This window comes from Escherichia sp. E3659 (assembly GCF_005781135.1).
In the GTDB taxonomy this organism is placed as follows: Bacteria; Pseudomonadota; Gammaproteobacteria; order Enterobacterales; family Enterobacteriaceae; genus Escherichia.
Map to the genome: position 1 here is coordinate 309,985 of NZ_VATQ01000015.1, position 48,176 is coordinate 358,160.

Consider the following 48,176-nt stretch of genomic DNA (forward strand, 5'->3'; position numbering starts at 1 on the left):
TGATGGTTAAAGACGGCAAAGCGTGTGTGAAAGGAACGTTTGAAACTGCATAAGCAGTTGTCAGCCGCCCGAATGGACGTAGAATGCCCGCAAGGGCGGCTGACAGAGTAAAACGCAATGGATGACAATGGTTCGGTCTTGCATAATATTGAAACCAAATGGCTTTACGATTTTTTAACGCTGGAAAAATGCCGTAACTTTTCCCAGGCGGCAGTCAGTCGCAACGTCTCACAACCGGCATTCAGCCGCCGGATACGCGCGCTGGAACAGGCGATTGGCGTTGAGTTATTTAATCGCCAGGTGACGCCGCTGCAACTCTCGGAACAAGGGAAAATATTCCATTCGCAGATCCGCCATCTGTTGCAACAGTTAGAGAGCAACCTTGCAGAACTCCGTGGTGGCAGCGATTACGCGCAACGCAAAATTAAAATAGCCGCTGCACACTCTCTTTCCCTCGGGCTGTTACCGTCCATTATCAGCCAGATGCCACCGCTCTTTACCTGGGCGATTGAAGCTATTGATGTCGATGAAGCGGTCGATAAACTGCGCGAAGGGCAAAGTGATTGTATTTTTTCTTTTCACGACGAGGACTTACTGGAAGCGCCGTTCGACCACATTCGGTTGTTTGAATCTCGTCTGTTCCCCGTCTGCGCCGTTAACGAACAGGGGGAAGCGCTTTTTAGCCTCGCGCAGCCGCACTTTCCTCTACTCAACTACAGTCGTAATTCCTACATGGGGCGATTGATTAACCGCACCCTGACGCGCCACGGCGAGTTAAGTTTCAGCACCTTTTTCGTGTCTTCAATGAGCGAGTTATTAAAGCAGGTTGCCCTCGACGGCTGTGGGATTGCCTGGCTACCGGAGTACGCCATACAACAAGAAATTCGCAGCGGGCAGCTCATTGTCCTGAATCGAGACGAATTAGTTATCCCGATTCAGGCCTACGCATACCGGATGAACACACGGATGAATCCCGTTGCAGAGCGTTTCTGGCGTGAACTGCGCGAGCTGGAGATTGAACCTGGCTGAAAGTTTTCTGCAGAAAATCTTCCGGCGCTGGGAATTATGATTGAGGTTCCTGCCGCAGTCATGATTGCAGACAAATTAGCCAGTGAAGTCGATTTCTTTTCCATCGGCACCAACGATCTGACGCAATATATTATGGCGGCAGACAGAGGAAATAGTACCGTCGCGGAACTGGTCGATTATCGTAATGACGCGGTGATTAACGCTATTGCTATGGTGTGTCAGGCCGGACGTAATAATGAAATTCCGGTCAGTATGTGCGGCGAAATGGCTGGAGATACCCAGCAAACAGCACGACTGCTCACTATGGGGATTGATAAGCTCAGTGCCAGTCCATCCCGACTTCCGGCCTTGAAAGCAGCAATCAGAACCTCCCACTAATTGTGACCTAACGCGATACGTCTTGCGCGTATCGCGTTTCTCATCATTTACTGCGGCATCGTGCGATGCCAGCTCCCCTTCTGCCAGACCAGGTCAAACGTTAGCGGCTCATCATCGTGGTACAGCATCATCTCCAGACTAATGACCAACTCGTGGCAATAGACTGCTTTCAGATTGACCTGCAATGCCGCAATACGTGGCTCATGAAATAAAAGCGCTGAACGTAACTGGCGGCAATACCAACTCTGGAGAAGCTTGTCGCTCTGATTATGCCCTTGCCACTCAGGCATGCCTGAAACAAGTAATATTGGTAGCGGTGAATGGGGAGAACTAAAAAGTTGAAAGAGATCCCGGCATACGGAATCACGCAGCGATAACGTATTGTTCCCTGTACTTTCAGGTAATACCGTCTGAACTGATTGGCGCATCATTTTGCGCACTCCTGACGTTTAGTGGCATCTGTATCCTGCCCTGGCTGCTGGACACCACTGGGTTGATGCTCATATTCCATAATCATTCCTTTATGCTCATTGCGTCCCTGGCACTTTCATAAGGGATTTATAAGATCCGCCAAAGATAAAACACTGTACAGAAAAGAATATCCACTGACTTTTTATTTAAAAAGGTATCATTTGACAAAAGTCATTAAACATAACGGAAATACGTTAACATATTCTGATTATTCCGAATAATTTCTCAGCGTTAAACTGATATATAATTATTCCAAAACAATATATCGTACGTAATGATTAAATTACGCATAATATATTCTGCAGAACATAATTAATTATTCAGGGAACATACATAGTGCAAAGCGGTTCAACTTTGCACCAGAAATGAGGGATCAGGCGTCCACTTTATCCAACGGCCACGAATCAAACAGATAACCATCGAAATAGATGTCATCAACATTTGAGAACTCCAGCAAGCGCTGCTTCACATTCTCCAGATGCTGCCACATCGCCAGTTTTGCCGCGCGGGCATCTTTTTTGATTAACGCAGCCAGGATTTGTTTGTGATCGTCTAACCACTCTTTGCGATACAAGCTGTCATCGAGATGGCTGTGCAACTGGATCCACATTGGATTATTTTCCCGCCACTCCCAGGACTGACGGAACAGTTCCACCAGCATGCTGTTATGCGTCGCTTCGGCAATGGCGAGGTGGAACTGCATGTCGCCGCTTTCGCTGCTGCCCGGCGCGCTGGAGGCCAGTTCACGCTCTTCCAGTTGCAATGCCTGACGCATTTTAACGATGTCTTCGCGGGTAGCCTGCAAAGCGGCAAACTCGGCGATGTTACTTTCCAGCAACTGGCGCGCCTGTAACAGTTCAAAAGGACCGGCGTCATTGCAGACGTTGGCCTCTGCGCTCTCTGCATTATGGCTGGGTAAACTGTCGAGCACATAAATACCGGCACCACGTCGTACTTCTACCAGCCCTTTGATCTCCAGCATGATCAGCGCCTCACGCACCACCGTGCGGGTGACATCCAGCATTTCTGCGATTTCACGCTCCGGCGGTAGCCGTTCGCCAGGATTGTACGGCGTCTTAAGGATCAGATCGCGGATCATCGCCCCAACTTCCTGGTAAGGTCTTTGCGCAGAGGTGGCAGATTTCATGATGTTGTGTCCGTTAGATGCGATTAATCAAATTATTGCCGGATGCGGCGTGAACGCCTTATTCGGCCTACAAAGAGTGCATATTCAATAAATTGCGATTGATCCGTAGGCCCGACAGGCTTGCTTACCGGGCAATTTTACGTTGACCGTTAATTTCAAACTATACCATTAGCACTGGAAGTTGGCACGTACAGGTGGGCAAAAAACGAAAACTGGTCAACCAAATATGATTTTGATTGACCAGTAAGTCTGTAGGGTAATCAGTCAGTTACAGTGCAGCCACACACTCACGCGCGCCGCGCTCGCACAGCTGCTGATATGCCGCAGTCACCGCGCCAACAAAGTCTGCATTTTGCGGCAGATCATCGGCAAAGATACCGCTCAGGCCCAGCAACGCTTTCACGCGGTCTGCGCCCTGATACTGCACATTGATCTTCTGGAACTCGGCCAGCATCGGGTCTACCACGTCAATAGCATTACCCTGCTCATCCACGCCCTGGGTGTAACGCATCCAGCCAGCCACACCCAGCGCCAGGTGGCGCCAGCTACCGCCGTTTTGCAGGTGCAGACGCACCGGATCCAGCAAACGCTGCGGTAACTTCTGGCTACCGTCCATCGCAATCTGCCAGGTGCGGTGACGCAGAGACGGGTTGCTGAAACGCTCGATCAGCAGCGTCGCATAGGCGTTCAGATCAGTCCCTTCCGGCATCGACAGCGTTGGCGCTTGTTCCTGCATCATCAGGGCAAAGGCCGCTTTGCGATAATCCGGGTTAGTCATGGTGTCGGCAATGGTTTCATAGCCGCCGAGGTAACCGAGGTATGCCAGGAAAGAGTGGCTGCCGTTAAGCATACGCAGTTTCATCATTTCGAACGGTACAACATCGGCAACAAACTGCGCGCCGACTTTATCCCAGTCCGGACGGCCATTAACGAAGTTATCTTCAATTACCCACTGACGGAATGGTTCGCAGGCAATGGCGCACGGGTCGTAAACGCCCAGCTGGTCAGCAATTTCCTGCAAAGTTTCTGGCGTCGCCGCCGGAACGATGCGGTCAACCATGGTGCACGGGAAGGTGACGTTCTCTTCAATCCATGCCGCCAGCTGCGGATCGCGTGCCTGAGCCAGCCCCAGAACAGCAACCTTCGCCACATGACCGTTTTCACGTACGTTGTCGCAGGACATCACCGTAAACGCTTTCAACCCTTTTTCACGACGCAGGCGCAAGGCTTCGACGATGTAACCAATCGCGGACTTCGGCGCAGTCGGGTTTTCCAGATCGTGCTTGATCAGCGGGTTATTGAGATCCAGCTGACCGCTTGCCGCATCGGCACAATAGCCTTTTTCCGTGACCGTCAGGGAGACAATCGCCGTTTGCGGACGCGCCATCGCGTTGAGAATACCTTCGCAACCGTCGATTTCCGGGTGTAGAGCTTCTTTCATCGAACCGATAATTTTCAGCTCGGTGCTTTCTGCGCCTTTCTCCGCCACGGTGTACAGCAGTTGCTGTTTTTTCAGGTTTTCGATCAGCACGCGGTCATTGCCTGGCATCAGGTTAACTTCGCAGATACCCCAGTCGCTGTCGGTGCTTTCCAGCAGGTGATGGGTATACAGCGCCTGGTGCGCGCGGTGAAACGCCCCGCAACCGAGATGCACAATGCGTGATTCCAGACGAGAATGATCCCATGACGGGCGGGCAACCGGCAGATTGCTGTCAACAATAGTAGTCATCGTAAACTCCAGAATCCGTCTTCAGAGAGTGACGGCAAGGAAGAAGGAACCGGCACGGCGCGCAGCCATGCCGGTGGATATTAACGGCTAAAGAAAGCGCGCTGGATCGCCAGTTCGACACCGCGAACTTCGGCCAGGCCTTTCAGACGACCAATTGCGGAGTAACCTGGGTTGGTTTTCTTCTTCAGGTCGTCCAGCATCTGATGACCGTGGTCCGGACGCATCGGGATCAGGTCTTCTTTGCCTTCCGCTTTACGACGGTGCTCTTCTTCAACAATCGCTTTCACCACTTCGTACATATCAACGTCACCGTTCAGGTGCGCCGCTTCGTGGAAGGTTTTCGGGTTATCTTCACGCATGGTGGAGCGCAGATGGGTGAAGTAAATACGCGGACCGAACTGCTTGATCATATCAACCAGATCGTTGTCGGCACGCACGCCGTAGGAACCGGTGCACATGGTGAAACCGTTCGCCATGCTGTTTACGGTATCAACCATCCACTGCATATCTTCAATGGTGGAAACGATACGCGGCAGGCCGAGGATCGGGCGCGGCGGATCGTCCGGGTGAACAGCCATACGCACGCCAACTTCTTCGGCAACTGGAATGATCGCTTTCAGGAAGACCGCAAAGTTTTCGCGCAGCTTCGCTTTGTCGATATCTTTGTACAGCTCCAGGTGCTTACGGAACTGGTCGAGGGTATAACCTTCTTCCGCGCCCGGCAGACCTGCGATGATATTACGGGTCAGACGCGCTTTGTCTTCGTCGCTCATAGTGGCGAAGCGTTCTGCTGCCTGAGCAATTTCTTCTTCGGTGTAGTCCGCTTCTGCGCCTGGACGCTTCAGGATGTGCATTTCGAATGCAGCGAATTCGATCTGGTCGAAGCGCAGAGCTTTGGAGCCGTCTGGCAGCACGTATTCGAGGTCAGTACGGGTCCAGTCGAGCACCGGCATGAAGTTATAGCACACGGTGCGGATACCGCACTGCGCCAGGTTGCGCAGGGTCTGCTGATAGTTAGCGATCCACTGCTCATAGTTGCCAGTGTGGGTTTTGATATCTTCGTGAATTGGCACGCTTTCCACGACAGACCACACCAGACCTGCGTCTTCAACGATAGCCTTGCGTTTGAGGATCTCTTCAACGGACCATACTTCGCCGTTCGGGATATGGTGCAGCGCGGTAACCACGCCAGTTGCGCCCGCCTGACGGACATCAGCTAAAGAAACCGGATCGTTAGGGCCGTACCAGCGCCAGGTCTGTTCCATGTTTATTCCTCTTTCACGTAGTGGGTTCAACAGCGAAGAGACGCGGAACCCCGGAGTTGTTTAGGTATCCGAATGAACGACCAGACCGCAGCCGTGGAGTTGCATCGGATGAGATGGCGTATAAGTTCTACCTTTTGGTAATACATGTCAACCTGAAATCTAAAATTGGTTAACCACATCACAAGAAATCTACTCTCCTGCCGGTTGACGTAAATGACAACAAAGGAGAATCGGCGGTTAGTGATCGGGGGATGTGACATTCATCGCAATAATGGTTGACCAATTTACATAACGTGTCGTCCAACATAACAATGGATTAACCTGCTCCCCCATTGCATAAGTTGTGACCGACACAACAAAACTGATGCTGTTGCAAAGATTGCTACTTAGTTTTGGTATAAAAGGTATACAGGCACATGGTGCAACATTTGAATTCCAGCGAGCAGGAGTAATTCACAATGAAGAGAACAATAACGGCGCTTGCTATCATGATGGCATCATTTGCCGCGAACGCGTCTGTATTACCGGAAATTCCAGTACCATTTAAAAGTGGTACTGGTGCAATTGATAACAACACTGTCTACATTGGTTTAGGTAGTGCAGGAACGGCATGGTACAAGCTGGACACACAGGCCAAAGATAAAAAATGGACAGCTCTGGCTGAATTCCCCGGTGGTGCGAGAGATCAAGCAACGTCCGCATTTATTGATGGTGATTTGTATGTATTTGGCGGTATTGGCAAAAACCAACTAGGTTTAACCAGGGTGTTCAACGATGTGTACAAATATAGCCCAGCAACTAATACCTGGATTAAATTGATGTCACACGCACCGATGGGCATGGCGGGTCATGTGACTTTTGTTCACAACGGCAAGGCTTATGTTACTGGCGGTGTTAACCAAAATATCTTCAATGGCTATTTTGAAGATCTCAACGAGGCTGGAAAAGATTCAGCAACTATAGATAAAATCAACGCCCACTATTTTGACAAAAAAGCAGAAGATTATTTCTTCAATAAGTTTTTGTTGTCTTTTGATCCCTCTACACAGCAATGGAGTTACGCTGGTGAATCGCCCTGGTACGGGACGGCTGGTGCGGCGGTTGTGAATAAAGGTAATAAAACCTGGCTTATTAATGGTGAAGCAAAGCCTGGACTGCGGACAGATGCCGTATTTGAACTTGATCTTACCGGCAATAACGTAAAATGGAATAAGCTTCCTCCCGTCTCATCACCAGATGGCGTCGCTGGCGGTTTTGCGGGGATAAGCAATGATTTTCTTATATTTGCCGGAGGGGCCGGATTTAAAGGCTCGCGGGCAAATTACCAGAACGGTAAGAACTATGCGCATGAAGGCCTGAAAAAATCATATAGCGCTGATATTTATCTGTGGCATAACGGGAAATGGGAGAAATCTGGCGAACTGACGCAAGGTCGGGCCTACGGAGTATCATTGCCCTGGAATAATAGTCTATTGATTATTGGCGGTGAAACTGCGGGTGGTAAAGCAGTGGCGGATTCAGTGTTGCTCTCAGTGAAAGATAATAAAGTTACTGTGCAAAACTAACTTTTCAGGGTATCCATTGCCTGAAAATAAAGATGTTGTTCATCCCGGAATAAATAACTGGCGCGGTTTGCGCAGATACATCCTGCGCCCGCCATATCACTTTAAAAGAGAACTGACAAACGCGCCTGATGAAAATCCAAATAACTTGAGCAAGGGATATAACGGTTCAGCGTACCGAACGCTGGAGAACTGGACGACGGCGCTACGAAGCCGTCATTTCAGTCGGGGGATGATTGTAGACAAATTTGTTGACGCTATTTTGCAGTTTTGGCGCGAAAGATGAGCGTTCATTAATTTGATTTATTTGCATTCATCAACGCTTTTAACTCCTCCGGCGTAAACGGTGGTTTGCGTCGGTGCAGCATCGCATGGCAATTAGGGCAAACAGGCAGCAAATCATTAACCGGATCCAGCTGGTAATCCTCTTTAATGGCTGAAAGCGGCACAAGGTGATGCATATGGATAAAGCCCTCAGCGATATCGCCATAGATCTTCACCAGATCCACTCCGCATACGTTGCACTGGCATCCGTGATGTTCGACTGCTTTATCGCGGGCCTTTTTATCGCGTTCATAGCGGTTTACCGTCACCTTTATTGCCGCACCTTCAACGAATTTCTCCTGCGACGGCAACTCATTCGGGAACAGAACGTCGGCTATGGGAGCCGCAGTGGCTTTATCCTGATGAATGTGAAATCCCTGATCTATGAGTAGCTTGACGCATTTAGATTTTATTCCGCCGGTGAAATCCGCAGGGGTAAATTGCGTCCCCGTCATCAATGTCGCTGCGATGCCAGCAATCGCCTTCGAGGGGTAACGTCGGCCATGATATTCAATCTCATACAACCGTGCAGGCTGGAACTGATGAGTTTCTCCCGCATCCCATAAATGGATAGCTTCGATGATATACCGCCGCGGAAGATGGTCGGGAAGTTTATTCATGGGGAATATCCTTATACGTTCTCAGAACAGGCAGCAAAAAAACAAATGAGATCAAGGTAATATATCTTCACTTGCAGGCTTGAACAGCAGAAAATTTGCGAGCATGATCGCAATTATTTCACTGCCAGGGATATCAATGGCTTCCAGTAAATCGCTACAGCAGGCAATTGCCAACATAAAAATCTGGCACAAGGGTGAACAGCGCGCACCTCATAAGCCATTGTTACTGCTATACGTATTAGCGGGATACCTGAATGGACATCCGCGCCTTTTCGATTATGGCTCGGAAATCTACGAACCTCTGCACAGTTTACTGGAACGTTTTGGGCCACAGCGTTCGCAGTACCGACCTGATATGCCGTTCTGGCGATTACAAGGCGACGGATTCTGGCAATTACACAATGCCGGGCTTTGCTCAACAGCAGGGAGCTGCCGACAACCGCCAGTGAAGGAACTGACCGAACACCACGTTGCAGGCGGTTTCGATGAACAGCACTACGCTCTGGTAACTGGCAATAAAAAACTCATTAATACTCTGGCACAACAGATACTCGAAGCGCACTTCACCGAGAGTATTCAGGAAGAAATTGCTGACGAGCTGGGTTTTGATCTCCAGCAAATCCGTAAACAGCGCGACCCGTTATTTCGCAAACTTGTATTGCGCGCATATAACTACCAGTGCGCGATATGTGGCTTTAATATGCGCCACGATGACACCACCGTCGCACTGGAAGCAGCGCATATAAAATGGAAACAGCACGGCGGCCCTTGTGAAATCCCTAATGGTCTGGCGCTTTGCGCAATTCACCATAAAGCCTTTGATAAAGGATCGATTGGCCTGGATGAAAATATGCGGGTGCTGGTATCAGATGCGGTAAACGGCGGAGGTATCGTTGAGAGATTATTCTGGGATTTTGACGGGAAAACTATTGCGTTGCCACAGGTGCGTAAAAATTACCCTTTTGAGGGGTTTGTAGAGTGGCATCGGAAAGAGGTTTTTAGGGGGTGAGGTAGGCTATCTTGTGCATACAAATAGACAAATAAATTGTATAAAGAGATAGCCTACAAATACTAAATAAATTCAGCCCCACTAGGAAAACGCAACTCTGATGTCTGTAAACTCTCGCCAATAAAAAAAGGTACAACCCATAAACGTAACCTATTTTCCTTCTGATGGCTAAATTCATAAGGATGAGGAGATGGCTGATTAAATCCGTTATGATAGGGGTATATCAAAATCATATCACCTTCCCCCTCCTGGTAATTCAATCCATAGGCAAGCATTTGGTAGAGATCGGCTTGAGATTGTTCAAGACTGTCCTTTCTGCCATTTACTATCTTCCATTTAACATCACAGGTAATAACTGAACCAGTAGTACTTTTACGAGGCCGTAAACAAATATCAGGCCGCAGCTTAAATAAAGCTTTACCGTTATAACTAATCAGATTTTTTGAATTTACCTGTGCGTCCACTCGCCATTTATCATAATAACGATAACGCATCCATGTCGTCACAAAAGATTCAAAAACAGCCTCCATCGGGAAAAGCAGTGAAAAAGCATTAACATCCCCATACATACAGTGTGGAGAATCGCCCAATAAAATCATCTTCGCCCACGCTAATGCTTGCTCATAGTGATGCATGTGTCTATCAAAGTGTAACTGCTCGAAAGCTATATAAGCATCATGAACTGACGTGATATTTTCAAAGTGAAACTGCAGCTGTGTTATCTGCTGTAATAATTGTGGATTACTGGTCTGGCGACTAATCTTATTGATTGCAGTTTTGAGTATCCGGTTTTCCAGACGATTGACGCTGTACTCGTCATACTCCACCTGAAAACGATCCCGCCTAATACAGTTTTTGCTTAATTGTGCAGAGATCCGTAATCTTCCTTTCATCCATGGAAGATTATCTTCCTGACGTAAATAGTCACGTTTTAACCCTCTCTGCACAATCTTACGCACGCTCTCTATAAATTGTTGAATAAAGATATCCATCAGAGGCATTTTAGATATTTTGACGCCAGATTCAGAGGAGGCAATATGACGAAATGATTTTAACGTACGTAACATCATCAGTAATTGTTGACGAACAGTATCCTCATTATCCTGACCTGTTTTAGGCAGGATTTCGAGAAATCGCCCCCCTGGCAGTGAGATTACTCCTGCATAGTTTTTTACCTGCAGCGTTTTTACTCCATTCCGGCTGCTAAGGGTGAGCAAACGATGAGTATTATCAGCATCGTCTTTCAGACAGCGCAGCTCAAGCCATTTAAATAGGTCTGCAGGTAGCACTACCGCATTATTTATACGGGCATCACCTTCCTCACTCACTAAATGCCCGTATTCGAACACAGTGAAATGACTGGAAGATTTCATTCCGCACTCCTGCGTTTTTCTTTTTGAGGTGCATAAATTTGCTGCCAGGCGATTGGATTGTCCCAAACGTTGTCATCCTCTGCTGCCAGGTGAAAACTGGTTCCCAAGTCATCTGTTCCGTTATCACCAAAGAGATCGGCATACTTTTTCTGGTATTTCACCTCACGTACAAATTGAAGATCTGGTGCTTCCTCTTTTTGGTTATCAGCCAGTACCATGCGAATTTTTTGCCAGTCATTGTAAAAATATTCTTCCAGCAATGGTAGTATCTTATTTCGCATAATCCGTTTGAATCTTTCAAATGCCAGAGCTTCGTCTTCTTTTGCCTGCACAACAGGGATAAAAAAAGCATGCCCCAGCATATGTTCTCTATCGTATAAAACCTGGATGCGATCGTTAAGCGTCTGCAATAGACGAGGCAGATCAATACCTTTAATGACAGTATCTTTCAGAACAGTAATATCTGGCAGCATCGCTTCAAAATCAAATCTGCGACGTAGTGCAGTATCAAGTGCAGTAAGCGAATGATCAGCGGTGTTCATGGTACCAATTAAATAAAGGTTATTCGGTACACTAAATGGAGTGGAAGAGTATGGCAGCAATACGCTAAGCGATTCTGGCTCACCAGCCCGTTTAGATGGCTCAATAAGGGTAATTAGTTCACCAAAAATTTTTGAAATATTACCCCGATTTATTTCATCAATAATGAGAACATAGTTTTCCTTTTTTTCTGAAGCTACGCTCTGAGTATTCAGAGGCAGATAACGTTGATTAATTAAATAGTTAAGGATACTGCGTACATAAGATGGATTATGTACTTTTGCTCGTGGATCCTGATAAACTTGCCGAATATCCTTCAAATAGGCATTGTAACCCTGTCCTAAATCCTCTTTTTTCGATTGTGACGGAAAAATTCCAAAGTTGGTTTGACTTTTATACGTCAGCTGGAAGGCCTTACCCTGTTGTGTTTCCAGCGTGATATTTTCACCTTCAGATAAACGTTCTTGTAGGCGAGTAAGTGCGCTATCCAACATTTCCTGCGCACCAGCATGACCAAAGGCGGCATCCTCGCATATCTGCTTAAAAATACCTGCCTTTATTTCGTATTTTACATTACCGTCATCAGTAGTCTCAGCTCTTAAACCTTCAATAAACTCTTCATAACCAAAGCTCTGATGAAAGGTGATAAAACGCACTCGATTTTCTTTGATAAGCTGATCATAAATCTTTTTCAACTCGCGACGTTTTTCACTCTCATCCTTACCCTCCTGCAGGGAGTAAGCGATCGGATCACAAATTTGTACAGCAAGCTCAATAGTACGATATGTTTTACCTGTACCTGGCGGGCCATAGAGAATTGTGTTTTTAGGCAATGGCGAACTTATAACATCATCTTCTTGCTCATTTTCTTGTAAAGCACTTTCGCTTCCAACTAAACCGATAGCATTTTTATCCTGAATTTCATACGCATAGAGATGCCAAAGTGACATATTCAGCTCAATAGGGTCGATATCATCACCCAGCGCACGATTTAGCGTTTCTTTAAGATCAACATTGCGAGCCAGCCACTCCCGTTCTCTGGAAAGACCTAGCTGGAAATGGTTGTTGCAATAATTGTAGCAACTAAAAAAATTATTAACATTCACGACACTGCTAATTTTTGATGGGTATATTGCTGCAAAAGCACGATTACAAAGAGCCCTATATACCTTATTTAATACTCCGTCCGCTTTAAGTTTGATAAGGCGTTCAATGACCCGATTATAATTTTCTTGTGTACACTCTTCTGCTATCTGACGGGTGAGTGTTAGAAGGTCTTTTTGTGCATTTTCAAATTCAACCAATGACATCCCACCTTGCATCAGGCTGGAGACACCATTGTCACGTTCATACCATACCTGCCGAATCGTGGCTTCAGAAAAGTTTGGTTTTTCGGCCTGAATCTGTTCTACAAGCTCGCGGTAGTGTTTGCCCCAAACTGAATTGTATTGATTATTTTTTTCAATTTGAGCGCGAAAGAAGGGGGCTAATGCTGATGAATCCTGAACCATCTCTTAATCCAATATTTAGGGGGGAGGGAAATTGGGATAGCCTTATCTTATCGGATTAATCTCAAAAATGTTAAATTTTATGATAAAAAAATAACTTTCATCCTGAAATTACCTTCTGCCCTGGAGCCGCCACATTTATCTGATGACTTTGAACTGCAAAACGCATGGTGTTGGTGGTTCTCAGAGAAGGCCATAGCATTCTTTCAGACGTAAAATCGCTACTCGTTTTTCAACCTGTGTGCATTTTCTAGTTGCATAGGGAATCAACGGTTTTCAGGTAGGTATTATTTCCAGTAAATGGATATGCCGAAATTCAGAGGGTTCCAGTAACGACATTTTGACAGCAAACATACGACATTCATTTTGCTGATAACGCTGACGGATAGTGCTTCGCCACAATGTCATTCATCTTATCCACCAGATCCAGTCGCTTGAAAGTGATATGCCCACTGCCTTTCTGGTAATAGCGGATGACAAATAAATCGTCATCAAATACCTGTTCATGCGGGTGAGCACTAACGAAGTCCATAAACCGAATCGCAACATCATGCCGGTTATCGGGAATTGCCTTCCCATCCAGCAGATAGAACATCCGTTCCAGATCGGCAAGCTGATCTCGCCGCCAGCCCCAGTTCAGGCTGTAGCCCCATCTGTCATGCTTCACCAGATTGTTAACGATAATCTTCTTACCGAAGTAACAGGGATTATTGGTTTTGTAATCCCAGCTCAATCCCTTAAATACATTGATAATCCCACGTTCGAAAACGTCCTGCTTATTGTGGTGAAGTTGTTCAAAGGTACTCAGGATGTTGGCTTCGCTAATCGCCGGGAGATCGCCCTCCTCCAGATTCTTTGCCCACTGACTGCGGGCTTCGGCATCCATCAGAGTCAACATCCCGGACTTCAGCATGAGATCGCGCCAGATGCTGCGATCGATATTGCGGGTGATCGCCGACATCGCTTTGTCGGTTGGTTGCATCAGCCAGCAGTCAAAGGCATATCCATTACGCATTGCCCAGGTTCCAGCCACATCACCGCCAATACTGGATGTCAGGCTGGAGATATCATCCAGTTTTTGGATTAACGCCGCTATCTGGTTCAGTGCACTATCACGTCCTGTGACGATACGCTCAATACTGGTCGAGCAAATTAGTTCGTTATGATCGGTTAAGACTTCAGCTTCTGTCTGCATAATCTTTCATCCGTAAAAAATACACTCGCCGTTAGTAGCAGACGAATTATCCACTGGTGAAAGATTGGGTAAATAATGAGATTGAAAATCGGGAAGGTGACTCGCAATAAATTATCTGATCACCTACGGATGGGCGATGGGCATATAAAGTAGCCTCCTGACTCAAGCGGTGAATGCTGAGTAAGTTGCACTAACAATCTGATGCTGAATCCCCTCCTCGCCGTCATACAAATCTGAAAAACCAAACAACTTCCGGTAAAATCCCGGCAAAAGCCGACGTTAAAAACACATTCAAAGGATAAAAAATGACCAGTCTTCAGCAGCGCGCGGAGCTTCATCGCCAAATCTGGCAAATTGCTAACGATGTCAGAGGTTCGGTCGATGGATGGGATTTTAAGCAATACGTTCTGGGCGCGCTTTTCTACCGTTTTATCAGCGAAAATTTTTCCAGCTATATTGAAGCCGGTGATGACAGCATCTGTTATGCGAAATTGGATGACAGCGTAATTACTGATGACATTAAAGACGATGCCATCAAAACCAAAGGCTACTTCATCTACCCAAGTCAGCTTTTCTGCAACGTAGCTGCGAAAGCAAATACCAATGACAGACTGAATGCAGATTTAAACAGCATCTTCGTTGCTATCGAAAGTTCTGCTTACGGTTACCCTTCAGAAGCTGACATCAAAGGTTTGTTTGCTGATTTCGATACCACCAGTAACCGCCTGGGTAACACCGTTAAGGATAAAAATACCCGCCTGGCCGCGGTTCTAAAAGGGGTTGAAGGATTAAAACTTGGTGACTTCAACGAACATCAGATTGACCTGTTCGGCGATGCCTATGAGTTCCTGATTTCTAACTATGCGGCGAATGCTGGTAAGTCAGGCGGCGAGTTCTTTACACCGCAGCACGTCTCTAAGCTGATTGCACAACTGGCAATGCACGGCCAGACCCACGTTAACAAAATCTACGACCCGGCAGCAGGTTCCGGTTCGCTGTTGTTGCAGGCTAAAAAACAGTTTGATGACCATATCATCGAAGAAGGTTTTTTTGGTCAGGAAATCAACCATACGACCTATAACCTGGCGCGTATGAACATGTTTTTGCACAACATCAACTACGACAAGTTTGATATCAAGTTGGGCAATACGCTGACTGAGCCGCACTTCAGAGATGAAAAACCGTTTGATGCCATCGTTTCTAACCCGCCGTATTCGGTGAAATGGATTGGCAGCGATGACCCGACGCTGATTAACGATGAACGTTTTGCCCCGGCTGGCGTCCTGGCCCCCAAATCCAAAGCTGACTTTGCGTTTGTATTACATGCACTGAACTATCTTTCGGCCAAAGGTCGTGCTGCGATTGTTTGCTTCCCGGGTATTTTTTACCGTGGCGGCGCGGAGCAGAAAATCCGTCAGTATCTGGTTGACAATAACTATGTCGAAACCGTAATTTCACTGGCTCCGAACCTGTTCTTTGGCACCACCATTGCCGTCAATATTCTGGTGTTGTCTAAACATAAAACCGATACCAAAGTTCAGTTTATTGACGCCAGCGAACTGTTCAAAAAAGAGACTAATAACAACATCCTGACCGATGCCCATATCGAACAGATTATGCAGGTATTTGCCAGCAAGGAAGATGTTGCCCATCTGGCAAAATCTGTCACGTTTGAGACCGTTGTCGCTAATGACTATAACCTGTCGGTGAGCAGCTATGTTGAAGCGAAAGATATTCGCGAAATTATCGATATCGGTGAGCTGAATGCTGAGCTGAAAACCACGGTCAGCAAAATCGACCAGTTGCGCAAAGATATTGATGCGATTGTGGCTGAAATTGAAGGCTGCGAGGTGCAGAAATGAACGAGTTGAGTTATCTGGAAAAATTACTGGATGGGGTTGAAGTTGGGTGGAAAACCCTTGAGGATATAACTTTACGAACTAGTAATATTAAATGGCGAGAGGCTATTCGTTCCTATAGATATATAGATTTAACTTCAGTTGATATAGCGACAAAAAAAATAATTGAGACAACAGAAATCACAAAAAATAATGCACCGAGCAGAGCTCAAAAACTTGTAGATGAAAATGACGTAATTTTTGCAACAACTCGCCCTACACAACAGCGATTCTGTTTAATTGATAGCGAATACGCTGGTGAGGTAGCAAGTACCGGGTACTGTATTTTACGAGCAAAAAAAGATCAGGTTTTACCTAAATGGATTTTACATTGGATTTCAACTTCTGATTTCAAAAAACATGTCGAAGAAAATCAAAGTGGCTCTGCATATCCTGCGATTTCTGACTCAAAAGTGAAGGAGTGTCTAATCCCAATTCCCTGCCCGGATAATCCGGGAAAATCCCTTGCCATCCAGTCTGAAATCGTTCGGATTCTGGACAAATTTACTGCACTTACCGCTGAGCTTACCGCTGAGCTTAACATGCGTAAAAAACAGTACAATTACTATCGCGACCAGTTGTTGAGTTTTAAAGAGGGTGAGGTTGAGTGGAAGACTTTGGGAACATTTGCAGATAATTTTGATTCTCTTAGAAAACCAATAACTAGTGGATTAAGGGAGACTGGAAATATTCCCTATTATGGTGCGTCAGGCATTGTTGATTACGTAAAAGATTATATTTTTGATGATGACCTGTTATTAATTTCTGAAGATGGTGCGAATCTTATTGCAAGAAATACCCCTATAGCTTTTAGCATTAGCGGTAAAACGTGGGTGAATAATCATGCTCATGTTCTTAAATTCAAAAACTACACTGAACAAAAATTTGTTGAATATTACTTAAACAATATCAATCTTACGCCGTACATATCAGGAGCAGCCCAGCCAAAGCTAAATAAGAAAAACTTAGAAAGTATCCGTATTCCTAATCCATCACTAAAAGAAAAAGAGCAGATTGTTACTATTCTCGATAAATTCGACGCCCTGACCAACTCCATCACCGAAGGTCTTCCGCGTGAAATCGAGTTGCGCCAGAAACAATACGAATACTATCGTGATTTACTGTTCAGTTTCCCAAAACCTGAAACTGTCAGTAATTAATTGACCATTACTACCGACCGGACCACCTTAACATCCGGTCTGTATATAGACTATTTTTTACACGCTGGAAGTCACTCTTAACGCCCTTCCGGCCCTTGCCAGACGGCACAAAGGATGCGCTATGACTCATCAGATACACACCATTGCTGAATCCAATAACTTTATCGTTCTTGATAAGTACATCAAAGCTGAGCAAACAAGCGACAGCTACCAGAGCGAATCGGACCTGGAACGTGAACTGATTCAGGACCTGCGAAATCAGGGCTATGAATTTATATCCGTAAAATCACAGTCGGCAATGCTGGCCAATGTTCGGGAACAGCTTCAGAACCTCAATGGTGTGGTATTTAATGACAGCGAATGGAGGCGTTTCACGGAGCAGTATCTGGACAACCCGAGCGATGGCATTCTGGATAAGACCCGTAAAATCCATATCGACTATATTTGCGACTTTATTTTTGATGACGAGCGTCTTGAGAATATCTATCTGATAGATAAAAAGAATCTCATGCGTAATAAGGTGCAGATTATCCAGCAGTTTGAACAGGCGGGTTCTCATGCTAACCGTTATGACGTCACGATCCTGGTTAATGGCTTACCACTGGTACAAATCGAACTGAAAAAGCGCGGCGTGGCGATTCGTGAGGCTTTCAACCAGATACATCGTTACAGTAAAGAGAGTTTTAACAGCGAAAATTCCCTGTTTAAGTATCTGCAACTGTTTGTCATTTCTAACGGCACCGATACCCGTTACTTTGCCAACACGACAAAGCGCGATAAAAACAGTTTTGACTTCACCATGAACTGGGCGAAATCAGACAACACGTTGATTAAAGACCTCAAAGATTTTACCGCTACCTTTTTCCAGAAACATACTCTGCTTAATGTTCTGGTGAACTACAGCGTGTTCGATGTTAGCCAAACGCTACTAGTGATGCGACCGTACCAGATTGCCGCCACTGAGCGTATCTTATGGAAAATCAACAGCTCCTATAAAGCGAAAAACTGGTCTACCCCCGAAAGTGGTGGCTTTATCTGGCACACTACCGGTTCTGGTAAAACCCTGACCAGCTTTAAAGCCGCGCGTCTGGCAACAGAACTGGACTTTATTGATAAAGTCTTCTTCGTGGTCGACAGGAAAGACCTCGATTACCAGACCATGAAGGAATATCAGCGTTTTTCGCCAGATAGTGTTAACGGCTCGGAAAATACCGCAGGTCTTAAACGAAATCTGGATAAGGACGATAACAAAATTATCGTCACCACTATTCAGAAACTTAATAACCTGATGAAAGCAGAAAGCGACCTGCCTGTATACAATCAGCAAGTGGTGTTTATATTTGATGAATGTCACCGCAGCCAGTTTGGAGAAGCGCAGAAAAACCTGAAGAAGAAATTCAAACGCTATTATCAGTTTGGTTTTACCGGCACACCTATTTTCCCGGAAAACGCTTTAGGCTCAGAAACGACCGCCAGCGTATTTGGTCGTGAATTGCATTCGTATGTGATTACCGATGCGATTCGTGACGAAAAAGTGCTCAAATTCAAGGTGGACTACAACGATGTGCGGCCACAGTTTAAGTCTTTAGAGACAGAAACCGACGAGAAAAAACTGAGTGCGGCTGAAAATCAACTGGCGTTCCTTCATCCCATGCGTATACAGGAAATTACGCAATATATTCTGAATAACTTCCGCCAGAAGACCCACCGTACTTTCCCAGGTTCCAAAGGCTTTAATGCCATGCTGGCAGTGAGTAGCGTGGATGCCGCGAAAGCCTATTACGCGACGTTTAAACGGTTACAAGAGGAAGCCGCTAATAAATCGGCTACCTATAAACCGCTGCGTGTTGCGACAATCTTCTCCTTTGCCGCCAATGAAGAACAAAATGCCATTGGTGAAATTTCCGATGAAACTTTTGATACCAGCGCAATGGACAGCAGTGCTAAAGAGTTTCTTGACGCTGCAATTCGTGAGTATAACAGCTATTTTAAAACTAACTTCAGCACCGACAGTAACGGTTTTCAGAACTACTATCGTGATTTAGCCCAACGGGTTAAAAATCAGGATATCGATCTGTTAATTGTCGTTGGGATGTTTTTAACCGGCTTCGATGCTCCAACATTGAACACGCTATTCGTCGATAAAAACTTGCGTTTTCACGGCCTGATGCAGGCATTTTCCCGCACCAACCGCATTTATAACGCCACTAAAACCTTCGGTAATATCGTCACTTTCCGCGATCTGGAACGCTCAACTATTGATGCCATAACGCTGTTTGGTGACAAAAACACCAAAAATGTGGTGTTAGAAAAAAGTTATGCAGAGTATATGGAAGGATTTACTGATGCTGCTACTGGTGAAGCTAAACGCGGCTTTATGGCAGTAGTTTCAGAACTGGAACAACGATTCCCTGACCCTGCCAGTATTGAAAGTGAAAAAGAGAAGAAAGACTTCGTAAAACTGTTTGGTGAATACCTGCGTGCCGAGAACATCCTGCAAAACTATGATGAATTTGCCACGCTGAAAGCCCTGCAACAAATCGATATTAGCGATCCTGTTGCGGTAGAAAAATTCAAAGAAGAACATTATGTGGATGATGAAAAGTTCGCTGAATTGCAAATGATTCGTCTCCCTGCTGAACGCAAGATTCAGGATTATCGTTCTGCCTATAACGATATTCGTGACTGGCAGCGCCGTGAGAAAGAAGCTGACAAAAAAGAAAAATCAACTACTGACTGGGATGACGTAGTTTTTGAGGTCGATTTGCTGAAGTCTCAGGAAATAAACCTGGATTATATCCTTGGACTGATTTTCGAACACAACAGACAAAACAAAGGTAAGGGCGAAATGACCGAAGAGGTCAAACGCTTAATTCGTTCAAGCCTTGGGAACCGTGCCAAAGAAGGTCTGGTGGTCGATTTTATTCAACAAACGAACCTGGATGATTTGCCGGATAAAGCCAGCATCATTGATGCGTTTTTTACCTTTGCTCAACGCGAACAGCAACGTGAAGCAGAAGCGTTGATCAAAGAAGAAAATCTCAATGAAGAGGCGGCGAAACGCTATATTCGCACGTCTTTAAAACGCGAATACGCCACCGAAAATGGCACGGAATTAAACGAGACATTGCCAAAACTCAGTCCGTTAAACCCGCAATATAAGACGAAAAAACAGACGGTTTTCCAGAAGATCGTCGCGTTTATTGAGAAGTTTAAAGGTGTAGGCGGGCAGATATAATGTATTAATCCGAACCTGATCTGGCAGATAGCTGTCAGATCAGGACTGAGCTAATACAAATTAATATCGAACCGAAAATACCAACGCCTGTATTAACATTTTTCGTTTGCGATGGGTTGAAATTGGTTGGCTCTGAGAGAGTTAAAATCGCGAGAAAGGTAGGTAACTAACGGATCCCAGACACAAAAAAAGTCGCCCTTGAGCGACTCGATTTGCATACGATATGGTGCCGAAGGCCGGACTCGAACCGGCACGTATTTCTACGGTTGATTTTGAATCAACTGCGTCTACCGATTTCGCCACTTCGGCACTGAAGAGGTATGCGGAAAACGTTGTGGATTATACCTGTCGCACGCCACCATGCAAGCGCCAGCTTGCTCGCACCTCGCTAAGTGCTGAAATTTTCAGCATTGCATACAGCGATGTGTAACCTTTGTCACACTCCAGGCCCCGCCCTACCATGCTCTACACTTCCCGGGCAACACCAGAGAACGACAAAAACATGCAGATGATCGATAAGGAATAAGGGTTTTCGCAATATCCGCTGGTTGCCTTGGGTAGCGCCGCGCAGGATAAAGGTTTGCAGTAAGGTCAACAGACGCCGCGCAGCCGTGGTCACTGCGGCGCCTGTATTCGCGATAATCAGATCAACTTCTGGCAAGGTGCGGTGCCTACAATTATGAATTGCGGAGGCTTTGTTGGGTCGCTTCTACCAGGCCTTTAAGATATCTCGCAATCGGCTGAATTTAGTGGTGAAAACTATTTAACCGTGCCTATACTCCAGACAGGGAACTGGAGGAAATCTCATGAGCGAACCACGTTTAATTGCCCGCACGCCGGACACAGAACTGTTTTTACTACCCGCTATGGCTAACCGTCACGGACTGATTACTGGCGCAACGGGGACAGGTAAAACTGTCACGCTGCAAAAACTGGCGGAATCTCTGTCAGAAATCGGCGTTCCGGTGTTTATGGCCGATGTAAAAGGTGATTTAACCGGGGTTGCGGCAGAAGGTACGACCTCGGAAAAACTGCTCGCTCGGTTGAAAAATATCGGCGTCAACGACTGGCAACCACATGCGAATCCAGTGGTGGTATGGGATATTTTTGGTGAGAAAGGTCATCCAGTGCGGGCAACGGTATCGGATCTCGGGCCGTTGTTGCTGGCGCGTTTGTTGAATCTCAACGATGTGCAATCTGGCGTCCTGAATATCATTTTCCGTATTGCTGACGATCAGGGATTGTTGCTTCTCGACTTTAAAGATTTGCGGGCGATTACCCAATACATCGGTGATAACGCCAAATCATTCCAGAATCAGTACGGTAATATCAGTAGCGCATCGGTTGGTGCCATCCAGCGCGGATTACTGACGCTGGAACAGCAAGGGGCAACGCATTTCTTTGGCGAGCCGATGCTGGATATCAAAGACTGGATGCGTACCGATGCCAACGGTAAGGGTGTTATCAATATCCTTAGCGCCGAAAAACTCTACCAGATGCCTAAACTGTACGCCGCCAGCCTGTTGTGGATGCTTTCAGAGTTGTATGAGCAACTGCCCGAAGCAGGCGATCTCGATAAACCGAAACTGGTGTTTTTCTTCGACGAAGCGCATCTGTTGTTTAACGATGCGCCGCAGGTACTGTTGGATAAGATTGAACAGGTAATAAGGCTTATCCGTTCAAAAGGCGTGGGCGTCTGGTTTGTTTCGCAAAACCCTTCTGATATTCCGGACAACGTGCTTGGGCAGTTGGGTAATCGCGTTCAGCACGCTCTGCGCGCCTTTACACCGAAAGACCAGAAAGCGGTGAAGACGGCAGCGCAAACCATGCGACCTAATCCTGCATTTGATACGGAAAAGGCGATTCAGGAACTGGGAACCGGCGAAGCGTTGATCTCTTTTCTGGATGCGAAAGGAAGTCCTTCTGTGGTGGAGCGTGCGATGGTGATCGCGCCTTGTTCACGGATGGGGCCAGTGACAGAAGATGAGCGTAATGGCTTGATTAATCACTCCCCGGTGTACGGCAAGTATGAAGATGACGTGGACCGGGAATCCGCCTATGAGATGTTGCAAAAAGGCGTACAGGCAAGTACCGAGCAGCAAAATACCCCTCCGGCCAAAGGGAAAGAGATAAGTGAAGATGACAGTATTCTGGGTGGGTTGAAGGATATTTTGTTTGGCACTACCGGACCACGCGGCGGGAAGAAAGATGGTGTGGTGCAAACAATGGCGAAAAGCGCCGCCCGCCAGGTGACGAATCAGATTGTACGCGGAGTGCTGGGGAGTTTGCTTGGGGGGAGAAAAAGGTAAGTCAGGCGCTGTTTGTGTTCTCTCACACCAACTTGCTTTTGCCTGATGCACTACGCTTATCAGGCCTACGCCACTTTGCTAACAATAATAAAGGGAGCTTTAGCTCCCTTTATTCATTCATCAAGTTACGATTTTCTCATTAACAGCCACAGGCTGATTAAGAAGAAGCTGGCGCTTGGCAACAGTGCGCCGATAATCGGCGGGATGCCGTAAACCAGCGTCAGCGGGCCGAAGATCTGGTCCAGTACGTAGAACACAAAACCGAAGCTAATACCGGTGACCACACGCACGCCCATCGGCACGCTACGCAGCGGGCCGAAGATAAATGACAGCGCCATCAGCATCATTACCGCCACGGATAGCGGCTGGAAGATTTTGCTCCACATATTAAGCTGGTAGCGCCCGGCGTCCTGACCGCTCGACTTCAGATACTTCACGTAGTTGTGCAAACCACTGATGGAGAGCGCATCCGGATCCAGCGCCACCACGCCCAGTTTGTCTGGCGTGAGGTTGGTTTTCCAGGTGCCGCTCACCGTCTGCGAACCGGTTATCTGTTTGGGATTGGTCAGGTCAGATTCATCAACCTGCGACAGACGCCAGACTTTATGTTCAGGGTCAAACTTCGCGGAAGCGGCATAGCGAACGGATTGCAGACGACGATTCTCGTTAAAGGCATAAATACTGATACCACCTAACTCTTCGTCACCTTTTACTCGCTCAATATAGACAAAGTTGTCACCATCTTTGGCCCATAAACCTTGTTGAGTAGAGAGCAACGAACCACCGTACATCGCCTGCGCGCGGTAGTTACGCGCCATCTGTTCGCCCTGCGGCGCGACCCATTCGCCAATCGCCATCGTCAGCAAAACCAGTGGAATGGCGGTTTTCATTACTGACAACGCGACTTGCATGCGGGTAAAACCAGAAGCCTGCATCACCACCAGTTCGCTGCGCTGTGCCAGCATCCCCAGTCCGAGCAACGCGCCCAGCAGGGCCGCCATCGGGAAGAAGATTTGCACATCTTTCGGCACGCTCAGCAGGGTATACATCCCCGCGCCTACCGCGTCGTAACTCCCCTGCCCGGCTTTTTTCAGCTGATCGACAAACTTGATAATGCCGGAAAGCGACACCAGCATGAACAGCGTCATCATGATGGTGGTGAAAATGGTTTTACCGATATAGCGGTCAAGAACACCAAAAGGTTGCATCACACCGCTCCTTTACGCGAAAAACTGGCGCGCAGGCGGCGGACCGGCACTGTGTCCCAAAGGTTGAGAACAATCGCCAAAGCCAGATAAATCAGGTTAACGGTCCACATCCACAGCGTCGGGTCCAGCTTACCTTTACCGCCGTTCGATTTAAGGGAGGTCTGGATCAGGAAGAAAAGCAGATATAGCAGCATGGCTGGCAGCATCGACAGGACACGTCCCTGACGCGGGTTAACCACGCTCAGAGGCACAACCATGAGCGCCATCATAAACACGGTGAATACCAGCGTGATACGCCAGTTCAGTTCTGCGCGGGCACGATCGGTGTCGGTGTTCCACAATGTGCGCATGTCCATCTGGTCGGTATCGTTCGGGTCGAGCGCCACCGCCTGGTGACCAATGATCGCCTGATAATCCTGGAAGTCCGTAATGCGGAAATCACGTAACAGTGCAGTGCCTTCGAAGCGCGTTCCCTGGTTGAGGCTGACGACCTGGGATCCGTCGCGCAGTTGCGTTAAATGTCCGGAATCGGCCACCACCACAGAAGGACGCGCGTTACCTTTTGGTCGAATTTGCGCGAGGAACACATCTTTGAAATCGCTGCCATCAACACTTTCAATGAACAGCACCGAGCTGCCATTGGTCGCTTGCTGGAATTGCCCTTGCGCCAGCGCCGCCATGCCTGGGTTAGCTTTCGCTTCTGCCAGCACTTCATCCTGATGGCGCGATGACCACGGCCCCGCCCACATCACGTTAACCGCCGCGACAATCGCCGTGAACACCGCGAGAACCATCGCCGCTTTCACCAGAACCGCTTTGCTCAGGCCGCAGGCATGCATTACCGTAATTTCACTTTCGGTATACAATTTGCCCAACGTCATCAGCAGCCCGAGGAACAGGCTTAATGGCAGGATAAGCTGCGCCATTTCCGGCACGCCCAGCCCCAACAGGGAGAGCACCAGATTCGCCGGAATATCGCCGTCAACCGCTGCGCCGAGGATCCTCACTAACTTTTGACAGAAGAAGATCAAAAGCAAGATGAAGAGTATCGCCAGCTGGCTTTTGAGCGTCTCCCGCACCAGATATCTTATGATTATCACTTTAAATACGCCCGTAAAAACTCGTCTTTTGCAGGATTTTAGCTTGTTTCATGGCTTAAACGTCATTTATTCTCTTGAGTCGTCGAAATCGTCGCTAAGATAATTATACTCAACGGATTCACCTCTCAGATTTTGTTCTGACGTGCCAATGCCGTAATAACGTTAAGATTAACACGAAGTCATCGCAACAGCGGACATGAGTTACGAAAGCTTGCAATTCTATCTGTAGCCACCGCCGTTGTCTTTAAGATTCAGGAGCGTAGTGCATGGAGTTTAGTGTAAAAAGCGGTAGCCCGGAGAAACAGCGGAGTGCCTGCATCGTCGTGGGCGTCTTCGAACCACGTCGCCTTTCTCCGATTGCAGAACAGCTCGATAAAATCAGCGATGGGTACATCAGCGCCCTGCTGCGCCGGGGCGAACTGGAAGGAAAACCGGGGCAGACGCTGTTGCTCCACCATGTGCCGAACGTGCTTTCTGAGCGCATCCTTCTTATTGGTTGCGGTAAAGAACGTGAGCTGGATGAGCGCCAGTACAAACAGGTTATTCAGAAAACCATTAATACGCTGAATGATACTGGCTCGATGGAAGCGGTCTGCTTCCTGACTGAACTGCACGTTAAAGGCCGTAACAACTACTGGAAAGTGCGCCAGGCTGTCGAGACGGCAAAAGAGACGCTCTACAGTTTCGATCAGCTGAAAACGAACAAGAGCGAACCGCGTCGTCCGCTGCGTAAAATGGTGTTCAACGTGCCGACCCGCCGTGAACTGACCAGCGGTGAGCGCGCGATCCAGCACGGTCTGGCGATTGCCGCCGGGATTAAAGCCGCGAAAGATCTCGGCAATATGCCGCCGAATATCTGTAACGCCGCTTACCTCGCTTCACAAGCGCGCCAACTGGCTGACAGCTACAGCAAGAATGTTATCACCCGCGTTATCGGCGAACAGCAGATGAAAGAGCTGGGGATGCATTCCTATCTGGCGGTCGGTCAGGGTTCGCAAAACGAATCGCTGATGTCGGTGATTGAGTACAAAGGCAACGCGTCGGAAGATGCACGCCCAATCGTGCTGGTGGGTAAAGGTTTAACCTTCGACTCCGGCGGTATCTCCATCAAGCCTTCCGAAGGCATGGATGAGATGAAGTACGATATGTGCGGCGCGGCAGCGGTTTACGGCGTGATGCGGATGGTCGCAGAGCTACAACTGCCGATTAACGTTATCGGCGTGCTGGCAGGCTGCGAAAACATGCCTGGCGGACGTGCCTATCGTCCGGGCGATGTGTTAACCACCATGTCCGGTCAAACCGTAGAAGTGCTGAATACCGACGCCGAAGGCCGCCTGGTACTGTGCGATGTGTTAACTTACGTTGAACGTTTTGAGCCGGAAGCGGTGATTGACGTGGCGACGCTGACCGGTGCCTGCGTGATCGCGCTGGGCCATCACATTACCGGTCTGATGGCAAACCATAACCCGCTGGCCCATGAGCTGATTGCTGCATCTGAACAATCCGGTGACCGCGCATGGCGTTTACCGCTGGGTGACGAGTATCAGGAACAGCTGGAGTCCAATTTTGCCGATATGGCGAACATTGGCGGTCGTCCTGGTGGGGCAATTACCGCAGGTTGCTTCCTGTCACGCTTTACCCGTAAGTACAACTGGGCGCACCTGGATATCGCCGGTACCGCCTGGCGTTCTGGTAAAGCAAAAGGTGCCACCGGTCGTCCGGTAGCGTTGCTGGCACAGTTCCTGTTAAACCGCGCTGGGTTTAACGGCGAAGAGTAATTGCATCAGGCGAAGTTGTTATTGTCGGATGCGGCATGAACGCCTTATCCGACCTACACACAGCACTGAACTTGTAGGCCTGATAAGACGCGCAAGCGTCGCATCAGGCAATGCTGTTATTGTCGGATGCGGCGTGAACGCCTTATCCGACCTACACACAGCACTGAACTTGTAGGCCTGATAAGACGCGGCAGCGTCGCATCAGGTAATGCTGTTATTGTCGGATGCGGCGTGAACGCCTTATCCGACCTACACACAGCACCGAACTCGTAGGCCTGATAAGACGCGGCAGCGTCGCATCAGGCAATGCTGTTATTGTCGGATGCGGCATGAACGCCTTATCCGACCTACACACAGCACTGAACTTGTAGGCCTGATAAGACGCGGCAGCGTCGCATCAGGCAATGCTGTGTATTACCAAATGCATATTTAAATCCACCACAAGAAGCCCCATATATGAAAAACGCAACGTTCTACCTTCTGGACAATGACACCACCGTCGATGGCTTAAGCGCCGTTGAGCAGCTGGTGTGTGAAATTGCCGCAGAACGTTGGCGCAGTGGTAAGCGCGTGCTCATCGCCTGTGAAGATGAAAAGCAGGCTTACCGGCTGGATGAAGCCCTGTGGGCGCGTCCGGCAGAAAGCTTTGTTCCGCATAATTTAGCGGGAGAAGGACCGCGCGGCGGTGCGCCGGTGGAGATCGCCTGGCCGCAAAAGCGTAGCAGCAGCCCGCGCGATATATTGATTAGTCTGCGAACAAGCTTTGCAGATTTTGCCACCGCTTTCACAGAAGTGGTAGACTTCGTCCCTTATGAAGATTCTCTGAAACAACTGGCGCGCGAACGCTATAAAGCCTACCGCGTGGCTGGTTTCAACCTGAATACGGCAACCTGGAAATAATGGAAAAGACATATAACCCACAAGATATCGAACAGCCGCTTTACGAGCACTGGGAAAAGCAGGGCTACTTTAAGCCTAATGGCGATGAAAGCCAGGAAAGTTTCTGCATCATGATCCCGCCGCCGAACGTCACCGGCAGTTTGCATATGGGTCACGCCTTCCAGCAAACCATCATGGATACCATGATCCGCTATCAGCGCATGCAGGGCAAAAACACCCTGTGGCAGGTCGGTACTGACCACGCCGGGATCGCTACCCAGATGGTCGTTGAGCGCAAGATTGCCGCAGAAGAAGGTAAAACCCGTCACGACTACGGCCGCGAAGCTTTCATCGACAAAATCTGGGAATGGAAAGCGGAATCCGGCGGCACCATTACCCGCCAGATGCGCCGTCTCGGCAACTCCGTCGACTGGGAGCGTGAACGCTTCACCATGGACGAAGGTCTGTCCAATGCGGTGAAAGAAGTTTTCGTTCGTCTGTATAAAGAAGACCTGATTTACCGTGGCAAGCGCCTGGTAAACTGGGACCCGAAACTGCGTACCGCTATTTCTGACCTGGAAGTGGAAAACCGCGAATCGAAAGGTTCGATGTGGCATATCCGCTATCCGCTGGCTGACGGCGCGAAAACCGCAGACGGTAAAGATTATCTGGTGGTTGCGACTACCCGTCCGGAAACCCTGCTGGGCGATACCGGCGTGGCCGTTAACCCGGAAGATCCGCGTTACAAAGATCTGATTGGCAAATATGTCATTCTGCCGCTGGTTAACCGTCGTATTCCGATCGTTGGCGACGAACATGCCGACATGGAAAAAGGCACCGGCTGCGTGAAAATCACTCCGGCGCACGATTTTAACGACTATGAAGTGGGTAAACGTCACGCCCTGCCGATGATCAACATCCTGACCTTTGACGGCGATATCCGTGAAAGCGCCCAAGTGTTCGATACCAAAGGTAACGAATCTGACGTTTATTCCAGCGAGATCCCGGCGGAGTTCCAGAAACTGGAGCGTTTTGCTGCACGTAAAGCCATCGTTGCTGCGGTTGACGCGCTCGGCCTGCTGGAAGAAATTAAACCGCACGACCTGACCGTTCCTTACGGCGACCGTGGCGGCGTAGTTATCGAACCGATGCTGACCGACCAGTGGTACGTGCGTGCCGATGTACTGGCGAAACCGGCGGTTGAAGCGGTTGAGAACGGCGACATTCAGTTCGTACCGAAGCAGTACGAAAACATGTACTTCTCCTGGATGCGCGATATTCAGGACTGGTGTATCTCTCGTCAGCTGTGGTGGGGTCATCGTATCCCGGCATGGTACGACGAAGCGGGTAACGTTTATGTTGGCCGCAACGAAGATGAAGTGCGTAAAGAAAATAACCTCGGTGCTGATGTTGCTCTGCGTCAGGACGAAGACGTTCTCGACACCTGGTTCTCTTCTGCGCTGTGGACATTCTCTACCCTTGGCTGGCCGGAAAACACCGACGCCCTGCGTCAGTTCCACCCAACCAGCGTAATGGTGTCTGGTTTCGACATCATCTTCTTCTGGATTGCCCGCATGATCATGATGACCATGCACTTCATCAAAGATGAAAATGGCAAACCGCAGGTGCCGTTCCACACCGTTTACATGACCGGCCTGATTCGTGATGACGAAGGCCAGAAGATGTCCAAATCCAAGGGTAACGTTATTGACCCACTGGATATGGTTGACGGTATTTCGCTGCCAGAACTGCTGGAAAAACGTACCGGCAATATGATGCAGCCGCAGCTGGCAGACAAAATCCGTAAGCGCACCGAGAAGCAGTTCCCGAACGGCATTGAGCCGCACGGTACTGACGCGCTGCGCTTCACCCTGGCGGCGCTGGCTTCTACCGGTCGTGACATCAACTGGGATATGAAGCGTCTGGAAGGCTACCGTAACTTCTGTAACAAGCTGTGGAACGCCAGCCGCTTTGTGCTGATGAACACAGAAGGTCAGGATTGCGGCTTCAACGGCGGTGAAATGACGCTGTCACTGGCGGACCGCTGGATTCTGGCGGAGTTCAACCAGACCATCAAAGCGTACCGCGAAGCGCTGGACAGCTTCCGCTTCGATATCGCCGCAGGCATTCTGTATGAATTCACCTGGAACCAGTTCTGCGACTGGTATCTGGAGCTGACTAAGCCGGTAATGAACGGTGGCACCGAAGCCGAACTGCGCGGTACTCGCCATACGCTGGTGACCGTGCTGGAAGGTCTGCTGCGCCTGGCGCATCCGATCATTCCGTTCATCACCGAAACCATCTGGCAGCGTGTGAAAGTACTTTGCGGCATCACTGCCGACACCATCATGCTGCAGCCGTTCCCGCAGTACGATGCATCTCAGGTCGATGAAGCCGCACTGGCCGACACCGAGTGGCTGAAGCAGGCGATCGTGGCGGTACGTAACATCCGTGCAGAAATGAACATCGCCCCGGGCAAACCGCTGGAGCTGCTGCTGCGTGGTTGCAGCGCGGATGCAGAACGTCGCGTAAATGAAAACCGTGGCTTCCTGCAAACGCTGGCGCGTCTGGAAAGCATCACCGTGCTGCCAGCCGATGACAAAGGTCCGGTTTCCGTTACGAAGATCGTCGACGGTGCAGAGCTGCTGATCCCGATGGCTGGCCTCATTAACAAAGAAGATGAGCTGGCGCGTCTGGCGAAAGAAGTGGCGAAGATTGAAGGTGAAATCAGCCGCATCGAGAACAAGCTGGCGAACGAAGGCTTTGTAGCGCGCGCACCGGAAGCGGTCATCGCGAAAGAGCGTGAGAAGCTGGAAGGCTATGCGGAAGCGAAAGCGAAACTGATTGAACAGCAGGCTGTTATCGCCGCGCTGTAATCAACACAGTGAAGAAAACGAAGGCCGGAGCATGCTCCGGCCTTTTTATTTAGATAAACGGAACATACGGCATAATACCGCGAGATATCCACATTAACGGACCGCTATCCTGCGGTTTGTCATCATTGGTTAACTCCAGCGAATCAAGGTCGCCCTGGACATGGGTATTGTTAGCAATCCAGCTAACCATCCACATTTTCAGCCAGGGATAAGCCAGACCACAGGTAATTGAGGACCCCATTAATACCGCCAACATGCGCAGAAGCATACCGATCGCGGTAACAGATGAATGAAAACGAATAGTGCCATTTGCCAGCGTCAGGTTATTCAAAAACAGATTGCGTAACGTGACATAGAGATAACTGGCAAACACAAGGATCGCGACAAAATACAGGAAATAAGAAGCCGTAATCTGCGGGTAATATTGTAATACAAGCTCACTGCCCGCATCAGACCTACCCAACATGGTCATCATCATTAACTGCTGAAATACTGGCGCAATCATAATACCAATCACAATGATGAAAGGAACCATGGTTAATATTGCGAGCATACAACCTTTAATGCATTCTTTTACGTTGACCTTAATGGAAAATTGATGGACACCAAAAGTCGCGTTATTACCCAGTAATGGCATCCACTTGCTATAGGTAATACCGTTGATAACACCCAGTCCGATGACGGAAAGCAAACTTAAGACCACTAAGTTAAAGAATAACCCACCTATCGATGTCGTCACTTGCGCAATAAGGTACAGTACGAGCCAAAAAGCTAATGCCAACAGAACAGGCAGACCTAACATAACCCACCATGCACGGAGCATTGAGCAGTTAAAGCCAAAGCGAATACCATTCAGCGAGGTCATGTTCGCCTGATACTGCAGACTCTTCACTGCCATGCAAGGAATACCGCAGATCAAGAGAGCAAACAGGAGAAAAGCAAGAACAAAGTGTTGACCTGCAAAACAAGAAATACTGAAAAAATAAACGATCATAATAAGTAACATGCTAACAAAAATGGCACCACCTGTTCCCTTATAACTAAATGGTTGCCCCTTGAGTGTAACATGCTGATAAATATAACGACGGCATTTCACTAATGCCCACGGCCCATATATTCCCAGAGTAATAATTGTCAGTAAAAAATTCACAAGACAAATAAGAAAATACTCACCACCCTTGCCTGTAAAAACAAATGCGTGACGAGGATTATCTTTCCCGACGTTTACACCATTCATGAACTATATCCCTAAAATAAATTCCATTCATATAGATAATAATTCCAGTCAATTGATACTGGACCATCTAGAATACGCTTTATCTAAGCGATATATGCTTAATATTTTCTGATTTATCTTCTTCTTGCACCACCAAAGCGAGGGTGGTATTAAAGGGAGCTATAAATCATACATTTGAAATTGAGCTATGCTATGAATGTTGTCGTTTCCCCCGCGCTCCGTTTGCGCAAACTTACCGCCGCCGATAATCCCGCCATCGCCAGCGTCATCCGCCAGGTGTCCGCAGAGTACGGTCTTACCGCTGATAAAGGCTATACCGTCGCTGATCCCAATCTCGACGAATTGTATCAAGTGTATAGTCAGCCCGGTCATGCCTATTGGGTAGTTGAGCACAATGGCGAAGTGGTGGGCGGCGGCGGGATTGCGCCATTAGCAGGTAGTGAATCGGACATTTGCGAACTGCAGAAAATGTATTTTCTTCCTGCTATTCGCGGCAAAGGGCTGGCGAAAAAACTGGCCTTAATGGCGATGGAGCAGGCACGAGAAATGGGCTTCAAACGCTGCTATCTGGAAACGACTGCTTTTTTGAAAGAAGCGATTGGTTTGTATGAACATTTAGGTTTTCAACATATCGACTATGCACTTGGCTGCACGGGCCATGTTGATTGTGAAGTGCGGATGTTGCGCGAACTCTAAAAAAATGCCCGCTAGTGTGTGCTATCGGGCATTTTAATCAATTAATTAATGGCGAACACCGTCATCGTCTTCGTCGACATAATCTTCATCGTCGCCATCTTCGCCGTTAGGATCTTCAAAATAAGTCCCCCAACCGTCGTATTCAACGTCGAATTTCTCTGCCAGGTTCATCAATTGCTCAACCTGGGCATCGATCAGATCGGCATTCAACGCGCATTCGCTGAGGATGTCACAGCAAATTACGATATCGCCATCTTCCACTTCCAGCTCTTCCGGATCGGTCACTTCGTAACCGAGTTTAAACGCTTCAACCGCTGCTTTTTCCAGGGTTTCCAGATCGTCTGCGGAAAGGTGATGTTCGATGGTGTACAGCGCGTCCGGATCGCTGCCATCTTCCAGTAATTCTTCAATAATCAAACGTGTTTCTTCACGCTGTTCTTCGAGTTGTTCCGGGTTTGCCATGACTTATTCCTCTTAATGTCCTGCTGATACTCTTATTGTCACACACCACTGACATTGCCTCCACCTTTGTGACAAAGTTTTATGCTTTAGGCTTGCAAATGAATATTCATACATATAAATTGAATTTTAATTCATTATGGCGTAAGCCACAGGAGGGATCTATGTCCGGGTTTTATCATAAGCATTTCCTGAAATTACTTGATTTCACGCCAGCTGAACTTAACACCTTGCTCCAGCTAGCCGCTAAACTAAAAGCAGATAAAAAAAGCGGTAAAGAAGAAGCCAGACTCACTGGTAAAAACATCGCGCTCATCTTCGAAAAAGACTCGACTCGTACCCGATGCTCTTTCGAAGTTGCCGCATATGACCAGGGTGCTCGCGTTACTTATCTCGGCCCAAGCGGCAGCCAGATTGGTCATAAAGAGTCAATTAAAGATACCGCCCGCGTGCTTGGCCGCATGTATGACGGTATTCAGTATCGTGGCTATGGTCAGGAGATTGTCGAAACACTGGCGGAATACGCTGGCGTCCCGGTATGGAATGGGCTGACCAATGAGTTCCACCCCACGCAACTGCTGGCAGATCTGCTGACCATGCAAGAACATTTACCGGGTAAAGCGTTTAATGAGATGACGCTGGTCTACGCCGGAGATGCCCGCAATAACATGGGCAATTCGATGCTCGAAGCTGCGGCGCTTACTGGTCTGGATTTGCGTCTGGTGGCGCCACAGGCATGCTGGCCGGAATCTTCGCTGGTGACCGAATGCCGCGCCCTGGCACAACAAAATGGCGGGAATATTACCCTGACAGAAGATGTTGCGACTGGCGTTAAAGGTGCTGACTTTATCTATACCGATGTATGGGTGTCGATGGGTGAAGCAAAAGAGAAATGGGCTGAACGGATTGCATTGCTGCGTGATTATCAGGTGAATAGCAAGATGATGCAGTTAACTGGTAACCCGGAGGTCAAATTCCTCCACTGCCTGCCCGCGTTTCATGATGACCAAACAACGCTTGGCAAAAAGATGGCTGAAGAATTTGGCCTACATGGTGGGATGGAAGTAACGGACGAGGTTTTCGAATCTCCTGCCAGCATTGTTTTTGATCAGGCGGAAAACCGTATGCATACTATCAAAGCGGTAATGGTTGCGACGCTTGCCAAATAATTTCAGTACCGGAGGCGGCTTCACGTCGCCACCGGCAGGTACTCGCTTAAGCCATCAGCATCTTAACAACCGCTTTGCGAACCTGAGCAGGCTCACCCACTGCGCACAGCGGTTTGTGCACTTCACCCGGATAAAACACAACAAAATCGCCTTCATTAAGGATAACTGTTTTCTCTTCAATACCTTCAGGCAAAAAGGCGATGTCTTTATCAGCTAACCAGTCCGTATCCGGCGTACCCGCAGGCTGTGTGCTAAAAGTCATTCCTTCCTGCCCTTTTAACACAATCTGGATGTCGAGATAGCGGGCATGATACTCCGCGCGACGCGCTTCATACGGCTCAGTCATATCTTCAGAGATAAGATAAAACAGACGGTTGCCTTCGATATCATGCTTACCTTTTGGCGTTTCTGCCGTAACGTGCATTTTGATATGTTCAATGGCCTGGCGTAACTCTTCTGGCAACCACGGCTGGAGATTATGAATATTTCCGATGATCATCTTTTTCATTCCTCAATTAAAACAATGTTTCATTTCTCTCGTTATACGTAATTCCTTACTGCCATACCAGCATTTTTTGCTGTCCGATTGCGCCAAAGCATGTTTTCCTGCCCGCTTGCCACAAAAACAAGCATTGTTAAAAACTCAATTTTAAAGCATATAAATTCACTACAATCGTTTACCTGCGTAATTTTTTGCATCAATCGCTTGATCCCACTTTCTGGCTGAGTATAATGCCGGACAATTTGCCGGGAGGATGTATGGTTCAGTGTGTTCGACATTTTGTCTTACCGCGTCTGAAAAAAGACGCTGGCCTGCCGTTTTTCTTCCCGTTGTTCACCTATTCCCAGCCCCTCAATCGAGGGGCTTTTTTTTGCCCAGGCGTCAGGAGATAAAAGATGGCTAATCCGCTATATCAGAAACATATCATTTCCATAAACGACCTTAGTCGCGATGACCTTAATCTGGTGCTGGCGACAGCGGCGAAACTGAAAGCGAACCCGCAACCAGAACTGTTGAAACATAAAGTGATTGCCAGTTGCTTCTTCGAAGCATCAACCCGCACCCGCCTCTCTTTCGAAACCTCGATGCACCGCCTGGGCGCTAGTGTGGTGGGATTCTCTGACAGCGCAAACACCTCATTGGGAAAAAAAGGGGAAACGCTGGCTGATACCATCTCGGTTATCAGCACTTACGTCGATGCGATTGTGATGCGCCATCCACAGGAAGGTGCGGCACGCCTGGCCACCGAATTTTCCGGCAATGTACCAGTACTGAATGCCGGTGATGGCTCCAACCAACATCCGACGCAAACCTTGCTGGATCTGTTCACCATTCAGGAAACCCAGGAACGTCTCGACAATCTTCGCGTCGCAATGGTTGGCGACCTGAAATATGGTCGCACCGTTCACTCCCTGACCCAGGCGCTGGCGAAGTTCGACGGCAACCGTTTTTACTTCATCGCCCCGGATGCGCTGGCAATGCCGCAGTACATTCTGGATATGCTCGATGAAAAAGGTATCGCCTGGAGTCTGCATAGTTCCATTGAAGAAGTGATGGCGGAAGTGGACATTCTGTATATGACTCGCGTGCAAAAAGAGCGTCTGGACCCATCCGAATACGCCAACGTAAAAGCGCAGTTTGTCCTGCGCGCCAGCGATCTCCACAACGCCAAAGCCAATATGAAAGTGCTGCATCCGCTGCCGCGTATTGATGAAATTGCGACGGATGTCGATAAAACGCCGCACGCCTGGTACTTCCAGCAAGCAGGCAATGGGATTTTCGCTCGCCAGGCGTTACTGGCACTGGTTCTGAATCGCGATCTGGTACTGTAAGGGGAAATAGAGATGACACACGATAATAAATTGCAGGTTGAAGCTATTAAACGCGGCACGGTAATTGACCATATCCCCGCCCAGATCGGTTTTAAGCTGTTGAGCTTGTTCAAGTTAACAGAAACCGATCAGCGCATTACCATCGGTCTGAACCTACCTTCCGGCGAGATGGGCCGCAAGGATCTGATCAAAATCGAAAATACCTTTTTAAATGAAGATCAAGTAGACCAACTGGCACTGTATGCGCCGCAAGCCACGGTAAACCGTATCGACAACTATGAAGTGGTCGGCAAATCACGCCCCAGCCTGCCGGAACGTATTGATAATGTGCTGGTCTGCCCGAACAGCAACTGTATCAGCCATGCAGAACCGGTTTCTTCCAGCTTTGCCGTGAGAAAACGCGCCAATGATATTGCGCTCAAATGCAAATATTGTGAAAAAGAGTTTTCGCATAATGTGGTGCTGGCCAATTAATTGCGGTTGGTAATAAATGTCAGGCTCCCTATAATGAGCCAGACTTTTTACCGCTGTAATAAAGGAGAAATCATGAGCAAAACTATCGCGACGGAAAATGCACCCGCAGCTATCGGTCCGTATGTTCAGGGCGTTGATCTGGGCAGTATGATCATCACTTCCGGTCAGATCCCGGTAAACCCGAAAACTGGCGAAGTACCGGCAGACGTCGCTGCACAGGCGCGTCAGTCGCTGGATAACGTAAAAGCGATCGTGGAAGCGGCAGGTCTGAAAGTGGGCGATATCGTTAAAACCACCGTGTTTGTGAAAGATTTGAACGATTTCGCAACCGTAAACGCCACTTACGAAGCGTTCTTCACCGAGCACAATGCCACCTTCCCGGCACGTTCTTGCGTTGAAGTTGCACGTCTGCCGAAAGACGTGAAGATTGAGATCGAAGCGATCGCTGTTCGTCGCTAATCTCTTTCAAAAAGATAATCCAGGTTTCGCGCCTGGATTATCTGATTCAACCACGGAGGGTTGAAGATGGCTAAAGCCCGTTTCACTGATGAACAAATTGCTGAGATTTTACAGCAGTCAAAAAAGGGTGCACCTAATAAGGAATTATGTGAACACTATCAATTTAGTGTTAGTACGCTGCGGCGCTGGCAAGAACAGCACGCAGAAGGCGTAAGAAGTGAATTAAAAAAAATAGAATCCAAAGCGCAAATCGTCTTTCTGCTTTTCTTTGCTGTCTCCATTATACTCACGCTTATATTTGGCAAACCTACAGGTGGATGGGTAATACCGCCTTTATTACTTTATTGTGTTTATTATATCCGCCTGTATCGCAACATCTCCTCCAGACACATTAAAAAAGAAGACATCTATCTCTCTCGTTCGGTAAATAAAAGCTATAGCGCCCTTTATAATTTGAGCTGGACGTTTATTTGTTTTTTTATTTTTGCAGTAATCTATTTTTTTGTGCGGATTTTTTCGTAGGTGACTGACCTGAAAGAATATTTCAGGTCAGGCTTATCACTGGCTTACTGCCAGCCGTAACGACGACTATAAACCCCTTTAACCCACTGCGTTAACACCATATACCCTGCCAGAATCGCAATCAGCCACGGGAAGTAACTTAACGGCAGTGCCTGCAGTTGCAGATAACCAGCCAGCGGTGAAAATGGCAACGCGATCCCCACGACTATCACGATCGCGGTCATCGCCATTAATGGCCACGACGCACAACTCTGAATAAACGGCACACGGCGGGTGCGGATCATATGCACAACCAGCGTTTGCGACAGTAATCCCACCACAAACCAGCCCGACTGGAACAGCGTTTGCGTTTCCGGCGTATTGGCATGGAATACCCACCACATCAGGCAAAACGTCAGAATATCGAAGATCGAGCTGATCGGTCCGAAGAAGATCATAAAGCGGCCAAGATCCGCCGGATTCCAACGCTGCGGCTTTTGAATTTGCTCGTCATCAACGTTATCAAACGGGATCGCTACCTGGGATACATCGTACAGCAAGTTCTGGATCAGTAAGTGCAATGGCAACATTGGCAGGAAGGGCAAGAAAGCACTCGCCACCAGCACGCTGAACACATTACCGAAGTTAGAACTTGCTGTCATTTTGATGTATTTCAGCATGTTGGCAAAAGTTCGGCGTCCCTCAATAACCCCCTCTTCCAGTACCATCAGGCTTTTTTCCAGCAGAATGATATCAGCCGCTTCACGGGCAATATCTACCGCACCGTCTACAGAAATGCCGATATCCGCAGCGCGTAAGGCGGGCGCATCATTAATACCATCGCCCATAAAGCCAACCACATGCCCTTCGCGCTTCAGTAAGGTCACAATGCGTTCTTTATGCATCGGCGTCAGGCGGGCAAACAACGTGGTACGCTGCGCGAGATTTGCCAGTTCGTCGTCAGATAGCGTTTCAATATCACTACCAATTACCACCTCTCCCGCATCTAGTCCCACTTCATGGCACACTTTCCCCGCCACTAACTCACTGTCGCCAGTAAGGATTTTTACGGTAATTCCACTCGCTTTTAATGCCTTCAGTGCCGGAGCGGTTGTCTCTTTTGGCGGATCAAGGAAAGCGATATACCCTTCGAGGATCAGGTCGGATTCATCCGCCCGCTGGTAATCTCCTTCACGCGCTGGCAGGTATTTCGTCGCCACCGCAACCACGCGCAGCCCCTGACGATTCAGCGTATCGGTTACCCGCTTAATCTTACGCAGCATGGTGTCATCGAGCGGAACAATCGCGCCATTGTGACGCACCTGCGAACACACATTGAGGATTTCCTGCAATGCGCCTTTGCACACCAGTTGATGGTGTTCGGCATTTTCTGCCACTACCACCGACATCCGGCGACGCTCAAAATCAAACGGAATCTCATCCACTTTCTGCCAACGACTGGCCAGCGAGCGTGCTGACTTTTCATCTATACCTTCCAGCACCGCCGTATCAAGCAGGTTTTTAAGTCCGGTCTGGTAATGACTGTTCAACCACGCGCTATGCAGCACGCGCTCACTGGTTTTACCGGAGATATCGGTATGATTCTCCAGCACAATTTTATCTTGCGTCAGGGTGCCTGTTTTATCAGTGCACAGAATATCCATTGCGCCAAAGTTCTGAATCGCATCCAGATGTTTGACGATCACTTTCTGTTTCGACAGTTTTACCGCACCACGCGCCAGCGTCGAGGTGACAATCATCGGCAACATTTCCGGCGTTAAGCCCACCGCTACCGAAAGCGCGAATAGCGCAGCTTCCCACCAGTCGCCTTTGGTGTAACCGTTGATCAATAGCACTACGGGCGCCATCACCAGCATAAAGCGAATCAGCAGCATACTGACGCGGCTGATCCCTTGCTGAAAAGCATTCGGCTCGCTTTCCTGCTCGCTGACACGCCCCGCCAGTTGACCAAACCAGGTGTTGGCACCTGTGGCAATCACCATTGCTTGTGCCGTACCGCTCACCACGGTGGTGCCCATAAAACACAGGGTATCGCACTCCAGCGGATTGCTGTGCTCTGGCTGGCGAGTGGTTGCGGCTTTTTCCACGGGCAGAGACTCACCGGTTAATGACGCCTGAGCAACGAACAGATCCCGCGCCTGCAAAATACGTAAATCTGCCGGGATCATATCCCCCGCCGCCAATTTAATAATATCGCCAGGCACCAGCTGGTCGATCGGGATCTCCAGCCAGCCATTTTCGCCTTTGTCGTTAATTACGCGCAGCACCGTCGCGGTATTACTGACCATCGCTTTCAGAGCATCTGCTGCTTTGGTGGAGCGCGCTTCCTGAATAAAGTTCAGCAACGTAGAAATAGCGACCATTAACGCAATAACGCCCGCGGCAAATAAATCTTCCGTGGCGTAAGAAATGCCGCCGAGGATCGTGAGCAAAATATTAAAAGGGTTGCGATAACAGACCCACAAATGTACCCACCACGGCGACGGTTGTTGCGCGGGTAGTTTATTTTCACCGTGTTGTTCGCGGGCTAATTCCACTTCCGCCTGATTTAACCCTTCTGGATGCGTGCCGAAGGTTTTCCATAATTCCTTTTCTGGCATCACCGCCATTTTCAGGCAATGCGCGCTTAAGGAAGGCGGGATCGGAATATTCGCTGTCTGTTGCGCGCCAGGCAACGGATCGCGATGGACCAGACGAGAAGGTAAATGGCGAATGAGCCGGGTAAAAATTTCTTTAAACATAGGAAGTCCCTCCGCACCCTGTAAGCATGGTGCAGAAAATATCTTCAGGCGTCGCAAAGCCTTACCTGAAGGTAATAAACATGAGCTGGGACGTTAAAACGTCACGGCCTTACACATCCGGTAATGCCGTGAAAAGACAGGCTTACCGGAAAAGTTTTAATCTCCGTCGAGGGAGAGGCGTGGGATCAGGTTCCATATAACCTCCGGTAAGTGAAAAAAGCGCCGCAAATAATAAGGAGAATCCAATAATATTCGTAGCATTTATGCCGATATAATATCTGCAAGCAACTAAACCAACGATAAACCAGACTTTACCCATTGCTGAATGCGTGGGTAAAGTTAGGCTCAAATAATTAAACGCAAATTACGGGACAACAGGATGCAAAATCGGCTGACCATCAAAGACATTGCTCGCTTAAGCGGCGTGGGGAAATCCACGGTTTCCCGAGTGCTGAATAACGAAAGTGGCGTGAGTCAGCACACGCGCGAGCGCGTGGAAGCAGTGATGAATCAGCATAGATTTTCCCCTTCCCGATCCGCGCGTGCTATGCGTGGGCAAAGCGATAAAGTGGTTGCTATTATCGTCACCCGTCTGGATTCGTTATCAGAAAATCTCGCCGTTCAGACGATGCTGCCGGCATTCTATGAACAGGGTTACGATCCGATCATGATGGAAAGCCAGTTTTCGCCACAGCTGGTTACTGAACATTTAGGCGTTCTGAAACGTCGCAATATTGACGGAGTGGTGCTGTTCGGTTTTACCGGCATAACGGAAGAAATGTTAGCTCACTGGCAATCATCTCTGGTACTGCTGGCACATGACGCAAAAGGTTTTGCTTCGGTCTGTTATGACGACGAAGGGGCGATTAAGATTCTGATGCAATGCCTCTACGATCGGGGGCATCGCAATATTAGTTATCTTGGCGTACCGCACAGCGACATTACCACTGGTAAGCGGCGTCATGAGGCTTATCTGGCATTTTGCAAAGCACATAAACTACATCCCGTCGCCGCCCTGCCCGGCCTGGCCATGAAGCAAGGTTACGAGAACGTGGCAAAAGTGATTACGCCAGAAACCACTGCGTTGCTGTGCGCAACCGACACGCTGGCGCTCGGGGCATGTAAGTACCTGCAAGAGCAACACATCGACACCCTACAACTGGCGAGCGTCGGTAATACGCCGTTAATGAAGTTTCTCCATCCGGAGATCGTCACCGTTGATCCAGGCTACGCCGAAGCCGGACGTCAGGCTGCCAGCCAGTTGATCGAACAGGTAACCGGACGCAGCGAACCTCAACAAATCGTCATCACAGCAGCCCTTTCCTGAGAGTTACCTTCTACCAGATTTATCCAAAGAGTGTTCAGAACACTACTGGCAGCTTCTGATGTATAGCTTTGAAGAAACCTCACCACAACTCTGTGCCACAACATTACGGTCTTTTGAGGCTGTCTGGTGGTTTCAGAGATAATCCTTCTCCAGACCATGCTAAAGCGAGTATTTCCGGGGACTTACCGGGTAGTATATTGTTTTTGTTGATTTTATAACCAGAAAATCATCAAAAAATTTACACATCGCTCTAGCGCCCGCCATCCGTACTCTCTGCTTTTTACTTTGAGCTAAATCAAAAAAAACGCAAACATCCTTAATGCAAAGCACTATATATAGACTTTAAAATGCATCTCAACCCAATATGTTGTATCCATCGTCTAAACTTGCAACAAGATACACGTCAACGAAGCCGACACAATTGTGGATAAAGCGAATTGGGATTGCAGTAAATCCCCGTAACAAGAGCTGAATAAACCGGGGCGCACTTCCCAACTTTCTGTGGATAACCTGTTCTTAAAAATATGGAGCGATCATGACACCGCATGTGATGAAACGAGACGGCTGCAAAGTGCCGTTTAAATCAGAGCGCATCAAAGAAGCTATTCTGCGTGCAGCTAAAGCAGCGGAAGTCGATGATGCAGATTATTGTGCCACTGTTGCCGCTATCGTCAGCGAGCAAATGCAGGGGCGTAACCAGGTAGATATCAACGAAATCCAGACCGCTGTTGAAAACCAACTGATGTCTGGCCCATACAAACAACTGGCCCGTGCATATATTGAGTACCGTCACGATCGCGACATTGAACGTGAAAAACGCGGTCGTCTGAACCAGGAGATCCGTGGTCTGGTCGAGCAGACTAATTCCTCGCTGCTCAACGAAAACGCGAATAAAGACAGTAAAGTCATTCCGACCCAGCGTGACCTGCTGGCCGGGATTGTTGCGAAACACTATGCACGTCAGCACCTGCTGCCGCGTGACGTGGTGCAAGCACATGAACGTGGTGATATCCACTACCACGATCTCGATTACTCGCCGTTCTTCCCAATGTTCAACTGCATGTTGATCGACCTGAAAGGCATGCTGACGCAAGGCTTTAAGATGGGGAATGCCGAGATTGAACCGCCGAAGTCGATCTCTACAGCTACCGCAGTAACTGCGCAGATTATTGCTCAGGTCGCCAGCCATATTTATGGTGGCACCACCATTAACCGTATCGACGAAGTTCTGGCGCCGTTTGTCACCGCCAGCTACAACAAACACCGTAAAACTGCGGAAGAGTGGAGCATTCCTGACGTCGAAGGTTACGCTAACTCTCGTACCATCAAAGAGTGCTACGACGCATTCCAGTCGCTGGAATATGAAGTAAATACCCTGCACACCGCCAACGGTCAGACGCCGTTTGTGACCTTTGGCTTTGGTCTGGGTACCAGCTGGGAATCGCGCCTGATTCAGGAATCTATCCTGCGTAACCGTATCGCGGGCCTGGGTAAAAACCGTAAAACCGCCGTGTTCCCGAAACTGGTGTTCGCAATTCGCGATGGCCTGAACCATAAAGTGGGCGATCCGAACTACGACATCAAACAACTGGCGCTGGAGTGCGCGAGCAAGCGCATGTATCCGGATATCCTGAACTACGATCAGGTAGTGAAAGTCACCGGTTCGTTTAAAACCCCGATGGGCTGCCGCAGCTTCCTCGGCGTGTGGGAAGACGAAAACGGTGAGCAGATCCACGATGGTCGTAACAACCTCGGCGTGATCAGCCTGAACCTGCCGCGCATTGCTCTGGAAGCGAAAGGTGATGAAGCCACCTTCTGGAAGCTGCTGGATGAACGTCTGGTGCTGGCGCGTAAGGCGCTGATGACCCGTATCGCCCGCCTGGAAGGCGTGAAAGCGCGCGTAGCGCCGATCCTCTATATGGAAGGTGCCTGCGGCGTACGTCTGAATGCAGACGATGACGTGTCTGAAATCTTCAAAAATGGTCGAGCGTCTATCTCGCTGGGTTACATCGGTATCCACGAAACCATTAACGCGCTGTTCGGCGGCGAGCATGTTTACGACAACGAGCAGCTGCGTGCGAAAGGTATTGCGATTGTTGAACGTCTGCGTCAGGCGGTGGATCAGTGGAAAGAAGAAACCGGCTACGGTTTCAGTCTCTACAGTACGCCGAGTGAGAACCTGTGCGACCGCTTCTGCCGTCTCGATACCGCCGAGTTTGGCGTGGTGCCGGGCGTGACCGATAAAGGTTACTACACCAACAGTTTCCACCTTGATGTGGAGAAGAAGGTGAACCCGTACGACAAGATCGACTTTGAAGCGCCTTACCCGCCGCTGGCGAACGGCGGCTTCATTTGCTACGGCGAGTATCCAAACATTCAGCACAACCTGAAGGCGCTGGAAGATGTCTGGGATTACAGCTATCAGCATGTGCCGTATTACGGCACCAACACGCCGATCGATGAATGCTACGAATGTGGCTTTACCGGCGAGTTTGAGTGCACCAGCAAAGGCTTCACTTGTCCGAAATGTGGTAACCATGACACCTCCCGTGTGTCGGTAACTCGCCGCGTGTGCGGATATTTAGGTAGTCCGGATGCGCGTCCGTTTAACGCCGGCAAGCAGGAAGAAGTTAAGCGCCGCGTTAAACATTTAGGAAATGGGCAGATCGGTTGATCTCCACGCTGCGTTAAGCAAATGCCGGATGTGATGTGAAAGCGTCGCATCCGGCGTTGATTGCCGGATGCGGCGTAAACGCCTTATCCGGCCTACACGCGGACTGATAAGCCAGGCGAAATATGAACTTCCATCAATACTATCCTGTCGACATCGTCAACGGCCCCGGTACTCGTTGCACCCTGTTTGTCTCCGGGTGTGTTCATGAATGCCCCGGTTGCTATAACAAAAGCACCTGGCGGGTAAATTCCGGTCAACCATTTACCAAAGAAATGGAAGACCAGATCATCAACGATCTGAACGACACTCGCATCAAACGCCAGGGCATTTCCCTCTCCGGCGGCGATCCGCTGCATCCGCAAAACGTGCCGGATATTCTGAAACTGGTACAACGCATCCGTGCCGAATGTCCGGGTAAAGACATCTGGGTGTGGACAGGATATAAACTCGACGAACTCAACGCTGCACAAATGCAGGTTGTTGATTTGATTAACGTGCTGGTTGATGGCAAATTTATGCAGGATTTAAAAGACCCTTCCCTGATCTGGCGCGGCAGCAGCAACCAGGTGGTACACCATTTGCGTTAATCACTCTTCCAGCCGTTTATCCGCATCTTCATAAACGGCTGAGTTCTCTCTCTTACCAATAGCTATCACCAACACGAGCAACTCTTTATCGTTAACCTGATAAACCAGGCGATATCCCAGAGTGCGAAGCTTAATTTTGTAGCAGTCCGGTAAATCCCGCAGTTTAGCCGATGGATTGCGCGGCCTTTTCAGCACATCCTCAAGCTTTTTTTAAATTGTTCCCGGACTGTCACGCCCAGTTTTTGCCACTCTTTCAGCGCTCGCGGATCAAAGGCCAGCTCATAGTTCATCCAGTCGGACCTTAATGGCCTCTTGTGGGTTGGCCAGTCGTTCCCTGACAGTGCGTAACAAGGCTTCTTCACTATCACTGACAGTGAGCGTTTTTACCGGCATTCGCCCATTTTCCGCAACGTACTGAAACAGCAGCCGTACGGCTTCGGTAGGCGTGATATTTAATTTTTCCAGCACCGCATAAGCCTCATTTTTCAGTTTGTCATCCAGGCGGACGTTAAGTGTGGCCATTATGCCTCCGGTAATTATGAAAAGTGTAATGCATTATAGCATTACATATGCATTACATTCATTTCTGGAAAACGCCTCGCAAAAATGGCGGCGACACGCAGAAATATGCCGTAGTGAAGAGAGATTTGGCGGTGATTTTACGAAGGGAGAGGAGAGCATTGGGCGGCGACGTTTCACCGCCCAATGAGGAATTAACGATACTTCTTGTGATATGAATTGCGGGTCGTTTTCAGTTGCTCTGCGGCGGCCTGCGCTTCTTTTACTTTACCTTCATTAGCCAGCTTCAGCGCGTCGTCAATCTGGCCAACCAGAATGTCGAAACCGTGGCGGAAGTCTTTCATTTCCGGGCTGTCTGGCGATTTTCCTTCCAGCTTCGGCGGCGTTGCTTTTTGCGCATCCAGCGCCGCGGCACGCATTTTGGTTAACGCGTCTTTGACTTGCGCCGCGTTATCCGCTTTTTCGACCACTTTTAAATTGTCGTTGAGGGTTTCCATATTGTCTTCCAGCTCAGCGGCAAACGACACCGAACTGAATACCAACGAGGAGACTGCAAGAATAGCTAACAGGCTTTTACGCATTGCTCACTTCCTTTTTTATTTACACTTCATCCTTCACACTGCCTCATCGACGGCTACGCTCATTCGCCCGAGTCACGTACTACGAGTACGCTCCCCGGCCCTCATTCACTTTCCGTCTCGATGCAGTGCGAATGATTTTGTGTAATTTTTTAGTTTATAGCGCGGCAGGTCGCGCCAGTTTTTTTACTGTCCGGCGATTTTCATCTCCGGCAACAGCACAGAACCACACTGTATATTACTGCGTGTTTCAATATCGTTACCGACGGTGACAATATTGCGCCACATATCTTTTAAATTACCTGCGATGGTGATTTCGCTAACCGGATACTGAATTTCGCCGTTTTCTACCCAGAAGCCCGCCGCACCACGGGAATAATCACCGGTAATTGCACTCACGCCCTGGCCCATCAATTCCGTCACCACCAGCCCGGTGCCCATCTCTTTGAGCATCTGCTCGAAGCTTAGACCTTGTCCGGCAATGCGCCAGTTGTGAATACCGCCCGCATGTCCGGTGCTTTTCAGCCCAAGTTTGCGCGCCGAGTAGCTGGTCAGCAGCCACTGAGTCAGGATGCCATCTTTAATAATATCGCGACGCTCGGTGCGCACACCTTCGCTGTCGAATGGCGTCGACGCCAGCCCTTTCAGCAGATGCGGATGCTCTTCAATGGTCAGCCAGTCTGGCAGAATTTGTTTACCCAGCGAATCCAGCAGGAAGGTGGATTTACGGTAAACCGATCCACCCGCTATCGCCCCAACCAGATGCCCAAAAAGCCCGGTTGCCACTTCATTGGCAAAAATGACCGGCGCTTTCATGGTGGAGAGTTTACGCGGTGACAGGCGCGATAAAGTACGGCGAGCGCAGTCGGCCCCGACCCACTCTGGCGTTTGTAGATCGCTCATCGCGCGGCCAATGGTGTAGGCATAATCACGCTCCATATCGCCATTTTCTTCGGCAATCACGCAACTGGAGAGCGAATGACGCGTTGAGCAGTAGCCTTGCAACATACCGTGGCTATTACCGAAAACTTTGACACCGTAGTGGCTGTTAAAACTGCCGCCTTCGGTATTGGTAATGCGTTTATCCGCCTGTAATGCCGCCTGTTCAGCACGGGCCGCCAGTTCAATGGCTTCGTCCGGAGAAACTTCTGCGGGGTGGAACAAGTCAAGATCCGGCGCGTCGAAAGCCAGCAGTTCTTTGTCTGCCACGCCTGCATACGGATCTGGCGAAGTGTAACGCGCAATATCCAGCGCCGCCTGTACGGTGCGGGCAATGGCCTGCGGGCTTAAATCGGTGGATGATGCGCTACCTTTGCGGTTCTGGTGATAAACGGTTATCCCCAGCGCGCCATCGCTATTGAATTCGACATTCTCCACTTCACCATAGCGCGTGCTAACGCTAATGCCGGTGGTCTTGCTGACGGCAACTTCCGCACCGTCCGATTTGCCTGAGGCCAACTCCAGCGCAGTCGAAACTGCTTCTTCCAGAATCTTGCGCTGCGCTTCAACTTGAGAGATTACTTTCATTGCAAGTGCCATAATGTAGAGAGTTTCTCTGAAGTCTAACAGAGAACCGTTTTTCAGTGCGCATCTTAACTGGTAACATTAGCCTCTTTTTTTTAAGGAGCCTGACATGACTAAGCAGCCCGAAGACTGGCTCGACGACGTTCCCGGTGATGACATCGAAGACGAAGACGATGAAATTATCTGGGTCAGTAAAAGTGAAATTAAACGTGACGCCGAGGAGCTAAAACGCCTGGGCGCAGAAATTGTTGATCTGGGGAAAAACGCGCTGGATAAGATCCCGTTAGATGCGGATCTGCGTGCGGCTATTGAGTTAGCCCAGCGTATTAAGATGGAAGGTCGCCGCCGCCAGTTGCAGCTCATTGGTAAAATGCTGCGCCAACGCGATGTAGAGCCTATCCGTCAGGCGCTGGATAAGCTGAAAAACCGCCACAACCAGCAGGTGGTGTTGTTCCATAAACTGGAAAACCTGCGCGATCGTCTGATCGATCAAGGGGATGACGCCATCGCTGAAGTATTGAATCTGTGGCCAGATGCCGATCGTCAGCAGCTGCGAACTCTGATCCGCAACGCGAAGAAAGAGAAAGAAGGGAATAAGCCGCCGAAATCCGCACGCCAGATTTTCCAGTATCTGCGCGAGCTGGCAGAGAACGAAGGGTAATTTTCGTTGTTGATGTGAGTATGGTTTGCCGGATGCAGAGCACCGCCAGATCTGTAGGCCTGATAAGACGCGTCAAGCGTCGCATCAGGCGCTATGCTCAAATGCCGGATGCGGCGTGAA

Annotated in this window: 41 protein-coding genes, 1 tRNA gene and 6 pseudogenes (1 of these 48 running past the window's edge); 26 read left to right on the forward strand and 22 right to left on the reverse strand. The window is 48.8% G+C overall.

Annotated elements, in window-relative coordinates; genetic code table 11:
- The 3 genes and pseudogenes from iadA to FEK47_RS13520 form a co-directional block, all read left to right on the forward strand.
- Window positions 1-53, forward strand: partial view of a beta-aspartyl-peptidase gene (gene iadA / locus FEK47_RS13510; protein WP_130204694.1) — the end only. The gene continues 1,120 nt to the left of window position 1, outside the view; 53 of the gene's 1,173 nt are visible here — the last part of the coding sequence; its start codon lies off the left edge, out of view; the stop codon is at window positions 51-53.
- Window positions 54-117: 64 nt separating this feature from the next.
- Entirely contained in the window at window positions 118-1,029 is a 912-nt protein-coding gene (hypT, locus tag FEK47_RS13515; RefSeq protein ID WP_135486727.1) for a hypochlorite stress DNA-binding transcriptional regulator HypT, read from the forward strand.
- A 6-nt stretch (window positions 1,030-1,035) separates the two neighbouring features.
- Window positions 1,036-1,407 (forward strand): annotated as a pseudogene (locus tag FEK47_RS13520) (putative PEP-binding protein); the annotation flags it as partial.
- A 47-nt stretch (window positions 1,408-1,454) separates the two neighbouring features.
- Here FEK47_RS13520 and iraD read toward each other — a convergent pair.
- The 4 genes from iraD to uxuA all read right to left on the reverse strand — a co-directional run bounded on the left by iraD (window position 1,455) and on the right by uxuA (window position 6,019).
- Window positions 1,455-1,838 carry an anti-adapter protein IraD gene (iraD, locus tag FEK47_RS13525; protein ID WP_033555723.1) on the reverse strand — a complete coding sequence of 128 codons (384 nt, stop codon included), beginning with the start codon at window positions 1,836-1,838 and terminating at the stop codon, window positions 1,455-1,457.
- Between the two features lie 413 nt (window positions 1,839-2,251).
- The gene (gene uxuR, locus FEK47_RS13530; RefSeq protein WP_130216613.1) at window positions 2,252-3,025 is read right to left on the reverse strand and encodes a Uxu operon transcriptional regulator; all 774 of its coding nucleotides are present in this window, start codon (window positions 3,023-3,025) and stop codon (window positions 2,252-2,254) included.
- Between the two features lie 268 nt (window positions 3,026-3,293).
- Entirely contained in the window at window positions 3,294-4,754 is a 1,461-nt protein-coding gene (locus FEK47_RS13535; protein ID WP_135486728.1) for a fructuronate reductase, read from the reverse strand.
- Window positions 4,755-4,834: 80 nt separating this feature from the next.
- The gene (gene uxuA, locus FEK47_RS13540; protein WP_000438582.1) at window positions 4,835-6,019 is read right to left on the reverse strand and encodes a mannonate dehydratase; all 1,185 of its coding nucleotides are present in this window, start codon (window positions 6,017-6,019) and stop codon (window positions 4,835-4,837) included.
- Window positions 6,020-6,477: 458 nt separating this feature from the next.
- Between uxuA and FEK47_RS13545 the strand changes: the two genes are divergently transcribed.
- Both FEK47_RS13545 and FEK47_RS13550 read left to right on the forward strand, forming a co-directional pair.
- Complete coding sequence (locus FEK47_RS13545; protein WP_135486729.1) at window positions 6,478-7,584, forward strand: N-acetylneuraminate epimerase; 1,107 nt, start codon at window positions 6,478-6,480, stop codon at window positions 7,582-7,584.
- Between the two features lie 103 nt (window positions 7,585-7,687).
- Window positions 7,688-7,867, forward strand: a pseudogene (locus FEK47_RS13550) (sialate O-acetylesterase); the annotation flags it as partial.
- Between the two features lie 7 nt (window positions 7,868-7,874).
- Here FEK47_RS13550 and FEK47_RS13555 read toward each other — a convergent pair.
- A complete protein-coding gene (locus FEK47_RS13555) occupies window positions 7,875-8,525 on the reverse strand; it encodes an HNH endonuclease (RefSeq protein ID WP_135486730.1) in 651 nt (216 codons plus the stop codon).
- 136 nt (window positions 8,526-8,661) lie between these two features.
- Here FEK47_RS13555 and FEK47_RS13560 point away from each other — a divergent pair, with 136 nt between their 5' ends.
- Complete coding sequence (locus FEK47_RS13560; RefSeq protein ID WP_135486731.1) at window positions 8,662-9,534, forward strand: phosphorothioated DNA-binding restriction endonuclease; 873 nt, start codon at window positions 8,662-8,664, stop codon at window positions 9,532-9,534.
- Between the two features lie 62 nt (window positions 9,535-9,596).
- Here FEK47_RS13560 and FEK47_RS13565 read toward each other — a convergent pair whose 3' ends face one another.
- From FEK47_RS13565 to FEK47_RS13575, 3 genes are all read right to left on the reverse strand, one after another.
- Window positions 9,597-10,907: an McrC family protein gene (locus FEK47_RS13565; protein ID WP_138183210.1), complete on the reverse strand. Its 1,311-nt coding sequence runs from the start codon at window positions 10,905-10,907 to the stop codon at window positions 9,597-9,599.
- Window positions 10,904-12,958: an McrB family protein gene (locus FEK47_RS13570; protein WP_138183211.1), complete on the reverse strand. Its 2,055-nt coding sequence runs from the start codon at window positions 12,956-12,958 to the stop codon at window positions 10,904-10,906. Before FEK47_RS13570 ends, FEK47_RS13565 begins: the two co-directional genes overlap by 4 nt.
- 358 nt (window positions 12,959-13,316) lie before the next feature.
- Window positions 13,317-14,150 carry a DUF4942 domain-containing protein gene (locus FEK47_RS13575; protein WP_135486732.1) on the reverse strand — a complete coding sequence of 278 codons (834 nt, stop codon included), beginning with the start codon at window positions 14,148-14,150 and terminating at the stop codon, window positions 13,317-13,319.
- Window positions 14,151-14,455: 305 nt separating this feature from the next.
- Here FEK47_RS13575 and FEK47_RS13580 point away from each other — a divergent pair, with 305 nt between their 5' ends.
- From FEK47_RS13580 to FEK47_RS13590, 3 genes are all read left to right on the forward strand, one after another.
- Window positions 14,456-16,012 carry a type I restriction-modification system subunit M gene (locus FEK47_RS13580; protein ID WP_135486733.1) on the forward strand — a complete coding sequence of 519 codons (1,557 nt, stop codon included), beginning with the start codon at window positions 14,456-14,458 and terminating at the stop codon, window positions 16,010-16,012.
- Window positions 16,009-17,208: a restriction endonuclease subunit S gene (locus FEK47_RS13585; protein ID WP_135486734.1), complete on the forward strand. Its 1,200-nt coding sequence runs from the start codon at window positions 16,009-16,011 to the stop codon at window positions 17,206-17,208. The genes FEK47_RS13580 and FEK47_RS13585 overlap by 4 nt, the downstream gene beginning before the upstream one ends.
- A gap of 121 nt (window positions 17,209-17,329) precedes the next feature.
- The gene (locus FEK47_RS13590) at window positions 17,330-20,446 is read left to right on the forward strand and encodes an HsdR family type I site-specific deoxyribonuclease (protein ID WP_135486735.1); all 3,117 of its coding nucleotides are present in this window, start codon (window positions 17,330-17,332) and stop codon (window positions 20,444-20,446) included.
- A gap of 224 nt (window positions 20,447-20,670) precedes the next feature.
- On the opposite strand, the gene FEK47_RS13595 is transcribed toward FEK47_RS13590, so the two are convergent.
- A tRNA-Leu gene (locus tag FEK47_RS13595) sits at window positions 20,671-20,755 on the reverse strand.
- A gap of 190 nt (window positions 20,756-20,945) precedes the next feature.
- On the opposite strand from FEK47_RS13595, the pseudogene FEK47_RS13600 reads away from it, so the two are divergent.
- Window positions 20,946-21,143, forward strand: a pseudogene (locus tag FEK47_RS13600) (alcohol dehydrogenase); the annotation flags it as partial.
- 109 nt (window positions 21,144-21,252) lie between these two features.
- Entirely contained in the window at window positions 21,253-22,755 is a 1,503-nt protein-coding gene (locus FEK47_RS13605) for a helicase HerA-like C-terminal domain-containing protein (RefSeq protein WP_135486736.1), read from the forward strand.
- A 125-nt stretch (window positions 22,756-22,880) separates the two neighbouring features.
- Here the strand turns inward: FEK47_RS13605 and lptG are convergent, their stop codons facing one another.
- The 3 genes from lptG to ytgA form a co-directional block, all read right to left on the reverse strand.
- Window positions 22,881-23,963 carry an LPS export ABC transporter permease LptG gene (gene lptG / locus FEK47_RS13610; protein WP_105290080.1) on the reverse strand — a complete coding sequence of 361 codons (1,083 nt, stop codon included), beginning with the start codon at window positions 23,961-23,963 and terminating at the stop codon, window positions 22,881-22,883.
- A complete protein-coding gene (gene lptF, locus FEK47_RS13615; protein ID WP_105290081.1) occupies window positions 23,963-25,063 on the reverse strand; it encodes an LPS export ABC transporter permease LptF in 1,101 nt (366 codons plus the stop codon). Before lptF ends, lptG begins: the two co-directional genes overlap by 1 nt.
- Before the next feature lie 62 nt (window positions 25,064-25,125).
- A complete protein-coding gene (gene ytgA, locus FEK47_RS25435; RefSeq protein ID WP_211180521.1) occupies window positions 25,126-25,176 on the reverse strand; it encodes a protein YtgA in 51 nt (16 codons plus the stop codon).
- A 153-nt stretch (window positions 25,177-25,329) separates the two neighbouring features.
- Between ytgA and pepA the strand changes: the two genes are divergently transcribed.
- The 3 genes from pepA to valS all read left to right on the forward strand — a co-directional run bounded on the left by pepA (window position 25,330) and on the right by valS (window position 30,596).
- The gene (pepA, locus tag FEK47_RS13620) at window positions 25,330-26,841 is read left to right on the forward strand and encodes a leucyl aminopeptidase (protein ID WP_000397144.1); all 1,512 of its coding nucleotides are present in this window, start codon (window positions 25,330-25,332) and stop codon (window positions 26,839-26,841) included.
- Between the two features lie 456 nt (window positions 26,842-27,297).
- Window positions 27,298-27,741, forward strand: a complete 444-nt coding sequence (gene holC, locus FEK47_RS13625; RefSeq protein ID WP_000786399.1) for a DNA polymerase III subunit chi — start codon at window positions 27,298-27,300, stop codon at window positions 27,739-27,741.
- Window positions 27,741-30,596 (forward strand): valine--tRNA ligase, encoded by a 2,856-nt coding sequence (valS, locus tag FEK47_RS13630; RefSeq protein ID WP_130259542.1) that lies wholly within the window; start codon window positions 27,741-27,743, stop codon window positions 30,594-30,596. The genes holC and valS overlap by 1 nt, the downstream gene beginning before the upstream one ends.
- A gap of 49 nt (window positions 30,597-30,645) precedes the next feature.
- On the opposite strand, the gene FEK47_RS13635 is transcribed toward valS, so the two are convergent.
- On the reverse strand, window positions 30,646-31,833 hold the full coding sequence (locus FEK47_RS13635) for a DUF898 family protein (protein ID WP_130216645.1): 1,188 nt from the start codon (window positions 31,831-31,833) through the stop codon (window positions 30,646-30,648).
- Between the two features lie 192 nt (window positions 31,834-32,025).
- On the opposite strand from FEK47_RS13635, the gene FEK47_RS13640 reads away from it, so the two are divergent.
- Complete coding sequence (locus FEK47_RS13640; RefSeq protein WP_130206082.1) at window positions 32,026-32,529, forward strand: GNAT family N-acetyltransferase; 504 nt, start codon at window positions 32,026-32,028, stop codon at window positions 32,527-32,529.
- Window positions 32,530-32,574: 45 nt separating this feature from the next.
- On the opposite strand, the gene rraB is transcribed toward FEK47_RS13640, so the two are convergent.
- Window positions 32,575-32,991, reverse strand: coding sequence for a ribonuclease E inhibitor RraB (rraB, locus tag FEK47_RS13645; RefSeq protein WP_000002947.1), 417 nt, complete (start codon window positions 32,989-32,991; stop codon window positions 32,575-32,577).
- Between the two features lie 161 nt (window positions 32,992-33,152).
- Between rraB and argF the strand changes: the two genes are divergently transcribed.
- Window positions 33,153-34,157 carry an ornithine carbamoyltransferase gene (gene argF / locus FEK47_RS13650; RefSeq protein ID WP_130257925.1) on the forward strand — a complete coding sequence of 335 codons (1,005 nt, stop codon included), beginning with the start codon at window positions 33,153-33,155 and terminating at the stop codon, window positions 34,155-34,157.
- Between the two features lie 46 nt (window positions 34,158-34,203).
- On the opposite strand, the gene tabA is transcribed toward argF, so the two are convergent.
- Both tabA and FEK47_RS25440 read right to left on the reverse strand, forming a co-directional pair.
- Window positions 34,204-34,656: a toxin-antitoxin biofilm protein TabA gene (gene tabA, locus FEK47_RS13655; protein ID WP_130216649.1), complete on the reverse strand. Its 453-nt coding sequence runs from the start codon at window positions 34,654-34,656 to the stop codon at window positions 34,204-34,206.
- A 197-nt stretch (window positions 34,657-34,853) separates the two neighbouring features.
- Window positions 34,854-34,937 (reverse strand): annotated as a pseudogene (locus tag FEK47_RS25440) (hypothetical protein); the annotation flags it as partial.
- Here FEK47_RS25440 and pyrL point away from each other — a divergent pair.
- The 5 genes from pyrL (at window position 34,917) to FEK47_RS13685 (ending at window position 37,445) form a co-directional block, all read left to right on the forward strand.
- Window positions 34,917-35,051, forward strand: a complete 135-nt coding sequence (gene pyrL, locus FEK47_RS13665; protein WP_032341226.1) for a pyr operon leader peptide — start codon at window positions 34,917-34,919, stop codon at window positions 35,049-35,051. The pseudogene FEK47_RS25440 and the gene pyrL overlap by 21 nt on opposite strands.
- A gap of 3 nt (window positions 35,052-35,054) precedes the next feature.
- Window positions 35,055-35,990 carry an aspartate carbamoyltransferase gene (pyrB, locus tag FEK47_RS13670; protein WP_135486737.1) on the forward strand — a complete coding sequence of 312 codons (936 nt, stop codon included), beginning with the start codon at window positions 35,055-35,057 and terminating at the stop codon, window positions 35,988-35,990.
- 12 nt (window positions 35,991-36,002) lie between these two features.
- Entirely contained in the window at window positions 36,003-36,464 is a 462-nt protein-coding gene (pyrI, locus tag FEK47_RS13675; RefSeq protein WP_097748119.1) for an aspartate carbamoyltransferase regulatory subunit, read from the forward strand.
- Window positions 36,465-36,536: 72 nt separating this feature from the next.
- Window positions 36,537-36,923, forward strand: a complete 387-nt coding sequence (locus FEK47_RS13680; RefSeq protein WP_000047542.1) for an enamine/imine deaminase — start codon at window positions 36,537-36,539, stop codon at window positions 36,921-36,923.
- A 66-nt stretch (window positions 36,924-36,989) separates the two neighbouring features.
- Entirely contained in the window at window positions 36,990-37,445 is a 456-nt protein-coding gene (locus tag FEK47_RS13685) for a transposase (RefSeq protein ID WP_135486738.1), read from the forward strand.
- Window positions 37,446-37,489: 44 nt separating this feature from the next.
- On the opposite strand, the gene mgtA is transcribed toward FEK47_RS13685, so the two are convergent.
- A complete protein-coding gene (gene mgtA, locus FEK47_RS13690) occupies window positions 37,490-40,186 on the reverse strand; it encodes a magnesium-translocating P-type ATPase (protein WP_135486739.1) in 2,697 nt (898 codons plus the stop codon).
- A 142-nt stretch (window positions 40,187-40,328) separates the two neighbouring features.
- On the reverse strand, window positions 40,329-40,382 hold the full coding sequence (mgtL, locus tag FEK47_RS13695; RefSeq protein ID WP_001387276.1) for a mgtA regulatory leader peptide MgtL: 54 nt from the start codon (window positions 40,380-40,382) through the stop codon (window positions 40,329-40,331).
- A gap of 156 nt (window positions 40,383-40,538) precedes the next feature.
- Between mgtL and treR the strand changes: the two genes are divergently transcribed.
- The 4 genes and pseudogenes from treR to nrdG all read left to right on the forward strand — a co-directional run bounded on the left by treR (window position 40,539) and on the right by nrdG (window position 44,774).
- Window positions 40,539-41,513, forward strand: a complete 975-nt coding sequence (gene treR / locus FEK47_RS13700) for a trehalose operon repressor TreR (RefSeq protein WP_276606550.1) — start codon at window positions 40,539-40,541, stop codon at window positions 41,511-41,513.
- 46 nt (window positions 41,514-41,559) lie between these two features.
- Window positions 41,560-41,655 (forward strand): annotated as a pseudogene (locus FEK47_RS25445) (hypothetical protein); the annotation flags it as partial.
- A gap of 393 nt (window positions 41,656-42,048) precedes the next feature.
- Complete coding sequence (gene nrdD / locus FEK47_RS13705) at window positions 42,049-44,187, forward strand: anaerobic ribonucleoside-triphosphate reductase (RefSeq protein ID WP_130206068.1); 2,139 nt, start codon at window positions 42,049-42,051, stop codon at window positions 44,185-44,187.
- A gap of 122 nt (window positions 44,188-44,309) precedes the next feature.
- Window positions 44,310-44,774, forward strand: coding sequence for an anaerobic ribonucleoside-triphosphate reductase-activating protein (gene nrdG, locus FEK47_RS13710; RefSeq protein WP_064530204.1), 465 nt, complete (start codon window positions 44,310-44,312; stop codon window positions 44,772-44,774).
- On the opposite strand, the pseudogene FEK47_RS13715 reads toward nrdG, so the two are convergent.
- From FEK47_RS13715 to pmbA, 4 genes and pseudogenes are all read right to left on the reverse strand, one after another.
- Window positions 44,775-45,064: pseudogene (locus FEK47_RS13715) on the reverse strand (type II toxin-antitoxin system RelE/ParE family toxin). It abuts the gene before it with no gap.
- Window positions 45,054-45,296, reverse strand: coding sequence for a type II toxin-antitoxin system RelB/DinJ family antitoxin (locus FEK47_RS13720; RefSeq protein ID WP_000212715.1), 243 nt, complete (start codon window positions 45,294-45,296; stop codon window positions 45,054-45,056). The pseudogene FEK47_RS13715 and the gene FEK47_RS13720 overlap by 11 nt, the downstream one beginning before the upstream one ends.
- 191 nt (window positions 45,297-45,487) lie before the next feature.
- On the reverse strand, window positions 45,488-45,874 hold the full coding sequence (gene cybC, locus FEK47_RS13730) for a cytochrome b562 (RefSeq protein WP_130206066.1): 387 nt from the start codon (window positions 45,872-45,874) through the stop codon (window positions 45,488-45,490).
- A 183-nt stretch (window positions 45,875-46,057) separates the two neighbouring features.
- Complete coding sequence (gene pmbA, locus FEK47_RS13735) at window positions 46,058-47,410, reverse strand: metalloprotease PmbA (RefSeq protein ID WP_032230414.1); 1,353 nt, start codon at window positions 47,408-47,410, stop codon at window positions 46,058-46,060.
- A gap of 94 nt (window positions 47,411-47,504) precedes the next feature.
- Between pmbA and yjgA the strand changes: the two genes are divergently transcribed.
- Window positions 47,505-48,056, forward strand: a complete 552-nt coding sequence (gene yjgA / locus FEK47_RS13740) for a ribosome biogenesis factor YjgA (RefSeq protein WP_000166270.1) — start codon at window positions 47,505-47,507, stop codon at window positions 48,054-48,056.
- Window positions 48,057-48,176: the final 120 nt, after the last annotated feature.

Excerpts from the sequence above, each read along its gene's own strand:
- FEK47_RS13720 (WP_000212715.1), bottom strand. The coding sequence starts at position 45,296 with ATGGCCACACTTAACGTCCGCCTGGATGACAAACTGAAAAATGAGGCT.
- uxuA (WP_000438582.1), bottom strand. The coding sequence starts at position 6,019 with ATGGAACAGACCTGGCGCTGGTACGGCCCTAACGATCCGGTTTCTTTA.
- pmbA (WP_032230414.1), bottom strand. The coding sequence starts at position 47,410 with ATGGCACTTGCAATGAAAGTAATCTCTCAAGTTGAAGCGCAGCGCAAG.
- iraD (WP_033555723.1), bottom strand. The coding sequence starts at position 1,838 with ATGATGCGCCAATCAGTTCAGACGGTATTACCTGAAAGTACAGGGAAC.
- uxuR (WP_130216613.1), bottom strand. The coding sequence starts at position 3,025 with ATGAAATCTGCCACCTCTGCGCAAAGACCTTACCAGGAAGTTGGGGCG.
- FEK47_RS13585 (WP_135486734.1), top strand. The coding sequence starts at position 16,009 with ATGAACGAGTTGAGTTATCTGGAAAAATTACTGGATGGGGTTGAAGTT.
- FEK47_RS13640 (WP_130206082.1), top strand. The coding sequence starts at position 32,026 with ATGAATGTTGTCGTTTCCCCCGCGCTCCGTTTGCGCAAACTTACCGCC.
- holC (WP_000786399.1), top strand. The coding sequence starts at position 27,298 with ATGAAAAACGCAACGTTCTACCTTCTGGACAATGACACCACCGTCGAT.
- FEK47_RS13580 (WP_135486733.1), top strand. The coding sequence starts at position 14,456 with ATGACCAGTCTTCAGCAGCGCGCGGAGCTTCATCGCCAAATCTGGCAA.
- FEK47_RS13685 (WP_135486738.1), top strand. The coding sequence starts at position 36,990 with ATGGCTAAAGCCCGTTTCACTGATGAACAAATTGCTGAGATTTTACAG.
- FEK47_RS13535 (WP_135486728.1), bottom strand. The coding sequence starts at position 4,754 with ATGACTACTATTGTTGACAGCAATCTGCCGGTTGCCCGCCCGTCATGG.
- yjgA (WP_000166270.1), top strand. The coding sequence starts at position 47,505 with ATGACTAAGCAGCCCGAAGACTGGCTCGACGACGTTCCCGGTGATGAC.
- FEK47_RS13570 (WP_138183211.1), bottom strand. The coding sequence starts at position 12,958 with ATGGTTCAGGATTCATCAGCATTAGCCCCCTTCTTTCGCGCTCAAATT.
- nrdD (WP_130206068.1), top strand. The coding sequence starts at position 42,049 with ATGACACCGCATGTGATGAAACGAGACGGCTGCAAAGTGCCGTTTAAA.
- FEK47_RS13545 (WP_135486729.1), top strand. The coding sequence starts at position 6,478 with ATGAAGAGAACAATAACGGCGCTTGCTATCATGATGGCATCATTTGCC.
- valS (WP_130259542.1), top strand. The coding sequence starts at position 27,741 with ATGGAAAAGACATATAACCCACAAGATATCGAACAGCCGCTTTACGAG.
- mgtA (WP_135486739.1), bottom strand. The coding sequence starts at position 40,186 with ATGTTTAAAGAAATTTTTACCCGGCTCATTCGCCATTTACCTTCTCGT.
- nrdG (WP_064530204.1), top strand. The coding sequence starts at position 44,310 with ATGAACTTCCATCAATACTATCCTGTCGACATCGTCAACGGCCCCGGT.
- argF (WP_130257925.1), top strand. The coding sequence starts at position 33,153 with ATGTCCGGGTTTTATCATAAGCATTTCCTGAAATTACTTGATTTCACG.
- tabA (WP_130216649.1), bottom strand. The coding sequence starts at position 34,656 with ATGATCATCGGAAATATTCATAATCTCCAGCCGTGGTTGCCAGAAGAG.
- pyrB (WP_135486737.1), top strand. The coding sequence starts at position 35,055 with ATGGCTAATCCGCTATATCAGAAACATATCATTTCCATAAACGACCTT.
- FEK47_RS13605 (WP_135486736.1), top strand. The coding sequence starts at position 21,253 with ATGAGCGAACCACGTTTAATTGCCCGCACGCCGGACACAGAACTGTTT.
- lptG (WP_105290080.1), bottom strand. The coding sequence starts at position 23,963 with ATGCAACCTTTTGGTGTTCTTGACCGCTATATCGGTAAAACCATTTTC.
- hypT (WP_135486727.1), top strand. The coding sequence starts at position 118 with ATGGATGACAATGGTTCGGTCTTGCATAATATTGAAACCAAATGGCTT.
- pyrI (WP_097748119.1), top strand. The coding sequence starts at position 36,003 with ATGACACACGATAATAAATTGCAGGTTGAAGCTATTAAACGCGGCACG.
- rraB (WP_000002947.1), bottom strand. The coding sequence starts at position 32,991 with ATGGCAAACCCGGAACAACTCGAAGAACAGCGTGAAGAAACACGTTTG.
- FEK47_RS13575 (WP_135486732.1), bottom strand. The coding sequence starts at position 14,150 with ATGCAGACAGAAGCTGAAGTCTTAACCGATCATAACGAACTAATTTGC.
- pyrL (WP_032341226.1), top strand. The coding sequence starts at position 34,917 with ATGGTTCAGTGTGTTCGACATTTTGTCTTACCGCGTCTGAAAAAAGAC.
- FEK47_RS13680 (WP_000047542.1), top strand. The coding sequence starts at position 36,537 with ATGAGCAAAACTATCGCGACGGAAAATGCACCCGCAGCTATCGGTCCG.
- FEK47_RS13555 (WP_135486730.1), bottom strand. The coding sequence starts at position 8,525 with ATGAATAAACTTCCCGACCATCTTCCGCGGCGGTATATCATCGAAGCT.
- FEK47_RS13565 (WP_138183210.1), bottom strand. The coding sequence starts at position 10,907 with ATGAAATCTTCCAGTCATTTCACTGTGTTCGAATACGGGCATTTAGTG.
- pepA (WP_000397144.1), top strand. The coding sequence starts at position 25,330 with ATGGAGTTTAGTGTAAAAAGCGGTAGCCCGGAGAAACAGCGGAGTGCC.
- FEK47_RS13635 (WP_130216645.1), bottom strand. The coding sequence starts at position 31,833 with ATGAATGGTGTAAACGTCGGGAAAGATAATCCTCGTCACGCATTTGTT.
- cybC (WP_130206066.1), bottom strand. The coding sequence starts at position 45,874 with ATGCGTAAAAGCCTGTTAGCTATTCTTGCAGTCTCCTCGTTGGTATTC.
- FEK47_RS13590 (WP_135486735.1), top strand. The coding sequence starts at position 17,330 with ATGACTCATCAGATACACACCATTGCTGAATCCAATAACTTTATCGTT.
- FEK47_RS13560 (WP_135486731.1), top strand. The coding sequence starts at position 8,662 with ATGGCTTCCAGTAAATCGCTACAGCAGGCAATTGCCAACATAAAAATC.